Here is a 55,416-nt window from a genome sequence, read left to right on the forward strand (position 1 = left end):
CGCAAGGATACGGTCGTTTCTCTGGGCATCGTGGTATGGCGATCCTATCGCGATGGCCCATCGATCAGAGCGAGGTAGAGGACTTTAGTCGTCGGTTGTGGAGGGATATGCCCGGCGCGCAGTTACCCCGATGGCCGGATGGTCGCCCCTTCCCATCTAGTGAAGCACAAGCCCTGCAACGTCTTTCGAGCGTGGGGCACTGGGTTGTCCCGATCCATATTCCGAACGGGGGAAAGCTGCGGTTTCTCGTGTTTCACGCCGCGCCACCCGTTTTCGATGGGAAAGAGGATCGGAACGGGTTGCGCAATGCGGCAGAAATCCGGTTCTGGCTGCACTACCTCGATGGCGTCTTTGGTGCCCCCGTCCAAGAGCGTTTTGTGATTGCGGGTGTCGCGAACATCGACCCGACGCGCGGGACGGGTCGACGGGAGGCGATACAAAGCCTCCTGAAAGATCCCCGCTTGCAGGACCCAAGGCCTTTGTCCGGGTTTGCTCAAGCCAATACCGTTAATTGGCCGGAGCCCGAGCCTGGCGACATGCGGGCAAGCTATATTCTCCCATCCCACGATTGGAAAATTCTCGGCTCAGGTGTTTTCTGGCCTGCTCCAGATGCGCCTACAGCCGAGTTGCTTTCCTACAAGGACATAGACGCGAGCCACCACAGGATCGTTTGGGTCGATCTTGAGATGTAGCTATGCGCTGCGCAAATGTGCCGTTGCGCGGGAGAGCGCTTCTTGAATCGGCGTCGCTTTGAAATCCGGCAGCAAGGTGTCGAAACGGCTTCCATCAAGTTGGTGGGGCATGTTCCAAAGGTATCTCATCTCGGCGAGGCATTTCCCCATCTTCCAGAATGGCGCAGCAAGTTGGATAGGAAGCCAATTCATCTGATGAACGCGGATCGGCCGTTCAGTGATGGCCTCAAGATTTGAGGCGATGTCTTCGCCACTCAACTGATAGCCGGGAAAGAGCACTTCCTCGGCGCCCGATGGGAAATCGGGTTTCTCTGCGAGCAAGACCGCCGCGCGAGCAAGATCGGGCAGATAGGCCCAAGCGTGGGGAATCCCCGCCTTGCCGGGATAGGTCAATTTCCCGTTGTGAAGTGACTTGACCATGATCTGATCGAACCAGTTGCCCGAGGGCTCGGTGTCGATGAAATCGCCAGCGCGCAGGAAGAGAACGGGTATACCGCTCTCGCGGTATGCACGCTCCATTTCGATGCGGATGCGCCCGAGTGGGTTTGTCGCGTTGTGAGGTGTTTCTGCCATCAGGATCGAAGGGCTTCCATCGCCATAGACATAGACGTTCGCCGGTATGATGACGGTCGCGCCCGTTGCCTGTGCTGTTTCAATGATGCGCCTATGAAGTTCTGGAACTTGCTCTGCCCAGTCCGGATAGGCGGGGTTCCAAGCTGCGACGATCACGTCACAGCCTGTCGCCGCTTTCAGTAGGTCATCCTTGCGCCGATCGAATGCTCTTACGGTCCAACCTGCATTCAAAAAGGCGATTGCGGCGTGGCGCCCAAAGCGACCGTGCCCACCAAGAACCAACACTGTCTTTGTCATCTGCTTTCCCCATCTCCGAGTTCACTACAAGAATGAGGCATTCTATTGTGGAGGTGAATTGCCAATTTTTGTCGATATGATATTCACCAATGAATGGATAATTTGAAGAATATCGACTGGTCTCTCGTTCGCACCTTTCTCGCTGTGGCAGAAACGGGGTCTCTGACGGCAGCGGCGCACAAGCTGGGGTCAAGTCAGCCAACGGTCGGTCGGCAGGTTCATGCGCTAGAGGCGCTTTGCGCCGCAGAGCTGTTTCACCGACACGCCCGAGGATTGGAGCTAACGGATCTCGGGGCGGCGCTTTTGCCAGAAGCGCACAAGATGCACGATGCAATGAGCACCTTCTCAATCATGGCCGCGGGGGCGAGCCAAGCACACGCGGGGGTGGTTCGGATCACGACGAGCGTTTTCATGGCACAATATGCTCTACCACAGATTGTCGCTGATATCCGGCGCGCCGAACCGGATATCCAGATTGAACTTGTCGCGACGGACAGCACGGAAAACCTTTTGTTCAGAGAGGCCGACATTGCCGTGCGTATGTACCGCCCGACACAGCTCGACATGATCGCGCGTCATCTCGGCGATATCTCTCTCGGTCTTTTCGTGAGCGAACAGTATGCGCAGCACAAGGGGCTTCCCAAGACACCGGATGACCTCGAGCACTTCGATCTGATTGGATACGACCGGAACGAGCTTATGATCCAGTCAATGCGTGAAGCCGGTTGGCCTGTGACGCGAGAATGGTTCAACGTGCGATGTGACAATCAAAGCGCCTATTGGGCGCTCGTGGTTGCAGGCTGCGGAATTGGTTTCTGTCAGAGCAACATCGCAAGGTCCACGCCTGGAATGGTGGAAGTGCTGCCGGGCTTGCCCATTCCGGAACTGCCTGTCTGGTTAACTGCGCAGCAGACGATGCGAAAAACCCCCCGCGTTTCCCGCGTTTGGGACTTGCTCGTCGATGGGCTTGCCCCCTTCATTTCTTGATCTTCTCGCCGTCTGCCGATAGGGCAACAGCAAGTAAATTCATCAAGGACGGAAACCCATGAGCAACCCATCCCTTCTTATCCTTGCCGGTGACGGTATCGGCCCCGAAGTTATGGCCGAGGTGCAGCGCATTATTGGCTGGTTCGGCGACAAGCGTGGCCTCAAGTTCGATGTCAGCGAGGACCTCGTGGGGGGCGCGGCCTATGATGCACATGGCGTACCATTGCATGACGATACGATGGCCAAAGCTCAGGAGGTTGACGCAGTGCTGCTTGGTGCTGTGGGCGGTCCGAAATACGATGTGCTCGATTTCTCGGTCAAGCCGGAGCGTGGCCTTCTTCGCCTTCGCAAAGAGATGGACCTCTTTGCCAACTTGCGCCCCGCACAGTGTTTCGACGCCTTGGCAGAGTTCTCTTCGCTCAAGAAGGACATCGTTTCTGGTCTCGACATCATGATCGTCCGCGAGCTGACTTCTGGGTCTTACTTTGGCGAGCCGCGGGGTATTTTCACCGAGAACAACGAGCGCGTTGGGATCAATACACAGCGCTATACCGAGTCTGAGATTGATCGCGTCGCGCGCGCGGCCTTTGAGCTTGCCCGGAAGCGGAACAAGAAACTCTGCTCCATGGAAAAAGCGAATGTCATGGAATCTGGCATTCTCTGGCGCGACGTCGTGACCGAGGTACATGCTGACTATCAGGACGTAGAGCTTTCGCACATGTACGCTGACAATGGCGCAATGCAGCTTGTGCGCGCGCCGAAACAGTTCGATGTGATCCTAACGGATAACCTTTTCGGCGACTTGCTGTCTGACTGCGCCGCTATGTTGACCGGGTCGTTGGGCATGCTGCCTTCGGCGTCGCTTGGCGCTCCTATGGAGAACGGACGTCCGAAAGCGCTCTACGAACCGGTTCACGGCTCGGCCCCCGATATCGCAGGCCAAGGCAAGGCGAACCCGAGTGCGTGTATCCTGAGCTTCGCCATGGCATTGCGCTATAGCTTTGATCAGGGCGGCGAGGCAGATCGCCTTGAAGCGGCGGTTGAGAAAGTCCTCGCTGATGGCGTGCGCACGGCCGACCTGATGCAGGCAGACGGCGGCACACCGGTGTCGACTTCCGAAATGGGCAGCGCAATCATCGCCGCGCTCGACGTGAGCCTCTGAGTCTAGGCCCCCTCGGTCCCCACTGGGACCGAGGGAAAGCCCTGCCGTGCGACCGTTTGGTAGTGCGCGACACGCTCGGCGTGATGAAGGCTGCGCTCTAACCACCGCATGGCATCGGTGTGTGCGAAGACTTCTTTTAGGTTGTAGATCCCCGCGTGTTCTCCAAGGAGCAGGCCCCTTCGATGCTTGTTCTTTCGATGTCGCACCAAGTCGTGCAGCCGGCCTAACCTCGCGGCCTCTTCGCCAAAATCCTGTTCGTTTGCTAGCCGACGGAAAACGGCACCTACCGCAAGTGTCGGGCGTTTGAGCATGGGGTCCTCTATCAGTTCTTTGGGATGAGCGGTTTGTCCCGCCCGATTCAACAGGCGTACCATATGGTCTGTTTGATGTAGCAGGGCAGAGAACGTGCGCTCTTCGTCTGCATTCTCTCGGTCAGGCCGAATATGCGAAAGATAGTCCTCCAGTTCTGTCAGAGCATTTGAAACAGGTGCAAGAGCGGCAATGGCCCGATAGTCCGGTTGCGCCTGCATGGCTTTGGACAAAGCATCGAAAAGCTTGCGCGAGATTATCTCAGTGGCGGCTTGCGCGCCCACGAGCGCAGCGTCAGAGTGCTTGAGTAGGTTCTTGTCTAGCTCGATAATCAGATGTGTCTCTTCAAGGGGGACGAGTTTGGAAACAACCGCTGCGAAACGCGGTGTCAAAGGCAGAAAGAGTACCGTGCCCGCGATGTTGAACCCAGTATGAAACAGGAGAAGTGCGGTTAGTGCATCGTAGTGTTCTGCAACCGAAGTCAAGACAGGCGCCGAAAGAGCCAATAGCGGCAGTGCAAGCAAGGCTGTGACACAGTTAAAGATGAGGTTCGCCACGGCCGTTTGTCTCATGGCGCGAGAACCACCAATCGAGGCAAGGATGGCGGTAAACGTCGTGCCTATGTTCATGCCGATGACAAGGCCGACAGCTTGGAACAAGCCGATTACCTCTCCTTGGAGCATCACAAGCGCCAACGCCATAGCTGCGCTTGAAGACTGCATCACGATGGTCAGGGCGAGCCCAACAAAGATCAGAAAGAGGAAGCCTCCCACGCCATGTCCCTGAAGTAGGCTCGGTGTCACCGTGCCGCTGAGGTCGGCAAGTCCGGTTTGCATGAGGTCCAAGCCGATAATGAGCAGGCAAAGCCCCGAAACAACCCGTCCAAGGCGTTCAGAGGTGCCACGCCCAAGCAGACTTAGCAGACTTGCAGGCAATAGAAGCGCGAATGCGACGTTCTCGAGATTGAGTTTGAAACCAATGAACGAGACCAGCCAGCCGGTCATCGTGGTGCCGATATTGGCGCCGTATACGATCCCGAGGGCTTCTCCCAAAGTTAGGAGGCCCGCACCGACGAAGCCGACCGTGAGAACCGTTGTGGCGCTCGAAGACTGAATGATCGCCGTCCCCAATGCACCCGTCACCACACCACGCAAGGGGGTCGTAGTGAATCGAGCGAGCAACGTTCGAAGTCGGGATCCCGTTGCATCGCGTAGCGCACGTGTCAGGATTTCCATCCCGACGAGAAACATCCCAACTCCACCTAAGGCGTAGAAAAAGTCTTCAGACATGCTCTGTTCTTTTTTCCAAGTCTGACCCAAAGACAGATGCTCTGCAAGAAGACCTGAAAAACACCGCTCTTTCCACCAAAAGGCGCTTGCAAAAGGCATTCCTTAAGGATAATCCACGCGCCACGGTCGGAGTGTAGCTCAGCCTGGTAGAGCACTGTCTTCGGGAGGCAGGGGTCGGAGGTTCGAATCCTCTCACTCCGACCAATTAAACAAGGCGCCTGCGGGCGCCTTTTTGTTTCTAAGATAATGTAAGTGCACCTCTTCGCGCGCCCGGGCTATCTAAGTTCGCGGCATTGATCTCTTCGCAAAGGTGCAACGGGCTTCAACGTGCGAAATCGGAAGCCTTGTTCTGGATATTCGCATGAGACGCATGTTGCGTCGCCTGCCAAGATACTGTCAAATCCGAAGAAATTTCGAGGGGGCAGGTCATTTGATCGAAGTATACGTCAGCATGACGATGGAAATTCTTCACAACGGGCATTTGAAAGTCCTGAAGGAAGCAAAGCGACATGGACGTGTGACCGTCGGTCTCCTGACGGATGCCGCTCTTGAGAACAAGAAAGCACTGCCGCTTTTGTCTTTTGAACAGAGGCGGGAAATTCTCGAGTCCCTCGACTGTGTCGATGCAGTGATCGCGCAGGATACTTGGGGGTTCGATGCTATCCTTGAGCAGTACAAGCCAAACGTCTTTGTGCACGGGGACAAATGGGATGGTCCGTTGCAGGGGATGCGCGACCGCGTGATAGAACAGCTCAAAAGCTATGGTGGGCAATTCGTTGAACTCCCCTATAGCCATGAATTTGATACCGGCAGTATCGCGCCACAAATGACCGCGGCGCTTGCCTCTCCTTATGCCCGGCAGAAAGCATTTCGCCGCCTCCTAGAGTCGCAGAGGTTGGTGCGTATCCTCGAGGCTCATAGCCCTTTGGCAGCGCTCATCGGGGAGAACATGCAAGTCGAACGTGATGGCAAGATCCTTCAGTTCGACGGGTTCTGGTCGAGTTCCTTGACCGATAGTACGGAAATGGGCCTGCCGGACATCGAAGCGCTCGACGTGTCGCGACGCTTGCAGAACATAGACGAGATTTATGAGGTCACGACTAAACCTCTGGTGATGGACGCAGATACAGGCGGCAAGCCCGAACATTTCGAACTGCGGACGAGAACGATGGAGCGTATGGGCATCGCCGCGGCCATCATCGAGGATAAGACGGGCCTGAAGAAGAACTCCCTTCTAGGTACGGACGTGCCCCAGACGCAGGCCGACGTGTCTGAATTCTGTGAAAAGATCCAAGCCGGAATCGAAGGGCAGAAATACAATGGCTTGATGGTTATAGCCCGGCTCGAAAGCCTCATTCTTGGAAAGGGTGTCGATGATGCCCTGATGCGCGCGGATGCCTATGTCGGTGCTGGCGCGGGGGCGGTCATGATCCATTCCAAGGAAAAGGAACCAGACGAAGTCTTCGCCTTTACCGATCAGTTCCGAAAAACGCACCCTGATGTGCCGATTGTTGTCGTGCCATCATCCTATAACCGCGTGAAGGATCATGAGTTGCAGGAGCATGGGGTCAAGGTCATCATCTACGCCAACCACATGCTCCGTGCCTCCTACAAAGCGATGGAGAAGGTGGCGCAGGCGATTCTGGCCAATGGGCGCACCGCTGAAATCGAAGATGATATCATCTCGATCAAACAAATCCTGAAACTGATACCGGGCACCACGTAATGCTAGATGCCGAGGAATTCCTCGCCGACCTTTCGGCATTGGGCGTAGAGCGCTTCTTTGGCGTGCCAGACTCTCTTCTCAGCAGCCTCATTGTTGGCCTCGAGACGCGGGCGGCGCATGGACGTTGCCGGTTCGAAGTCACGGCAGATGAAGGGGCGGCAGTCGGACTTGCAATTGGCAGCTATCTCGGGAGCAAGGTTCCAGCTGCCGTATTCATGCAGAACTCGGGTCTCGGCAACGCCGTCAACCCGCTGACCTCGCTTGCGCACGACAAGGTCTACGGCATCCCAATGCTGCTCCTCGTTGGCTGGCGTGGCGAGATGACTGCAGAGGGTCAGCTTAAGGACGAGCCGCAGCACGTTTTCCAAGGCGAGATTACCTGCAGCATGCTTGAGTTGCTTGATGTGCCCTACGCCGTGATCGGAACCGACGATGAGGCTGAAGGGGTGCGAAAACAGGTGGCCGACCTTTTGAGCCTCTCCGAATTGCAGAGCAAACCCGTGGCGCTTGTGATCCGCAAGAACACGTTCGCTCCAGCGCAGAAACCCGTAGACCAACAGACCGCCCTTCCAACACGCGAAGATGCCATCAAGACAGCACTCGACGCTTTGGGTGCGACCCCGGTTGTTGCAACAACCGGCAAAATATCTCGCGAGGTCTATGAGATTCAGCAGGCCAACAGCATTGGTGGTCCGTCTTTCTTGTCGGTCGGAGGTATGGGACATGCGGTCATGATCGCGACCGGTTTGGCCATGAGTATACCGGGGCATAAAGTGGCCTGTTTCGACGGAGATGGGGCCGTGCTCATGCATGCCGGAAGTCTTGCGACCTCGGCGCGCCAGGACAACCTTGTCCATATCGTCTTTAACAACAGGGTGCACGACTCTGTCGGTGGTCAAACCACGGCAGGACCAGATGCGACGTTGAGCGACCTAGCCACAGCGCTCGGTTATGGGAGTGCGGCACGGTTGACCTCGCTGGAAGAGATCAGGCCCGCTCTGTCCAGGGCGCTCGCATCAAGTCACGCAAGCCTTCTAGAGATCATGGTCGCACCCGGAGCGCGATACAATCTCGGACGCCCCAAAGCCACGCCATCTAATAGTAAGCTCGCCTTTATGGATATGCTTGGACCAAGAAATGACTGATATGCTCTCTGCGGCGCGGATCGCCGCCTACAATACCGAGAAACCGCTCTTCACGGCGGGCCCTGCAAGCCTTGTCTATGAAAACGTGGCGGCCTTGCGCCCTTGTTTCGGGCGCGGAGACCAAGCCTTTCTAGATAGCTACGCGCGCGTGCTCGACATGGTGTCCAAGTTGGCCGGGCAGGACAAGACAGTGGCTATGCAAGGTTCGGGTACAAGCGCGATCGAGGTCATGATTGCCAATTTTCTCTATGGCAAGGTGCTTGTGGTCGACTCGGGCTACTATGCGCAACGCTTGCACATGATCGTCGAAAGCCGTCGCAAGCGGGACGGGTTTATTCGCAAGATAGACATTGTGAACTGGCAAGAGATCGACCATGTGGGTGGCTCCTATGATTGGGTCCTCGCTGTCTACACGGAAACCAGCGAAGCCACGCTCGTTCCCATTTCTGGCCTTGCAAATCTGGTGCGTCGGGTCGGCGGCAAGCTTGCCTTGGATGCGACGGCGTCTATCGGTCTTGAAACCGGGCACGACGCTGCAGATGTCACTGCGTTTAGCTCTTGTAAGGGGCTTTTCGGCCTGACCGGAGCCGGGTTCATTTCCTATTCTTGCGAGGCGGAGAATGCGGTCGAGGACATGATCGCCGACCTTTCGACTTATGCCGACAAGAAAACGACAGGCCCGTACCATGCGATCCTGTCTCTCGAGCCTGTTCTGGAAAACCACGCCGATCACCGTGAAGCTGTTGTCATCAACAAGCGGGTCTTTTGTGACCGGTTCAGTGACCATCTGCTCTACAGTGCAGAGCAACAGCCTTTGCTTTGTACGGCGCTCGATGTGGGGATACGGGCAACGGATTCTCAAGCGGTGCTCTACGCTCCTCGCCAAACACGCGCGGCGAGCATCACATGCCATATCGGTGAGGTCCATCTTGGTGCGCGGGCAGAAGGCAAGATCGTCGACCTCCTCGAGGTCGCGACCTAGATGCTGCCAATCGTTCAGGGGTGGGTCGCGCCGGGGCGGCTTGTGCTTTAGACAGTCTCTATGAAAAACGAACCTCTTTTCGAGATATTCCTGCAGGCGACGCCGGGTCTGGAAGTTGTGTTGCGTGACGAAGCCGTCGAGGCGGGATTTCGCAAGCCCAAGGCAACCGCCGGTGGCGTGCGATTCCGGGGGCGTTGGAGCGATGTCTGGCGCGCCAACCTCGTGCTGCGCGGTGCAAGCCGAGTGTTGGTGCGGATTGCTGCGTTTCAGGCTATGCATCTGACGCAACTTGAGAAACTGGCTTCAGAGCTGCCGTGGAATAGGTACCTGCGCGCGGACGTGCCGGTGCGGGTGGAGGTGACGACGCGGCGGTCGAAGATTTATCATGCGGGGGCGGCGCGGGAGCGGGTGGAGCGGGCTTTGGGGAGCCGTGGTCTTGCGCTGAGCGAAGACGCAGCGGTCTCGGTCCGTGTCAGAATTGAAGAAAACCAATGTGTCTTCTCGCTCGATACCTCGGGCGAGCTTCTGCACAAGCGCGGCTACAAGGAGGCCGTGGCCAAGGCGCCAATGCGCGAGACCCTGGCGGCGCTTTTCTTGCGCGCGGCTGGCTTTGACGGGGCGGAGCCGGTGCTCGATCCGATGTGCGGCTCTGGGACTTTCGTGATCGAGGCGGCGGAGATGGCAGCAGGGCTCGCGCCGGGGCGGGCGCGGTCCTTTGCCTTTGAGGATCTCGTGACGTTCGATGCCGATGCATGGGCAGAAATCCAAGCGGAGTTAGAGACAAAAACAGTCTCTAACAAAGGGAAAATACGCTTTTTTGGCTCTGACCGAAATGCCGGTGCGATCGAGGCGGCGCGGGCCAACGCTGCGCGCGCCGGGGTCTTGGAGCAAACCAATTTCGAGGTGCGCAGTGTCGGTGATCTTGAGCGGCCGGAAGGGCCTGCGGGGCTTGTCATTGTGAACCCGCCTTACGGTGCTCGGATCGGGGACAAGCGGGGATTGTTCGCGTTGCACAGTGCCTTGGGTCAGCGGTTGAAAGAGCATTTCCAAGGCTGGCGCGTGGGGATTGTCACCACCGAAGAGAGCCTGGCGCGGGCGACGGGGTTGCCGTTTGAGCCGCCCGGTCCGCCGGTTGCGCATGGCGGTCTGAAGGTGCGTCTCTACCAGACGAAACCGCTCTGAATCCAACGTCGGTATTACGTCGGTATTGCGTCTGTATCGCGGTGGTGCGGATTTCGCGCACCGTCAGTGCCGGGTGCGCTGATCCCAGATGATCGTGTCACCAAGGCGGGTCAGGTGATGCACGCCTTCATCCTCTGACATCTCGAGGCCGGGAGGCGTCTCGGCCGGGCGTTCCTCGAAGGCCTCGGGGGTCAGGGTGACGATCTCGCGGAATGCCATACCTTCGCCATAGTACGCGGTGCTATCTTGAACAGCGCGTAGGAGGCGTCCCTCGTGACGGAATACGCCACCGGCGTTGCGCCCGGTGCCGCCACGGGCGGTGACGTCATGGCCCTTTTCGTTGATCGGGTGGGCGATCCAGTCGCCATTCACGGGATCGTCGCTATGGAAGATGGCGAGGTATCGATACATCCCGCCCGGGCAGGGGCTTTCGAGGGATGTCAGGAGCCAGAAGCGCCCGTCGTGTTCGAAGAGGACGCTATCGGCGGCATTCACATCCCAGAGGATGACGCGGTGGCGCTGCCATTCGGCGGGGAAATGGCTACAGCGCCAAAGCTCCAGCCGTCCGTTCTTGCCGGTTTCGGGAAGCATGTAGAGATCTCCCTCGTGACGGAACAGGAAAGGAAAGGAGGTGTGCACGCCGGGATCGAGCACCGGGATTGTGCGGCCCTGCGGATCAATCAATGGCAAGGCCGAGAGCGCGGCGCGGTCATCGAAATAGTTCAAGTCTTCGAAGAAGGCCCACAGGATGCCGTTCTCCTCGATGAGGAAGGGGTCGGCGTAGTAGTGCCCGAAGGGAGCCTTGATTGTCTTCGTGGGACCGTCGCCTGTCTTGTAGTGGAGGATGAATTCCTCTTTGTACATGCGCCAGAACGGATTGTGGTCGAGATGAAAATCATCGAGACGATAGAGGAACTGATCGATGCGTTTGTGCAGGCGGTAATAGGCGCGGGCGAGAAAACCGGCCCAGAGAGGGAAATCCGGTTTGAGCTTGTTTCGGGTCGAAAGCAGGCGGGTTGGGCGGCCCGAACTAATATCGACATCTTCTTCGGGCAATACGATCTCGCCGCGACAGACCGGCCCGGCAATGAGAGCGTTCATGACGGCCTGATCGTTCATATGCCGTTCGATGCGTTGCGTCGGGCGGATGGTTTCGAGGTCGCGAGCATGGTTCGCCCAGTCCTCGACGAGCGCACGAATGCGGGGGGCTGTGGCGTCGAGGCCCACAATCCCAGTCACGCATTCACGCATGCCCCAAGTCCAGCGTGGAGCGCCAAGCCGGTCGAGCACCTCGGGGTTGCAACGTTCCTGTATCGGGGCCTGTCCGCGTAAGAGATAGAGACCGTTGTCGCGCACGTGGGCGAGCATCGCATCTGGCCGGGCGAGCGGGATATTTGCGCTATCCATCCAGATCACGGGCCCTTGGGCGGCGGCGACCTCGCGCCAGATCACCTCGGGCTTCCACGCGTAATTGCCGTGATGCGGCGGGTAATGCGGCGGAAGGGTCTCGAAATCGAGGGTTTCCCAGCGCAGCCATGGGAAATGTTCGGTCAGAGAGGTGCGTTGCGCCAATGTCATGCCGAGATCGTAGACCACCCATTGCGCATCCCTCGTCCAGCCTTTGCGGTGGGCTGCGCCAAAGAGTTGGTGCAGGCAACGCGCATAGCGCGCGTCGGCGCCGGTCACGTAAAGGGGTTGGGGGTCTGTCATTCCGGTTTTCCACTCTGTCTGAGGTTACTTAACCGGGTTTTTGCCGGGTTTGCCAGTTCGTGGTTTGCCTAAGGCGCGGTGACTGTTAAAGCCCTTGTCCTGAAGCGTTCTGCCAGACCCTGAGACTTGGTTTTGGGCAAAACGCTTTTGAAAGAAGGAAGTCGGTATGGGCCTGGCCATTGGCGTTATCGTGGGGATTTGCGGGTTGGCCGTGCTCGCAGGGGGGGCATGGTATGTGCATCACCTGTTCGAGGGAGAGCGCTATGTCCGAGATCGGCTCCGTGAGCGGCGGCTGGCCGGAGCGAGCCTTGCCGAATGGGACGCGCGCTGGGCCTTGGTCGAGGACAAGGCGGATATTGTTGTTAGCCTGACCACGATCCCGAGCCGGATTGGCGTCATAGACCATGCGCTCAAGGGGCTTCTTGACCAGAGCCGGCCGCCAAGAAAAATCGTTCTCAATGTGCCGTACCGGTCGTTGCGCGAAGATTGTGCCTATGAGGTGCCAGAACATCTTGAAGGATTGCGCGGCATCGAGATCCGGCGCTGTGAGGATATGGGCCCCGCGACCAAGGCGATCCCGACCTTGCTTGCCGAAGAGGCGGATCAGGTCGTGATGGTGGTCGACGATGACCGGATTTATCCGCGCGATGCCGTGGAGGGGATCGAGAAGGCGGCGGCGGCGCTTCCCGATTGTGCGGTTTGTTATGCGGGGTGGACCGTACCGGAAACGCTTGTGGATGCGCCGACGACGATCCGAAGCAATCTTTTCATGTTGCCGCCCGCGCCATTGCGGGGGACGCGCCTTCGTGTGCCGCGTGAGACCGACGTGCTTCTTGGGGTGTTTGGTTATGCCCTGCGGCCCCGGTTCTTCGATCTCGCGGTGTTGGCGGATTTCTCCGATATCCCGCGGGCCTGTTTCTTCGCCGACGATGTGCGCACGAGCGCGCTATGTAAGGCCCCGAAGATGGTCGTGCCGACCCGCGGTCTAAGCTTTATTCCGCGCAAGGATTGGGGGCAGTTGCAGGATACGGCGCTTGGCCACATCAACGCGGGCGATGGCAGCCTTGAAAACCGCTCGAACACCATTGCGATCCGGCACTATGCCGAACGGTGGCGCGTCGGTGGTCCATCTCTGGCCAAGGCGCGGGAAACCCGGTAGCGTCAGCGACAAAAGACGAGGTTCATTGGTGAGCAAATCCCTATCCGATCTAGTGGCGAACAGCTCGCGCCCTGATAGCGCGCTTGAGCGGCGGCGCACGGTTCTACGCTATCTTCTCGTGACAAGTGGGGTTGTGCGGGATCCGATTATCGTTCTGACCTTTCTCAGCAGCCTGTCGCGCACGGGGTTGATGTATTCGATCAACGAAACCGCGCGCACTGCGGAGGACGGGATCAGTTATTGGGCGCTTGGAATTATCGCCTGTGCGCTGGCGATGTTGTTCTTCGGCTATGTGCTTCGGATTCGTCTGCACAAGCTCATCACGCGGGTGCGCGAGGCGACGCGAATCCGGCTTGCACGGACACTTTTGCGGGCGGATATCGATTTCCTTCAGTCGAGCCCGCACGGGCAGGTTCATAGCGCGATCACCCACGAGGTTGACCAGATGTCGGGGGCGATCGTCAACGTGGTCGAGACCGTTGAGGCGCTCGTGATCGTGATCTTTGTCGTACCTTACCTGTTCTGGATCAGCTGGACTTCGGGGATGGCGACCGTGGCGGCGATCACGGTGGGTACACTCGGCTATCTGTTCTTCGACCGTCCGGCCCGGCGCAGCATGTCGATTGCGTCGGATGCGCGGGGGCGGTTCTTTGACCGAGCGCGCGATCTGTTGTCGGGATGGAAAGAACTCCGCCTGCGCAGTGCGCGGCGCAAGGCGCTTGAGGCAGAGACGATCGAGGTCATCGGCGAGGTCACGCAGCACACGATTGCAGCCGAAAAATACTATGCCGCAAGCAACGCGATCGGGCAGGCGGCGGTGGTGCTTCTTCTATGTTTCGTGGTGATCGTGATTCCGCTTTTGCCGGGTGGGGGCGTGGCAGTGATGTTCCAGGTGCTCACGGTGATCTTCCTGACGAGCGGCCCCATCGAGATGATGTTTGGCGCTTTCCCGGTTCTGAGCCGGGCGGAGCATTCCTACTATCGCATTCAAGCGGTGGAAGAGGCGCTTCTCAAGGCGCAGTCCTCTGCGCTTGATGGTCCGGTCGAGGTTCCGGACGGGTTCAAGGAAATCCGTCTCGAACAGATCGCGGCGCGGGTTGGCGAGGATGATGGTCATGGCGGAGAAGCGTTTCAGCTTGGCCCGGTCGACCTCACCTTCACCCCTGGCGAGACAGTGTTCATCTGTGGCGGCAACGGATCCGGCAAGACGACGCTTCTTGATATCATCACAGGCTTGCGGCATCCCGATAGCGGCGAGGTGCGTCTTGATGGTGTGCCGCTCGACGCAGAGAGCCGCGCGTCGTATCGTGAGCTGTTCTCTTCAGTGTTCAGCAGCTTCCATCTTTTCTCGCGGGCCTATGGTCTTAAGGCGGAAGAGCTTGACCAGTTGCAGAAGCGCGTTGGGGAGCTCAACCTCTCAGGGCGCGTGACGATCCTCGAGGACAAGTTTTCGACGCTGGCGCTTTCGGCAGGGCAGAAACGCAGGCTCGCGCTTTCAGTGGCGCTTGCCGAACGCCGCCCGATCATCGTTCTTGACGAGTTCGCCGCCGACCAAGATCCGGCGCACAGGGCGTTCTTTTATGATGTCCTGATTCCTGAGCTTTCTAAAGGTGGACAACTCGTGATCGCGATCACCCATGACGACCACCAGTTCGATAAGTGCGATCGCCTTATCAAGATGGCGGATGGGAAGGTCGAGAGCGTCACCAAACCGCGGCAGGTTGCATAAGCATGGCGCAGACGGTCACGCGACAGACCGCGCGCCTCATTGCGCTTGCCATGGTGGCGACGGGTTTCGTGATCGTGGCGGTCAATGTCCTGATTTATTGGGCACGCGCCCTCTATGCGGTCAATCATCCAGAGTATGTCGCGCTTCAGCCCGCAACGATCAGCCAGACCCTGTCAGATGCCTATATCGGGCCGTTTTTCGCGACATGGATGCTCGTCTGTGCGCCGATCCTGTTTCTTGGGGTCGCGCTTCTCGTGTGGGCGGCGTGGGTCGAGTTTCGGCGTTCGAAGCTTGGCACAGCGCCTGAGATGCGTCGCATCCAGATTCTGTCGGGGCTTGTCGTCCTACTTCAGGCGGGGGCATCCGTCGGGATGGTGATGCTGAGCCACTTCCGGTTTCCAGACAATCACGTCCTGCACATGCAGGGGTCTTATCTTTTCTTCTTTTCGCAGGCCTTTGTGATCGTGGTCGGAGAGATGCTCTCACGCGCCTATGCGAGACAGCCGGACGGGGCGAGCTTTCTCAGCGATGCCGGGGCGCGCCTGCGTCGTTGGTATGTTTGGGTACCAATTGGTCTTGGGGTGCTGTACCTGTCGCTTTTCGTGCTCAAGGGGTATGACCTCGGCGCGATCTATGACGCGGCCTACCTCACCTATACGCTCACCGAGCCGGTGTTGCTCACGTCATTCCTTGGCTATGTTCTAACCTATCATTTTGATATGGGGCAGGCGCTTTGGGCCTATTTGCGGTCGCGGTCGAGCGCCAAGAGCATCTGAGCGGCCCGGCGGGCGCGTTGCAGTGCCGTAACATGGGCGAGGATCGCGAAGAGCGCGAGGCCGTAGACGACGATGCGATCCGCATAGGCCGAGAGGATGCCCGCGAGGACGAGCATCCCGCAGAGAAAGATCACCCGTTCCATACGTTCGAAAAAATCCGGCCAGTTGTCGTTGTTGATCGGGGTTTCGATCGCGGTGCGGGCCTTGGCGTAGCTTGTGAAAACGCTTCCGGCGAGGGCGAGCATCGCCAGCGGCCAGGCGTCATGCATATAGCCGAGCGTCGCGAGCACGATCAGTTCCTGGTAGCGGTCCACCATCGCATCGAAATAGCCGCCCCGGCGCGAGCGCATGTCACGGCGGCGGGCCACGGCCCCATCGAGGGCATCAAAGACGAAGGCGAGCGCGAGCGTCAGACCATAGACCACGGGCATCGTGTGCCAAAGGTAGAGGCCGGAGACGAGGGTCACGAGGACCAGTCCCGCGAAGGTGACCTGGTTCGGGGTCATGCGGGCACGCACGAGGGGCGTCGCCATCGCTTCCCAAAGCGGGTCGATCTTGGATTTGATGAGGCCGTCGATCATGGCGGGGCTTTCTACGGATAGCTCTTGAGGATGTGGCGGCGAATTTTCTCGAGGCGCGCATTGCGGGCGGCGAGGGCTTCGACACGGGCCGGATCGGGGGCGAAGACGCCGGTGGTCCGTGTGCGCAGGGTTGCTGCCGCGTCGCACGCCGAGGCGGCCCAGCCGAGGGTTTTCGCTGCAAGGGTCGCCGTGCCAAGGACACCGGCGTGCCGGGCTTCGCCGACCCAGACCTCGCGGTTGAGCGCATCGGCAACCGTTTGGGCAAAGGCGGCGTTGGCCGCGACGCCACCGACCATCGAGATTGGGCCGTCCTTATGGATCGCGCGTTCGCGCATCAGTTTGCCATAGGACCAGCGCAGGTTCAGTGCGACCCCTTCGAGGGCGGCGCGGCGCAGGGCGCAGGCATCATGGTGCAGCGCAAGCCCATGGAACACGCCGCGGATCGCGTCATTGTCGACGGGCACGCGTTCGCCCGCGAGCCATGGCAGGAAGAACGGGTCGTCCTCTTGTGGCGCTCCCATGTTGTCAAAGGCGCCTTTGAGGGCTTCGCCTTCGGTTTCTCCACCGCTCACACGGACCGCCCATTCGAGGGCCGATCCGGCGTTCTCTTGCGAGGCGATGAGGAGCGGGCGGTAGGCGAGGCTCGAGGTCAGGGTGGCGTAGGAAGACGCGACCGAGAGCACGCGGCCCGGCATGAAGCCAGCGATCCAGCAACTTGTCGCGGCGGCGATATGGAGCGCGCCATCTGCGACCTGTCCAGACCCGAGGGCGGCGGCCGTCACGTCGGATGTGCCGCCAAGGACGAGGGTATCGGGGGCAAGGCCGAGGTCTTCGGCGGCTTGTTTGGTCAGGGGGCCGAGCACCTCTTCGCCATCGACCATCTCGGGCATCCGGTCGAGCGCGATACCGGTCATGGCAGAGAGCGCAGGGGACCAGCCTTCTTGGCCTGGGCGGGTGTCCATAAGCCATGTGAGGTTGGCGCTTTCGGGGCATGTGGTAAAGCGGCCCGTGGCGCGGTGCAGGAGCCAGTCTTTGACGTCGAGGATCCAGCGAGTCTGGCGGTAGATCTCGGGCTCTTGCGACTTGATCCAGAGGATCTTGGCCGTGGGGTCCATGCCGTTGCGCGCGGGCGCGCCATTGGCGATGCGGAGCCAGCGGGCGAGCTTGTCGATGCGGTAGCCATGCGCCGAGGGGAAACCACCGATCAAGGCGCGTCCGGTTTCGGCAGCGCGTTTGTCGAGCCACGTCAGGCAGGGGCGTAGCGGGGTGCCTTGTTCGTCGGTGCAGATGACGCCGCAAAGCTGGCTAGAGAAGACGAGCGCAGCGGCACGGTCGCGCAACGCAGGCACCTCGGCGCGCAGGGTTGCCAAGGCGCGGGCGAGGGCGTCCCACCAATCAGGGGGGCTTTGTTCGGCGATGCCACCGGTCGCAAGCGAAAGCGGGTAGGTTTCTGTGGCGCGGGCGAGGAGCCGAAGATCGTCATCAACAACCCCGACCTTGACGCCGGATGTGCCGAAATCGGCGGAAATCACGAGATCGCCCTTCGGCACGGGAGAAATCCTTTCAGTCTTATCTTGCGCGCAAGCTTGCATGGAACCGGGCCTCAGGCAAGCGCTGCGCGGTAGAGTGAGAGGTAGTCGGGCCCCAGCGCCGACACATCGAACTCGGCGGCGCGGGTGGCGCACCAATCGCGCAGGCGGGTGTGTTCGACCGGATCAGAGGCGAGAGCGATGATGCGTTCGGCCAAAGCCGAGGCGTTGCCGGGCGGCGCAAGAAGTGCCGCGCCTTCGCCGCTGAGAACGGAGGCATAACCGGCGTTTTGAGCTGCAATAGGGACTGTTCCGGCGGACATGGCCTCGATCAGGACGAGGCCAAAGCTCTCGCCGCCGCGGGCCGGGGCGACAAACAGGTCAGCGCCGGCGATCAAGGCGCGCGCGGCTGTGGCATCGGGAGGCGGCAGGAAGCGGATCGAGGGGAAGGGCGCGGCGCGGTTGCGCAGATCGGCCTCGAGTGCGCCACTCCCCGCGATTGTGAGCGTTGCGCCGGGGAGGGCGGCGGCCACATCCGGCCAGGCCTCGAGAAGCACTTGCACGCCTTTGCGCTCTTCGAGGCGACCCATATAGACGATCTGCGGTGCATCGCGGCGCAGAGGCATGTCGCGCTTTGCGGCGCGCCAATCGGAGAGATCGATCGTGGGCGGCAGGATCAACGGAAGGGGGGCGGCGCCGCGCCGTTGCCATTGGTCCAGCGGAGCACGGGAGGGTACGACAACCCGAGACACACGGGCGTTGAAATAGTCACCGGCCTTGCCGAGCGCCCAGGCCAAGGGATCGAACCCACCTTCGGGCAGCGTTGCGTGAAAGGTCGCCACGGTGGGAAGGTTGAGCGCGCGCCAGACCTGCCATGGCAGGAGCGGCGTCCAAGGTGTGTGGAGGTGCACCACATCGGCGCCCCAGTCCTGCAAGGTCTCGACCGCAGCGGAGATTTCCGCGCGGGTTGCCCGGGTCAGCTCAAAACGGGTGCCGTGCACGGAGATATTGCGCACGTGCCCAAGCGTGAGCACATCCGGCGCGGCATCCCCTTCGCCGGGCGGGGCCACAATGCGGACTTCGTGGCCAGCGGCCCCACACCAGCCTGCAAGCGCACGGATATGGGATTGCACGCCGCCGGGGCGGGTCATGGCATAGGGTGTGATATGGACGATTTTCATGCGCGCCGCGAGAGCCCCAACTTGCGAATGAAATAGCCTTACCATAGGGTTAACCCTGTATTCGAGGGCTTTCGGAAGGGCTTCTTAAAATGAGCGAAGTGAGCGCGCTGATCGTAGCGGCAGGGCGAGGTATCCGCATGGGATCGCGCGGGGAAATGACACCGAAAGGTCTTTTGGAGATTGACGGCACGGCGCTTGTTGCCCGCTCGGTTGCTCTTCTCAAGAAAAGTGGGGTCAAGCGGGTGCGCATCGTGACCGGCCATCTTGCCGAGCAATATGAGGCGGCCTTTGGCGATATGGAGGGCGTTGACCTTGTTCATAACCCTGCGTTTGCGACGACAGGCAGCGGGCTTTCGATGATGACCGGGCTTGCAGAGATGGCGGGGCCGGTCCTCCTTTTGGAGTCCGATCTCGTCTATGAGGCAGCGGCGCTTGGCTCTTTGCATCAGGGCGAGTCGTGTATCCTTGTGTCGGGCGAGTCCAATGCGGGCGATGAGGTCTATATCTGGACGCGAGAAGGGGCCAATGGCGGACCTGTCTTTGACATGATGTCGAAGAATATCGCGGCAGTGGAGGCACAGCACTTTGGCGAACTGGTCGGAATCAGCCGGTTTACGGCCGAAGATACGGAGCGACTCAAGGCGGCGGCGGAGACGGTCCTAGAGCAAGATCCCAAGGCGGACTACGAGGAGACCGTGATCCACATGGCAAGAACGCAGGATATCGCCTGTCGCAAGATCGAGGATCTGGCATGGAGCGAGATCGATAGCGAGATCATGTATGCCCATGCTCTCAAAGAGGTTTGGCCAAAGATCGTTGCGCGGGACGGCGCGCGATAAGGCGAAGACCCGCCGTTTTGTGACCCGAAAAGCACAACATGTCGCAGTGCCATTGAGCCGGGGCAGGCGGAATGCTATCTTGAAAACATGCCCGGCACCGGGGCGGATCGGTGCGCTATAAGGAGGGCAGATCTCTGTCTCTGAATTCTGACGTGGCTCCAGCCGCTGATACCGGGCCCGACATAGCGGGCGCCACCGAGGGTGCGACCAGCGACGCTTTGCTCGCGCGTATCCTCACCTCACTCGACGACGACAAGGCCGAAGATATCGTGCAGATTGATCTGCGCGGCAAATCGGCCATGGCGGATTACATGGTAATCTGCTCTGGCCGCTCTACGCGGCAGGTCGCGGCGATTTCGGAAAAGCTTATCGATCGGATCAAGTCCGAGTTCGGGCGGCTTTCCAAGGTCGAGGGTAAGGAAACCGGCGATTGGGTGCTGATCGACACGGGGGACGTGATTGTTCACGTTTTCCGGCCAGAAGTGCGCGAGTTCTACCAGATCGAAAAGATGTGGCTACCGGGCGGCACCGCCTGATCCACGTCGAAAGGTAAGACATGGCGCTTGGCGTGCATATTTGCGCGGTGGGTCGGCTACGGTCCGGTCCGGAGCGTGATCTCCTTGATGACTACCTCAAACGGTTCGACCGCACAGGGCGGGGCCTCGGCCTTGGCCCTGCGACGGTGCATGAGGTCGAGGACAAGAAGGGCGGCGGCATGAGCGCCGAGGCGCCTCTTTTGGAGGGGGTGATCCCCAAGGGCGCGGTGATCTGTGCCCTTGATGAGCGCGGCAAGCTCATGTCCTCGCCCGAGTTTGCCGACATGCTTGCCGGATGGCGGGATATGGGGCGCGGCGACGTGGCCTTTGTGATTGGCGGCGCGGATGGGATTAATCCGGGCCTACGGGCACAGGCGGATGCCAAGCTCTCGTTTGGCAAGATGGTTTGGCCGCATATGCTTGCGCGGGTGATGCTTGGCGAACAGCTTTACCGCGCGGCGTCGATTCTCGCGGGCGCGCCGTACCACCGGGTCTGAGGGGCCAGCCCCTCTTGGGCCTTTGGCCCAATTCACCCCGGGATATTTCCAGCAAGAGGAAGGGTTTGCAGGTCTGCGCGCGGCGTGGTGCCTCGTTTGGGCTTGCCTGATGGTGGAATTGGTTATATTTCCTTACCAATCCTAAGAGAGCGGAGCCCGCCATGCAGATGCCAGCCCCCAATCAGGCCATTCTTGCCCGCAAAGAGCGGATCGTCGCGCGGCTGCGTGGTGTTCTTCCCGGCGATGCAGTGATCGACGACGAGGCCGAGACGCGCGCCTATGAGTGCGATGCGCTGACGGCGTATCGGTGCCCGCCTCTCGCGGCGGTTCTTCCTGCGACAACCGAAGAGGTCGCGGCGGTGTTGAAGATTTGCCACGAAGAGGGCGTGCCAGTCGTGCCGCGCGGGGCGGGGACATCGCTTGCCGGAGGGGCGATGCCAACGGCGGATTCGATCATCCTTGGGGTGGCGCGGATGAACGAGGTTCTTGAGACCGACTATGAAAACCGATTCATCCGGGTGCAAACCGGGCGCACGAACCTCAGCGTGTCGGGCGCGGTGGAGGAAGACGGGTTCTTCTATGCGCCCGACCCGTCCTCGCAGCTTGCCTGCGCCATCGCGGGCAATATCGCGATGAATTCTGGCGGCGCGCATTGCCTGAAATATGGGGTGACGACGAATAACCTTCTCGGTGTCACGATGGTGATGATGGATGGTGAGATCGTGGAGATCGGCGGCGCATATCTTGATGCAGGTGGCCTTGATCTTCTCGGGTTGATCTGTGGCTCCGAGGGGCAATTGGGCGTGGTGACGGAAGCGACGCTGCGCATCTTGCGCAAGCCCGAGGGTGCGCGACCTGTGCTTATGGGGTTTGATAGCAACGAAGTCGCCGGGGAATGCGTGAGCGACATTATCAAGGCAGGTATCCTGCCGGTCGCGATCGAGTTCATGGATCGGCCTTGTATCCGGGCGACGGAGGCGTTTGCCGGGGCGGGCTATCCAGATTGCGAGGCGCTCCTGATCGTGGAAGTCGAGGGCAGCGAGGAAGAGATCGACGCCCAGCTCGCGCGGATCATGGCGATCGCGCGGAAGCATAACCCGGTCGAACTCCGCGAGAGTGGTAGCCCGGAAGAAAGCGCGAAGATCTGGCTTGGGCGCAAATCGGCCTTCGGGGCGATGGGGCAGATCAACGATTACATGTGCCTTGACGGTACGATCCCTGTTTCGCAGCTTCCGTATGTGCTGCGACGGATCGGGGAGATGTCGAAAGAGTACGGGCTCGACGTGGGCAACGTGTTCCATGCGGGGGACGGCAACATGCATCCGCTGATCCTCTTTGATGCCAACAAGCCGGGTGATCTTGAGCGGTGCGAGGCGTTCGGGGCGGATATCCTGAAGCTTTGTGTCGAAGTTGGTGGCTGCCTGACGGGAGAGCATGGGGTCGGGATCGAAAAGCGTGATCTGATGGTGGATCAGTATGCGCCGGAAGACCTTGAGATACAGATGGCGGTCAAGGATGTGTTTGACCCTAGCTGGCTCCTGAACCCGGCAAAGGTCTTTCCGCTCGCAGCGAGCGAAGCCCGGCGGATGGCAGCGGAATAGGGGGCTTTGCCCCCGGCCTTGCGGCCTCCCCCAGAGTATTTTTCCAGAGAAGAAGCCCATGACACCTGAGACTGAAGCGGCACTGGCCGAGATCGTGAAAAGCGCGGAGGGGCCGTTGCGGATTGTCGGCGGTGGCACGCGGGATATTGGCGCGCCGGTCGTGGGCGAGGCGCTCTCGACGGCGGGGTTGAGTGGCGTGACGCTCTATGAGCCGGGCGCGCTCACGCTTGTGGCGCAGGCGGGGACGCCTGTGGCCGAGATTGAAGCGGTGCTTGCGGCGGAAGGCCAGCGCCTTGCGTTCGAGCCGATGGATCACCGTGCGCTTCTTGGCACCGACGGGACGCCGACGATTGGCGGGGTCGTGGCGGCGAATGTGTCGGGGCCGCGGCGAATCCAAGTTGGGGCGTGCCGGGATTCCCTATTGGGTGTGCGGTTTGTCGATGGCATGGGGCGCGTGCTCAAGAACGGCGGGCGCGTGATGAAGAATGTGACGGGCTATGACCTTGTGAAGCTTATGGCCGGGTCGTGGGGAACGCTTGGCGTCTTGAGCGAGGTGTCTTTGAAGGTTCAGGCGGTGCCGGAGGCGGAGGCGACGCTTTTGGGGCGTGGCCTCGAGAATTCTGCCGCGGTCAAAGCGCTCTCTTCGGTGCTCGGGTCGCCTTATGATGTCAGCGGTGCGGCGGTCTCCGGTGGTGCAGCGTTGGTGCGGCTTGAGGGGCTTGGGGATTCTGTTTCCTACCGGGTGAAACGCCTCTTGGATGTCGCGTGCGCAGGCTGGGAGGTTGTTGAGGGCGAGGCAAGCGCGGCGCTTTGGCGGGGTGTTCGCGATGTGACGCCCTTTGCCGGACGCGCAGGCACGGTCTGGCGCGTTTCGGTGAAGCCATCAGACGGCCCGGCGCTTGTCGCGGCGCTTGGCGGGCCGGAGGCAATCCTTGATTGGGGGGGTGGCCTTGTCTGGCTCTTGGTTGAAGAAGATGCGGCGGAACGGGTGCGGGCAGAGGTCGCGCGGCTTGGCGGTCATGCGACGCTTGTACGGGCGCCGGACGCGATCCGCGCGGCGATCCCGGCATTTCAGCCGGAGGCGGCACCACTTGCGGCGATCAGTCGGGGCCTGCGCGAGAAGTTTGATCCGCGCGGCATTCTTAATCCGGGATTGATGGGGTAGGCACATGCAGACGCATTTCACCGAAGACCAGTTGAAAGACCCCGGTATCCAGCGGGCGAATGAAATCTTGCGCGCTTGTGTGCACTGCGGGTTCTGCACGGCGACCTGCCCGACCTATCAGGTTCTTGGCGACGAGTTGGATAGCCCGCGGGGGCGCATCTACCAGATCAAGGATATGCTCGAGAACGAGCGAGTGCCGGATGAAAAGACCGTCTTGCATGTGGATCGGTGTCTGTCTTGCCTTGCCTGTATGACGACCTGTCCCTCGGGCGTGCATTACATGCATCTTGTCGATCATGCGCGGGAGTACATCGAGACCAATTACAAGCGGCCTTTCATGGATCGGGCCTTGCGTTGGGTTCTGGCGCGCATATTGCCTTATCCGACGCGGTTCCGGCTTGCGCTACTCGGGGCGAAAATCGGGCGGCCTTTTGCCTTCCTGATGCCGGATGCGCGGTTGCGTGCGATGCTTGAGATGGCGCCGAAGTCGATCCCGCCAGTGAGCCGCAATGACGATCCACAAAGCTTTGCGCCGGACACGCCAAAGAAAATGCGGGTGGCCTTGATGACGGGCTGTGCGCAGAAGGCGCTCAATACCGATATCAACGATGCCACGATCCGCCTTTTGAGGCGGCTTGGTTGCGAGGTCGTTGTTGCCGAGGGGGCCGGGTGTTGTGGGGCGCTCACACATCACATGGGCAAGGCGAAGGAAAGCCATGCCACGGCGGCGAAGAATATTCGCGCCTGGGCACGAGAGATGGATGGCGAGGGGCTTGATGCGATTGTCATCAATACCTCGGGCTGTGGCACGACGGTCAAGGACTATGGGCATATGTTCCGCAACGAGGCGCTTGCGGAGGATGCCAAGCGGGTCAGCGACATCGCGATGGACGTCTCAGAGGTCTTGATGAAGCTCGACCTGCCGGAGGGAGCGGACAAGGAGACGGTTGTCGCCTATCACGCGGCCTGTTCGTTGCAGCATGGGCAGCAGATCAAGACCTATCCCAAGGATCTCTTGAAACGCGCCGGGTTTACCGTTGTGGAGCCGGCAGATAGCCATCTCTGCTGTGGCTCGGCGGGGACATATAACCTCATGCAGCCGGAAATCTCGGGTAAGCTCAAGGCGCGCAAAGTGCGCACGCTCGAGGCCAAGAAACCGGATATCATCGCGGCGGGGAATATCGGATGTATGGTACAGATCGGATCCGGTACGGAGATTCCCATTGTCCATACGGTTGAACTTCTCGACTGGGCGACGGGCGGGCCTCAACCTGCGGCGCTCACTGAGCCGGGCAAACGCGCCCCAGAGGTGCCGATCCTGCGGTAGTCGCGATCCTGCCCCAGTTTCGCCTTTTCGGTTCGGTATCACGGGGCGACACATGATGGGGAGCCATATGCGGCAGGTCGGATTATTGCTTGTGCTTATGCTTGGCATCGCGCGGGGCGCGGTGGCGGGGGATTCCGCAGTGTCGCGGCTTGAGAGCGGCGATGCGGTGCGCGGATGGGAGGCTGTCGGGCGGCTCGAGATTGGCGGCAAGGGGTTCTGCACAGGGGCGCTTATTGCGCCGGATCTTGTTCTGACGGCGGCGCATTGTCTTTTTGACAAGGTGAGCCGGAAACGGATCGGGGCCGGGAAGATCGAGTTCCGCGCCGGATGGCGCAACGGGCGCGCGGCGGCCTATCGTTCGGTTCGGCAGGCGGTTGTGCATCCTGAATATCGCTATGATGACGAGAAAAGCGCCCGGCAAGTGGGGCGCGATCTTGCGCTTCTGCGGCTGCACCATCCGGTGCGCAATCCCAAGATGCAGCCCTTTGAGGTCGGTCCGGCAATGCGGCCTGGTGCTAAGGTTGGCGTTGTGTCCTACGCGCGCGACCGGGACGACGTGCCCGCGCTTCAGGAGAGCTGCGAAGTGATCGGGCGGCAACAGGGCGTCTATGCCACGAGTTGTCGCGTTGATTTCGGAAGCAGCGGCGCGCCGGTGTTCAGCTTTGAGGGCGGTACGCCGAAGCTTATCTCTGTGATCTCGGCCAAGAGCCGGCTTGGCGCGCGGGATGTGGCGCTTGGCGTGGCGCTGGATCGACGTCTGCAGCGGCTCATCGCGGCGCTTGATGCCGAGGGCGACCGGGGTGCGACCGGGGCAAAATTCCTGAGGCCATGAGGATACGGCTTCTCATAGGTGCGGCGTGTGTCGCGGCGATGCCCGCGTTTGGGGAGGAAGGTTTGCGCGCGCTGCGTAGCCGAGGTGAGTTGATCGGCTGGGAGGCCGTGGGCCGCGTGGCGCTTGCGGGGAAGGGTTATTGCACCGGGGTGCTCATTTCGAGCGAACTTGTCCTGACGGCGGCGCATTGTGTCTATGACGAAGAGGGACAGGCGATCCCGCCGGAGCGCATCCGGTTCGAGGCGGGCTATGTGTCGGGGTCCGCTCTTGCCGAGAGGAAAGTGGACCGGGTCGTTGCAGAAGAGGGGTTCGTGCCTAGCCGGGATGGGCGGATCGCGACCGCAATGATGCGGCACGACATTGCGCTTCTAAGGCTCGCCTTTCCGATCACGATCAGTGAGGCGAATCCTTTTGCGCTCTATGATGAACCCCAGGCGGGGGACCGCGTTTCAGTTCTCAGCTATGGCAAGGGACGCAGCGAGCATCTTTCGTGGCAGCGCGACTGCGCGATCCTTGAGCGCGGACGTGGCTTGATGAGCTTTGACTGCGATGTCACGTTCGGATCGTCCGGGGCGCCGGTCTTCGCGCGCTATGGGAACCGGGTACGAATCCTGTCGCTCGTGTCGGCCATGGGGCGCGATAGGGGGGGGCGCAAAGTAGGCTATGGGATGGAACTCCCCCAGATCGTGGCCCGGCTCAAGGCGCGGATGCGCGGGCAGGGGCTTGCTACGGTGAAGGGCACAGACGGCGCGCGGCGGGTCATGGTGGGCGGTGCGCGCAAGGCCTCGGGGGCAAAGTTTCTTCGGGTCGATTGATCCCTTGAAAAGCCGCCTCGGTGCACACATCTCTTGGGAAGCGGGACGCCTAGACAGGGTTCCGTGTCACCAAACGCCTGTCCCGATGGGAAGGCCAAACCATAGTTGTCGCTCAAAGGAGGATGACACATGCGTCACTTTGATTTCGCACCGCTTTACCGCTCGTCGGTCGGTTTCGACCAGCTTGCCAGCCTGATGGATCGTGCCCTGTCGACCGAGGCAGGACAGCCGAGCTACCCCCCCCTATAACATCGAGAAAACCGCTGAAGATGCCTATCGCATCTCGATTGCCGTTGCCGGGTTCGGCGCGGATGACCTTGGCATCGAAGTCAAGGAAAACGCGCTTGTCGTGACCGCACGCAAGGCGGAAGAGGATGACGCCAGAACCTATCTTCATCGCGGCATCGCCACCCGCGCATTTGAGCGCCGGTTCCATCTTGCAGACCATGTGCGCGTGATTGGTGCGCGCCATGAGGATGGGATGCTTCATATCGACCTCGAGCGCGAGATTCCCGAAGCGCTCAAGCCGCGCCGCATTGCGATTGCGAACGGCAAGGAGGTCGAGAAGGACGTGGTTGACGCGAAAGCCGTCAACTAAGCCTGCATCCGGTTTTCCAATTCCCGGACGAGACCCCCGGTTGCGCCGCAGCCGGGGGTTTTTTGTCGGAGCGCGCGTGCCGCGCGCGCAGGTTTCGCACGCCCCTTTCAGGGCGTGCAGTTGCGAGGCTCTGCCTCGCGCTCCGGAGTATTTATACAAAGGTGAAGATCAATCGCGGTCCGCGAGGCTTTGGGCGAGGCGCATCAGGCGCACGGCCTCGGTGCGATAGCCGAAAGGATCATCGCCACGATGTTCTGTGGCGAGCGCGATGGCCTCGTCCCAGCCCCAGTCGCCAAGATAGCGCGCATCGGTCAGAAGCTGGCCGAACCCGGCGATGGCGGCAGCGAACTGTGCGTCTGTGTCGTCTTTGAGATCAGCGGTGATCGGTGTTTCGATCAGCTGGCTCGTGGATGCGCCGGGGGCTTTGTAGCGCAGTTTGAGGAACCCCAGTTCATCGGAAACCGAGGATTCGGGAGCCGTGCCATAGCGCAGCGGATCGGTTTGCCGCGCCGGGGAGCCAGTTGGGGTCAGTTCGTAGAGCGCGGTCACGGCATGGCCCGCGCCGATTTCGCCCGCATCGACCTTGTCGTTGTTGAAGTCTTCGCGGTTCAATTGGCGTGTCTCGTAGCCGATCAGACGGTACTCGGCGATGGTTGCGGGGTTGAACTCTACCTGGATTTTCACGTCGTCGGCGATGGGAAAAAGCGTGCCTGTGAGTTGGTCGACAAGAACTTTGCGGGCTTCGTGCAGTGTATCGATATAGGCGGCCTGTCCGTTACCTGTCTGGGCGAGGGCCTGCATCGTGGCGTCATCGAGATTGCCGCGCCCGAAGCCGAGGACGGAGAGGTAGGTGCCGCTCTCGCGTTTCTTGGCGATGTAGTCTTTGAGGGCGTCCGGGTCGGAGAGGCCGACATTGAAATCACCATCGGTGGCGAGGATCACGCGGGAGACCTCTTCGCCGTCTTGCATCGCTTCGGCAGTGGCATAGGCCTGCTGCAGTCCGGCCTGTCCGGCGGTGGAGCCGCCAGCCGTCAGCCGGTCGAGCGCGGCGAGGATCGTGGTGCGGTCGCTGGCAGGTGTCGGATCGAGGACACGTCCGGCAGAGCCTGCGTAGGTCACAATGGCGACGCTATCCTCGGGGCGCAGTTCGGAGAGCATCAGTGAGAAGCTCTGTTTCAGGAGGGGTAGTTTGTTGGCCGCGTCCATCGACCCGGAGGTGTCGATGAGGAAGACGAGGTTCAGGGGCGGGCGCGCGGCGATGTCCGGCAGGCGCCCCTGAAGTGCGATGCGCAGGAGACGGGTATCCGGGTTCCACGGGGTCACCATCGTGGCGAGATGCGTTGCGAAGGGGGTGTCGCCGGAGGGTGCGGCGTAGCCATAGGGGAAATAGTTCACCATTTCCTCGATCCGCACCGCGTCTTTCGGCGGCAACGTGCCGGTCTCGAGCGAGTTGCGCAGGACCGCGTAAGAGGCGGTGTCGACATCGACCGAGAAGGTCGAGACGGGGCTTTCCGCCGTGACCTTGAGCGGGTTCGGATCGGTCTCTGGGTAGGCTTCGGTATCGGAGAGCGGCGGCATCGGGCGGATTTCGGGCGCGCTGAGGCCAGTGGCAAAGCGTTGCGGCGCGGATTTTGCCATGGGGGCGATGGAGGGCTCGACAAGGGGCGCTTCCATTTCCTCGATTGCGACGGCGTCGTCTTTGGCCGTGTCGCGCAGTTTGAGCGGGGCGGGGGGCTCTTGCAGGACGGGCAGGACAAGCACAAGGCCAACCGCGGCAAGAGCCGTGGAGGCGGCGAGGGCACCTTTGGCGGGAATGGATTTCAACATGATCATTACTCCTCTGAACAGGCCCGGTTTGCGGGCATCAGAGGTAGGACGTGTGTCATCCGCCGATCCTTGGAGGCGGTCGAAATTTTCTTGGGCAAGGGCGATGTTTTCAGCGCGTTTCCTGGCGTCGGGGGAAGGCGTTGCGGCGCGCATCGCGTGTTTCAGGTCGTTGAAGTTGAGGTCGTCGCTCATGCGGTGTCCTCCTTTTCTTTCAGGGCGCGCAGGTGTTTGCGGGCTTGCGAGAGGCGCCAGCTTACGGTGCCTTCGGAGATGTTGAGAACCTCGGCAGCCTCGGCATGGGTCAGGTCATCAAGGATCAGAGCAAGCGTGTCGCGCAGGTCGGGAGGCAGGGCGCGCATCGCTTCGGTGAGCCAGTCGATCCGGGCGTCGGTTTCAGCGTTGGCGGCTTGCCGGGCGATCTCCCAGTCGCCCCATCCTTCAGCGGCGCGGCTATGGGCTTCTTGGCGTCGGCGACGATCATGGGCGGCGTTGAGGACGACGCGGTAAAGCCATGTCGTGAACCGTGCGCGCGCTTCGAAGCGCAGGAGTTTTGACGGTAGCGCTGCGCAGATGTCCTGGGTTAGGTCTTCGGCTTCGGTGCGCCCTCCGGTGAGGCGAAACGCGAACGCGAAGACACGATCGTAGTGGCGTTCCAGAAGATCCGAGAACGCCGCTTTGTCACCATGTGCCGCCGCTTCGGCGAGGGCTTCGTCGGAGAGGTTCATAAGCATCACATTGAGTATGACGCATGGCGCAGGTCAATCCTTGGAAAAAATCTCAAAAGCTGAAGAACAGCTTTTCGGCTTTCTTCTTGGTAGATTGCGGTTCTCCGATCTAATCTTGGCGCTAACTTATTGAGAAATTTCTTTCTGAAGGACGCATTTCCATGGTGGAGCATGAGTATCTGGAGCAGTTCGGGCTGCATATCGTGCGGGCGCGTGACCCCTTCACCCTTGAGCAGCTCTTTCGTCTCATCGTTGAAGAGTATGGCGCGGAAGAGGCCAAGGGGATCGGCCGGCCAGTGCTCTTCGATCTGCGGGAGGTGGATGTCAGCCAGATTTCCTCTGCAGATATCCGGCGCCACATGATGAAGAAGTCCGTTCTCGATGAGAGCGTGACACACGTGACCGTGGCGTATCTTGTCGAGGGGCTTTCATCGCAGGCGGCGGTGCGTATGGCCAACACCTACTCTGAGCTTTCGGGGCTGTCGGGGGAAACGCAGAGCCTTGTGACCGAAGACCTTGGGGTGGCGGTCGATTTTCTTGCTGAGGCCGTTGGGCTTAGTCAGGCGGAGACGGCCTTGTTAGAGACACATCTTGCGCCGATGGCGGTTGCTTTGTTTCCCCGCGGATCTGCCTAAGGCCGGCCCGCGGGGAGAAGGTTCGCACGCGCGGGATTAGACCGACATGCAGATGTATTTCATCTCGAGGAACTCATCGATGCCGTGATGGCTTCCTTCACGGCCGAGGCCGGATTGCTTGACGCCGCCGAAGGGGGCGACCTCGGTCGAGATGATCCCGGTGTTGACGCCAACGATCCCGTATTCCAGCGCTTCGGCGACTTTGTAGACGCGGCTCAGGTCGCTTGCGTAGAAATAGGAGGCAAGGCCGAAGATCGTATCGTTGGCCATGGCGATGACATCGTCCTCGTCTTCGAATTTGAAGAGCGGGGCGAGGGGGCCGAAGGTCTCGTCCGTGGCAAAGGCCATCTCGGTCGTGGCTCCGGTGACGATGGTCGGCTGGAAGAAGGTGCCGCCAAGTTCCGACGGGTTGCCGCCGAGGATCACCTCGCCGCCCTTGGACTGGGCGTCGGCAATATGCTCACGAACCTTTTCAACGGCGTCTTCGTTGATGAGCGGGCCAAAGGCGGTGTCTTGTTCGAGGCCATCGCCGACCTTCATCGCGGCCACGCGTGCCTTGAGTTTCTCGGCGAAGGCGTCATAGACGCCGGCCTGCACGTAGATGCGGTTGGCACAGACGCAGGTCTGGCCGTTGTTGCGGAATTTACACATGATCGCGCCTTCGACGGCATCGTCGAGGTTGGCATCATCAAAGACGATGAAGGGCGCGTTGCCACCAAGCTCCATCGAGCATTTCATCACGCTATCCGCGGCCTGACGCAGGAGGATGCGGCCAACTTCGGTCGAGCCGGTAAAGGTCAGTTTGCGCACCGCGTCGTTTTCACAGAACTCCTTGCCGATCTCGCTCGCACGCGAGGAGGGCACGATGTTGAGAACGCCCGCCGGGATGCCCGCGCGTTCGGCAAGCACGCCAAGGACAATGGCCGAGAGCGGGGTTTCGGCAGCGGGACGGGCAACCATGGCACAGCCAGCGGCGAGGGCCGGGCCGGCCTTGCGGGTGATCATCGCATTGGGGAAGTTCCACGGCGTGATCGAGGCGGCGACGCCGATTGGTTGTTTGATGACCGTGATGCGCTTGTCGCGCTGGTGGCCCGGGATGGTTTCACCGTAGATGCGTTTGGCCTCTTCCGCGAAGAATTCGATGAAGGAGGCGCCATAAGCGATCTCGCCCGCAGCTTCTGCGAGCGGCTTGCCCATTTCCGCCGTAAGGATCGTCGCGAGGTCGGCTTGATTTTCCATCATCAGGTCAAACCACTTCCGCAGAACGGCGGCGCGTTCCTTACCGGTCCACTTGGCCCAGTCCTTTTGAGCGGCGTTGGCCTTGGCGATGGCATCGGCCACCTGTGCGCGGTCAAGATCGGCCACATTGGCGATAACATCGCCGCGGGCAGGGTTGGTGACCTCGAAAGTCCCGTTTGCACCATCGACCCATTCACCGCCGATATAGGCGCGGGTCTCAAGAAGGGTTGGGTCTTTCAGAAGTGATTTCAGATCAGTGACGGTATCTAGCATGGCTCGCTCCCCTTTTGCGTTGGCAGATGAAAACCACTTGGCGGTGGTCTTGTCCAGCCGAGGGTATGAGTCCAGTATGAGTTAATTTTCGGACCAAGGATATGCGAATGACCCTCGACGACGCCTATGCCAACGCGGCCTACATACCGGATGCGGCGCGATTTCCAGACTTGTGGCAAGCCGAAGCCGACGCGTTTCGCAAGGCGACGCGAAGCGAAATCGCGATTGCCTATGGTCCGGGCGAACGGCATGTGATGGATCTTTTCCTGCCTGAGAGCACGCCGAAGGGGCTCGTGGTGTTTGTGCATGGGGGCTATTGGCTGCGGTTCGACCGGAGTTATTGGTCGCATTTGGCGGCGGGCGCAGTGGCGAAGGGATGGGCCGTTGCGATGCCATCCTATGATCTTTGCCCGAGCGTCGGCATTCCCGATATCACGGCACAAATTGCGCAGGCCGTCACGGTGGCGGCAGAGCGTGTGGATGGGCCGATCTGTTTGGCCGGGCATTCGGCGGGCGGGCATCTCGTGGCACGAATGGCAATGCCGGGCGTGTTGCCAGAGGCGGTTGCCGGGAGGTTGCGCCATGTGATGCCGATCTCGCCGGTCGCGGACCTTCGCCCACTCATGCAGACATCGATGAACGCGGACCTCGGGATCACAGAAGATATCGCCGCCGTGGAAAGCCCTGTGCTAGGGGCACCCCTGCCGGATGTGGCTGTGACGGTTTGGGTCGGTGGGGATGAGCGCCCTGCTTTCCTTGATCAGGCGCGCTGGCTTGCGGAGGCGTGGGGCTGCGGCCATGTTGTCACCGAGGGAGAGCATCATTTCAACGTGATCGCGCCATTGGCCGATGCGCAGAGCGAGATGGTGGCATGCTTGTTGGCGGAGGACGCAACATCATGACATGGGATTTCATCATTGTCGGCGCGGGCAGTGCCGGGTGTGTCGTGGCCAATCGCCTGAGCAAGGCGGGGCATAAGGTTCTGCTACTCGAGGCGGGCGGGCGCGACACCTACCATTGGATCCATATTCCGATGGGATATCTCTATTGCATCGGCAATCCGCGCACCGATTGGATGTACAAGACCGCACCGGACAAGGGGTTGAATGGACGGTCGCTCCTCTACCCGCGCGGCAAGGGGCTTGGCGGCTGTTCATCGATCAACGGGATGCTCTACTTGCGTGGGCAGGCGGCGGATTACGATGGTTGGCGGCAGCTGGGCAATCCCGGCTGGGGCTGGGACGATGTGCTGCCGCTCTTCAAGCGGGCCGAGGACTATATGGATGGCCCTTCCGTAATGCATGGAGCGGGCGGTGAATGGCGGGTCGATAACCAACGCCTGCGTTGGGATGTGCTTGACGACTGGATGGCGGCGGCAGAGGCCGCGGGTGTGCCGCGCACCGATGATTTCAACACAGGCGACAACGAGGGTGTCGGGTATTTCAAGGTCAACCAGCGCGATGGCTGGCGCCTCAATACCTCCAAGGCGTTCTTGCGTCCGGTGCGCGAGTCCAAGCTCAAGATTGAAGTGCATGCGCGGACCGAGCGCCTGTTGATCGAAGAGGGGCGTGTTGTCGGTGTGGCCTATCGCCAGAACGGCGAACTGAAAGAGGCGCGCGCGGAGCGCGAGGTCATCCTTTCGGCGGGGGCGATCAACTCGCCTCAGATCCTTCAACTTTCGGGCATTGGGCCGGGGGCGGTTCTTCAGGACCACGGCATCGCGGTACGGCACGAGATCGACGGGATCGGCGCGAACCTACAGGACCATTTGCAGCTTCGTTGTGCTTGGAAGCTCGACGGGGCGAAGACGCTCAACACCATGGCGAATTCCCTTATTGGCAAGGCGAAGATCGGGTTGGAATACTTGTTGAAACGCTCCGGGCCGATGTCGATGGCGCCGTCGCAGCTTGGGGCGTTTACCAAGTCGCGGCCCGGCCTTGAGACGCCCGACCTAGAATATCATGTGCAGCCGCTCTCGCTTGAGGCGTTTGGGCAGCCCCTCCATGATTTTCCGGCGATGACGGCGAGTATCTGCAACCTGCGGCCAGAGAGCCGGGGGCATGTGCGGATCACCTCGCCGAACCCCGAAGATGCACCGGAAATCGCGCCGAATTATCTCAGCACCGAGGGCGATCGGGCCGTGGCCATCGCTGCGATCCGTCAGGCGCGCGAGATCATGGCGCAGGGGCCAATGGCGAAGTACAGCCCCGAAGAGATGAAGCCGGGGATCACTGCGCAGGACGATGCTGAATTGGTCAAGGCGGCCGGAGATGTCGGAACAACGATCTTTCACCCGGTCGGCACGGTGCGGATGGGGGCAGACGAGGCTGCGCCGCTAGATCCGCGCCTCAGGATGCGGGGGATCGGCGGTTTGCGCGTGGTGGATGCGTCCATCATGCCGACGATCACCAGCGGCAACACCAACTCGCCGACCATAATGATCGGCGAGAAGGCGAGCGAGATGATCCTGGAAGACCTGGTTTAGGAGTCTTCCGGGGCGATCTTGTCTTGCGTGTTGGTGTCGAAATCGCCTGCGTCATGGCGTTCGTGTAGTTGGGTTTTCGGATCACCGAAGGCACGGTTGACCATGCGGCCACGCTGCACAGCGGGGCGCGAGTCGATGTCTTCGGCCCAACGGACGACGTTCTTGTATTCATGCACGCTCAGGAACTCGGCGGCTTCGTAAAGGCGGCCAAGGGCGAGCTGTCCATACCAGGCCCAGTTGGCGATGTCGGCAATCGTGTAGTCGTCACCGGCAAGGTAGGGCACCTCGGCAAGGCGCTTGTCGAGCACGTCGAGCTGGCGTTTGACTTCCATCGCGAAGCGGTTGATCGGGTATTCCCACTTTTCGGGGGCGTAGGCGTAGAAATGGCCGAAACCACCGCCGAGATACGGCGCGCTACCCATTTGCCAGAATAGCCAAGACAGCATCTCGGGGCGCTTGGCAGGGTCCTTAGTCAGGAAGGCATCGAACTTCTCGGCGAGGTGAAGCAGAATCGCGCCGGATTCGAAAATGCGGGTCGGGGGCGTCGTGGTGTGATCCATCAGGGCGGGGATTTTCGAGTTCGGGTTGACCTCGACAAAGCCCGAGCCGAATTGATCGCCATCACCGATATTGATCAGCCACGCGTCATACTCGGCCTCTTTGATCCCTGCGGCGAGGAGTTCCTCGAACATCACCGTGACCTTTACGCCGTTCGGCGTGGCCAGCGAGTAAAGCTGATGCGGGTGTTTGCCCACGGAGAGTTTCTTGTCGTGAGTCGGGCCAGAGATGGGGCGGTTGATGCTCGCAAAGCGGCCGCCGCTCTCGCTTTCCCAGGTCCAGACTTTCGGGGGGGTATAGGTATCGCTCATGGTTTTCGCACCCTGTCAGAATTGTGTCCTGCTCGAATGTAGGCATTTTCAGCAGGAATGGGAGGGGGGCTGTCTGTGCGTCAGGGCAGGGGCGGCTGTGCGCGCTTCCCTAAAAGACGAAAACCCCCGGGCGGATGCCTCGGGGGTTGCCGAATTTTTGTGTCCAAAGCTCGAATCTCTTAGAGGAGACCTTCGCGCTGGGCTTTCTTGCGTGCCAGTTTACGGGCACGGCGGATCGCTTCAGCTTTTTCGCGTGCTTTTTTCTCGGACGGCTTCTCGAAATGCTGCTTGAGCTTCATTTCGCGGAAGACACCCTCACGCTGGAGCTTCTTCTTCAGGGCGCGGAGCGCCTGATCGACGTTGTTGTCGCGAACACTAACCTGCATGTGGTTTTCACCACCTTTCTAAGTTTGAGTTGCAAGGAAATTGCAGGAGGTGGCCGTATAGCAAAGTGCCCCATCTTTGTCTAGTATGATGTGGAGTTCAAAGGAGGCCCTAGATGTCCGACGCCGACCCCAAGCAAACCCTGCTCGATGCCGCGCTTGCGCATGTGGCGTTTGACGGCTGGAGCGATGCGACATTCGAAGCGGCGATTGCCGATAGTGGCATGGATTCGGCATTGGCACATGCGCTCTGTCCGCGTGGTGCGGTGGATCTTGCCATTGCCTATCATAAGCGCGGGGATGCCGCGATGATCGAACGGTTCGAGGCCGAAGATGTGTCGGAGCTACGCTATAGCGAGAAGGTCGCCGTTCTGGTGCGGTTCCGTCTCGAAGCGGTGGAGGACAAAGAGGCGGTGCGCCGTGGCACGACGCTTTTCTCCCTGCCGCAATACGCCGCCACGGGGGCGCAGCTTGTCTGGGAGACATGCGATGCGATCTGGAACGCGCTTGGCGATACGTCCGATGATGTGAATTGGTACACCAAACGGATGACGCTTTCGGCGGTCTATAGCTCGACGATCCTTTACTGGCTTGGCGATGAGAGCGACGGACATGCCGAGACTTGGGCCTTCCTTGATCGGCGGATCGAGAACGTGATGCAGTTCGAGAAGGCCAAGGCCGGATTCCGCAAGAGCCGTCTTGGCAAGCTGATGCAAGGGCCTCTGTCGATTTTGGACGGGATCAAAGCACCGGGTGCCAAACGGGATATGCCGGGGCAGTGGCGGGGTTGAGGCGCGGCTGACGGGTTTTCGCGGCTGCGGCGGGGTGCTATGCCAAGGCAACGACACCCCGAGGAGCAGACGATGACCCAGACCATGCGCGCAATCGAGATCACCGAAGCGGGAGGGCCGGATGTCCTCAAACCCTGCGAACGGCCCGTGCCGCAGCCGGGGGCGGGAGAGGTCATTATCAAGGTTGCCTATGCCGGTGTGAACCGTCCCGATGCGCTGCAGCGGGCGGGGATGTATGCACCACCGCCGAGCGCAAGCGATCTTCCGGGGCTAGAAGCGTCGGGCATGATTGTTGCCGTGGGCGAAGGGGTCAGCGAATGGTCCGAAGGCGACGAGGTCTGTGCGCTTCTGCCCGGTGGGGGCTATGCAGAATACGTTCTGACTCCGGCGGCGCATTGCCTGCCGATCCCCAAGGGCATGGGGCTCAAAGAAGCTGCCTGCCTTCCAGAGACGTTCTTTACCGTCTGGTCCAACGTGTTCCAGCGCGGTGGTCTTCAGGCTGGCGAACGGTTCCTCGTGCATGGCGGTTCGAGCGGGATCGGAACGACTGCGATCCAGCTTGCTAACGTGTTCGGCGCACGGGTCTTTGCGACCGCCGGGACCGAAGACAAATGCGCGGCCTGCCTTGAACTTGGGGCGGAGCGGGCGATCAATTACCGCGACGAGGATTTTGTCGAGGTGCTGCGCGCTGAAGGTGGGGCGGACCTGATCCTCGACATGGTGGGCGGTTCGTATATCCCACGTAACATCAAGACCCTCGCGGATGACGGGCGGTTGGTGCAAATCGCGTTTCTCACCGGACCGAAGGTCGAGTTGAATTTTGCCCAGATCATGACCCGTCGCCTCACCGTGACCGGATCGACCTTGCGCCCGCAGAGCGACCTTGCCAAGGCGCGGATCGCAGAGGCCTTGCGCGAAAAGGTGTGGCCGCTTCTCGACGCGGGGCGCGTGGCGCCCGTGATGGATAGCGAATTCGCGTTTGAAAACGCCGCCGCCGCCCATTCGCGGATGGAAAGCAGCGGGCACATCGGCAAGATCGTTCTCAAGGTCGCGGGCTGACAGTCTTTTCAATCAAGGGGTTAGCGCCGCTTTTCATGTTCGAACCGTTGCTTGGCGACGGCTTCGTGACGTTCGGCCTTCTGATGGTCAAAAAGCGATTGCTCGACGTAGTCGAGATGCGCCGTTACCGCCGCGCGGGCGGCTTCGGGGTCGCGTGCCTGTAGAGCGGTGTTGATCGCCCGGTGCTGTTCCAGAAGATCGCTTCGGGTCACGCGTTGCTTGAACATGACGGAGCGGTTGTAGAACACCCCTTCGCGCAGAAGCTGATACATGGAGCGCATCATGTGCAGCATGATGACGTTGTGGCTGGCTTCGATGATGGCGAGATGGAAGTCGGCGTCGAGGCGGGCTTCGTCGGCGGGGTTGCGTTTGGCGTGGGCGGCTTCCATCTTTTCGAACACGGCATCGATCACCTTGAGATCGGTGTCAGAGGCGCGGGTCGCGGCGCGTTCGGCGGCGAGGCCTTCCATGTCGCGGCGGAAGGAAATGTAATCGAACACCGCCTCGTCATGGTTCGCAAAAAGCCGCACCAGCGTCTCGGAAAAAGCGCTTCCGAGGACGTCGGCGACAAAGACTCCGGCCCCGGCGCGCGAGACGAGAAGGCCATTTTCCTGAAGTTCTGCAATGGCTTCGCGCAAAGACGGGCGCGACACACCAAGGCGATCCGCAAGCTCGCGTTCGGAGGGCAGGCGCTCACCGGGGCGCAGGATGCCGCGCAGGATCAGCTGTTCGATTTGCCGGATGACGGAGGTCGAAAGCTTCTCGGTCTGGACTTTCTGAAAGGGCATGATGTTGGGCGCTTCCGTTAATTGGTCAGATGATTTGACCACGTTGCGGCGCCGTGAACAAGGGGGCGAAAGCGGCGAAACCCAACGTCGGTATCACGTCGGTATTGCGTCTGTATCGCGGTGGTGCGGCTTGCGGGGGGGCAAACGCATGAAGGGCGCCCGAGGGCGCCCTTTTCGGTTTCCGTGAGCGGAAAGGCTATTCGGCGGGCACAGCCTCGGGCAGAGCGGGTTTGCCGAAGTGCTGTCGGTTGAGGCGGATCACGAGGGCGATCATCAGCACCTGCGAGGCGATGGCGATCGCGGTCAGGATCCAGAACGCCACACCGAACTTGTCGATGGCCCCGGAGGCGACCAGCCCCTTGTTGATGAAGAAATGCATCAACACCGCGAAGGCGACGCCGGGGCAGACGAGTGCGTAGGAGCCGGGCGAGGTTTTCGGGCCGAGCACGAAGTCGGCGAAATAGCCCTGACGGCGCATCACGAGGAGGCCAAGCGCGAGGAAGACGACCTGCACCGAGAGCATCCGCGCGAGGAAGATCATTGTCTCGCCTTCCGCGCCGTGCACGCCGAAAGTGACGTGGAGACCATGCTCCTGACGCAGGAAGAGGATCGACAGGATGGTGACGATGGGCACGATGACCATGAGGGTCGGCCCGGCCTCCTTGTGGGTGCCGTAGTGCAGCATCGAGGCAAAGGCGGTCGCGGCGGCGAGCAGCGTGTAAATCACGGCGGCCACGGCGAAGAAGGTCGAGATCACCAGCGCGATGGCGACCGTCGCGGGCGTCGTGCTCATCGCAGCGGGGGCGGCGAACCCGACACCGACCATGGAGATCGCGAAGGCCGGGAGAAGCTGGGCAAAGCTATTGTGGGCGGTGACGTCAAAGAGGCCGCCCTGCGAGAGCACCCGGCCAAGGAAATCCCCGATCAGGCGCAGCGCCCAGAGGCCGACGAGGCCGAAGGCGACCATGGCCATCGGGAAGAGGTATTCGACGATAGTCCAGAGCATCGGCACAAAGGCCATGCCGACGATGAATAGCGCGTTGATCGTCATCGCGGCGGCAAGCGGCCCGGCGAGGAGGGTGGTTTCGGCATTGGAATTGCGCAAGGTCGTGTAGGCCTCGGTCTTTTTGAAGGCCGAGAGTGCGGAGAGGTTCCAAAGCAGGTATTTCACGTTGAGGAAGGCAAAGACGGCAATCCCGGCCCAAGCGATGAGGATGGCGGCCTGAAGCGGCAGCATGCCTTGCGAGAAGGCGGCCCAGATGTCTTCGAAAACTGGCACAGGTTGGTTCGGGTGCGGCACCCAGAAGAACAGGAACATGAAGAAGGTGACCGAGAGGCCACCGGCGCCAAGCGAGGCGAGGAAGTAGAGCGGCGAATAGGTATCCGCCGGACGTTTGAAGGGGGTCGTCATGGGGGACTCCATTAATATGCTGTATTTGGAATGTAATATATATTCGAAATATAGAATACAAATGCGTCATTCGCGCGCAGAGGGCGGTTGATAACGGTTGATTAACGTTTCCGCGGCAAGCTTGGGCATGTTCAGGTTCTTGTTCATGTCCCTCCTGATCGTCTCGGCCTGCGCGGTGCCGGCACCCCATTTCATGGGGGCCGAACCGGTGCGGGCCGAGGTTCAGGGAAGCCGCTTTGTCATGCGGCGCAACGGCAAGCTTGTCGAAGTGATCCGCGTCAATCGAGAATGGGCACCGCGCCTTAGCGAACAGCTTGGCCGGAGGGCGGAGATCGCGGTTGAGCGGGCCTATGGTTGCCCTGTGAAGACCATTCGTGGGGATGCGGCGCTTATGATTGCGCGCCTCAAATGCGGCAAGCCGGATGACCTTGCCGAGATTGGCTATGGTCCGGGCTAGGGCGTGCCGCTGATGTCTTTGGTCATGAAGATCGAGGTGGTGTTGGCCTCGTAATCGCCGAAGGGGCCGCAATCGGTATATCCATGCGCCTTGTACAGGCTATGCGCCTGAGTCAGCTTATCGCCAGTTTCGAGCTTCACTGTCGGCAGGCCCTGGGTGCGGGCTTCTTCCTCGATCTTGCGCATCAGGTGATGGGCAATGCCTTTGCCGCGGGCGCGGGGATCGACGAACATGGATTTGATCTCGCCATAGGCGCCTTTGTTGGCCAGCGCGACACAGCCGAGCGCGTCTTTGCCCTCACGGGCGACGAAAAAGCGGATCGCCGGCACGCAAAGCTCGTCGATATCAAGGAAGTGGTTCTCCTCGGGCTCGAACAGCGTCTGCATCAGGGCATGGCTTTGACGCAGGAGGGCGGTCGCCTGCGGATCGCGCGGATCACCGGGAAGAACCTTGATGTCGGACATGGGACTGCCTTTCACGGTAGGAGGTCTTGATGGCGCTATGAATGGCAGGCGCGCGCGCCGCTGTCCAGATTGTGCAGGGTCAGGGGCGCCGCCCCTCTTGGCCGCAGGCGGCCAATTCACCCCGGGATATTTCTCGCAAGAGGAAGGAAGGGCGGCGGATTTCCGCAATATCTTGTGGATAACTTGGGTGCTGGGGGCATATCCTGTGGATCATCGTTGACTCTGGCATATCTGCTTGGGCAGGCTTGAGCGATAGATCAGAATCACGGGGACATCGTAACGCCTTGCGTTTTTCCAAGCTCAGACTGACCGGCTTTAAGAGCTTTGTCGATCCGACCGACCTTGTCATTGCGGACGGGTTGACCGGGGTCGTGGGGCCGAATGGTTGTGGAAAGTCGAACCTTCTGGAAGCGCTGCGTTGGGTGATGGGGGAGAACCGTCCGACGGCGATGCGTGGCGGCGGGATGGAAGACGTGATCTTTGCCGGGGCGGCGACACGCCCGGCGCGCAACTTTGCCGAGGTGTCGCTTCATATCGACAATAGCGAGCGGCTGGCCCCGGCCGGGTTCAACGAGGATGATGCGCTCGAGATCGTGCGCCGGATCACGCGCGATGTCGGATCGGCCTATAAGGTCAATACCAAGGACGTGCGGGCGCGTGATGTGCAGATGCTATTCGCCGATGCCTCTACGGGTGCGCATTCGCCTGCTCTCGTGCGGCAGGGGCAGATTTCGGAACTCATCAACGCCAAGCCGAAAGCCCGGCGCCGTATCCTTGAGGAAGCGGCGGGGATTTCTGGGCTGTATCAGCGGCGGCACGAGGCGGAACTCAAGCTCAAGGGGGCCGAGAGCAACCTTGCGCGTGTCGATGACGTGATCGAGCAATTGGCGACCCAGCTGGCGCAGCTTGCGCGGCAGGCGAAACAGGCGGCGCGCTATCGGGCGATTGGCGAAGAGCTGCGGCAGGCAGAGGGGATGCTCCTTTATCGACGCTGGCGCGAAGCGGATGAGGCGCGGGCCAAGTCGGACGAGGAGCTGCGCGAGCGGACCACGGCGGCGGCACAGGCCGAGGGCGCGGCGCGGGCGGCAGCCAAGACGCGGCAGGCCAAGGATGATGCGCTTCCGCCCTTGCGCGAGGAAGAAGCGATTGCGGCGGCTGTGTTGCAGCGGCTTCAGGTGCAGCGCGATACGCTCAACGATCAGGAAGAACACGCGCGTCAGATCATCGAGACGTTGCAGAACCGGATCGAGCAGCTTGGCAAGGATATGGAGCGCGAAGCGGGGCTCAACCGCGACGCGGGCGAGACGATCGAGCGGCTCGAATGGGAAGCCGCGGAAATCGCCAAGGCCGGGGAAGGTCACAACGAAAAGCTCGAGGTGGCGACGGAAGCGGCGCGCGAGGCCGCGAGCCTGTTGCAAGAGCGCGAGAGCGAACTGTCGCAGCTGACCGAGGATGTGGCGCGGCTTGCGGCGCGGCACCAATCGGCGCACCGGTTCCTTGATGATACGCGCAAGACGCTTGAAAAGAGCGAGGCCGAGGCTGGCAAAGCGCGGGATGCGGTCAATGTCTCTAAGGCGGCACTGGTGAAGGCGTCGGAGGATTTCGAGACCGCGAAGACCGCGGAGGCGACAGCGGTTCAGGCCGCAGAGGCGGCGGAAGTGGCGCTTTCGCGGGCCGAAGAAGAGCGGGCGGAAACGCAGGGCCGCGAGGCCGATGCGCGGGCCGAACGGTCAGAGGCCGAGGGCGAGTTGAACGCGTTGCGGGCCGAGGTCACGGCGCTTGCCAAGCTTGTTGAACGGGATACGGCCGAAGGCGGGCAAATCCTCGACCGTTTGCAGGTCCAGCAGGGCTTTGAGAAGGCGCTTGGCGCGGCATTGGCGGATGATCTTCGGGCGCCGGAAGTGGACGAAGACGGGCCGTCTGGCTGGCATGTGCTTCCGGCGTATGACGAGGCGCAGGCGCTTCCTGATGGGGTGCCGTCGCTTGTCGCGCATGTGTCTGTGCCGGAGGTGCTTGAGCGGCGGATGAGCCAGATCGGGCTTGTCGCGGCAGAGGATGCGATGCGGCTTCAGCCGCTCCTGAGACCCGGCCAGCGGCTTGTCTCGCTCGAGGGGGATCTTTGGCGTTGGGATGGGTATCGCGCTTGGGCCGAGGATGCGCCGAGCGCAGCCGCGCTGCGGCTTCAACAGCTGAACCGTCTCGAAGAATTGAAACAGCAGCTTGCGCGGGCGACGGCGCGGGCCGATGGCGCGGTGCAGGCGCATGAAACGCTTCAGGCGCGGCTGCGTGATTTGGCCGAGGCCGACAAGGCAGCGCGTCAGGCGCGACAGGCAGCAGACCGGGCCGTGGCGGATGCCAATCGCGCGCTGAGCCGGGCAGAAGCGGATCGCAACCTTGCCGAAGGGAAGCTGGAATCCCTGGGCCTTGCGGTGGCGCGGCACGAAGAAGACGCGATGGGCGCGCGGGCGCAGGTTGCGGAGGCCGAAAAGGCCCTCAGCGATCTTGGCGATCTCGACGCAGCCCGTGAAAGCGTGGAAGACGTCAAGATGACGGTCGAGGCGGCGCGGATCACCATGATGTCCAAACGCTCGGCGCAGGATGAGCTTCGGCGTGAAGGTGAGGCCCGTCTTAAGCGAAGCCAGGAGATCACCAAAGAGATCAGCGGTTGGCGCCATCGTCTTGAGACTGCGGAGAAGCGGATCGGCGAATTGGCCGAGCGCAAGACCTCATCGGAAGCCGAACTCAAGGAAGCCGGTAGTGCGCCGGACGAGATCGCGGCGAAGCGTGCCGAGCTAAGCGATGCGATCGAAGAGGCCGAAGCGCGGCGGCGCAAGGCGGCGGACACGTTGGCCGAGGCGGAAACCGCGCTGCGCGAGGCGGAACATGCCGAACGAGACGCGGAACGAGCGGCCAGCGAGGCGCGCGAGGCGCGGGCGCGTTCCGAGGCGCGGGCCGATGCGGCACGCGAAACGGTCTCGTTCGCGGCCGAGCGGATCTACGAGGAACAACAGATTTCGCCTGCTGCGCTTCTTGAGCGGCTTGGCGTGACGCCGGATGCGATGCCGGACAGCCATGGTATCGAGGCGGATGTGAACCGTCTCAAGCGGCAGCGCGATAGCCTTGGCGCGGTGAACCTGCGTGCCGAAGAAGACGCCAAGGCGGTACAGGAAGAGCATGATGCGCTTGTGACCGAGAAGGCGGATTTGGAGGAGGCAATCAAGACCCTGCGCGGCGGGATCGCAAGCCTCAACCGTGAGGGGCGCGAGCGTCTCCTGACAGCGTTCGAGCAGGTCAATTCAAACTTTACCTTGTTGTTCCGGCACCTGTTTGGTGGTGGCGAGGCGAACCTTGTGCTTGTCGAGAGTGATGACCCGCTCGAGGCGGGGCTCGAGATCATGTGCCAGCCGCCGGGCAAAAAGCTCTCGACGCTGAGCCTGTTGTCGGGGGGCGAGCAAACGCTGACGGCGCTGGCGCTCATCTTTGCGGTGTTCCTTGCCAACCCGGCACCGATCTGTGTTCTCGATGAGGTCGACGCGCCGCTTGATGATGCGAACGTGACGCGGTTCTGTGATCTTCTTGACGAGATGTGCCGCCGCACCAATACGCGCTTCCTCATCATCACGCACCATGCTGTGACCATGGCGCGGATGGATCGCCTGTTCGGTGTGACTATGGCCGAGCAGGGCGTTTCGCAGCTTGTGTCGGTTGACCTCAAGGCGGCGGAGTCGATGGTGGCCTAGGCCATTTGGCCAGGGTCTCGCACGTTAAGCGACTGAGACATCTCCTTTTTATAGAATCGTTGAGCAAAGATTCGGGAAGCGGCATGATTTTCGCATGGGCATTTTGCCCGCGCGATAGGAGGAGTATTTCAATGAAACAGATTCTTGGATTTGCCGCCGCCGGTATTCTGGCTGCGGGGATGGCATTGGCCGATGGGCATATGGTGTGGCGGTCCGTGGATGCGCAATCCAGCGTGGCTTTCGGGTCAGTAAAGGGGAATGAGACCGGGGAGGTTCATCATTTCAGTGGTGTCAGCGGTAGCGTTTCCGAGGCGGGAGACGTGTCGATCATGATTGATCTCACTTCGGTGGAGACGAATATCGACATCCGCAACGAGCGCATGGCAGAGCATGTGTTCAAGGGCGCGACCACGGCTGAATTGATGGGAACGGTCGATATGGGCGCGGTGAGCGCGCTTGCGGTTGGGGAGACCATGTTGACCGGGTTCGAAGGGAGCCTTTCCCTCATGGGCATGCAGGCGGATGTCGAGGCAGAGATGCTTGTCGTGCGGCTGGCGGAGGATCGGGTTCTCGTCACGACCGCGGATTTCATCATGCTCTCGACTGCGGATCTTGGCCTTGATGGCGGGATTGACACGTTGAAGGATCTCGCCGGTCTTTCTGGCATCACGCGTGTCACACCGGTCGCGGTTCGGATGGTGTTTGAGCACTAAGGAAAAGGCCCGGAGTGCATTTCTGGCTCCGGGCCTTGTTTCCGCTTTTCAGAGGCGGTTGAGAAGCGTGGCCGTGGGCCAAGCGTCTGCGGGCAGGCCGAGGCGCATTTGTTCAGCGCGCACGGCGGCGCGGGTGCCTGCGCCAAGGATGCCGTCGATCTTGCCGACATCATGGCCGCGGGCCTGTAGCTTGCGCTGAAGCTGTTTCATCTGGCCGCCTGAAAGGCCCGGTTCTGGATTGCCAGCGTCATAGCGCGGCGCGCCTTCGAGGCGGGTTGCGAAATAGGCGGCGGTGGTCACGTAGACAAAGCTCTGGTTCCATTCGAAATAGACGTTGAAGTTCGGGTAGGCGAGGAAAGCCGGCCCCTTGCGCCCCTGCGGTAGGATCAAGGACGCAGGCAGGTTGGCGAGCTTGCCCGAGCGCGGCTTGATGCCGAGGCGGGACCAGTCGGAGGTGCTCATCGTGGTCTGGAGGCCAGAGAGGGACCAGTCCATGGAGTCTGGGACGGTCACTTCTTGTAGCCACGGTTCGCCTTTGCGCCAACCGAGATGCGAGAGCATCTTGGCGCCGGACATGAGGGCGTCTTGGGCGGAGGTCTTGAGGAGGACATGGCCATCACCATCGCCATCGACGCCGTTCTCGAGAATGTCTTGCGGGAGCATCTGGACCATGCCGATCTCGCCCGCCCAAGCGCCTGTGGTTTTGGTTGGGCTGAAATCGCCGTGTTTGTAAAGCTCGAGCGCGGCGAAAACCTGAGGGCGGAAGAGATGCGGGCGGCGGCAGTCATGGGCCAGCGTCACAAGGGAATTGAGCGTGTTGAAGTCGCCCTGAAACGCGCCGTAGTCCGTCTCAAAAGCCCAGAACGCCAAGAGGACGCCGCGCGAGACGCCGTAGGTTTTCTCGATGCGGGAGAAGGTGTTGGCGTAGGTCTTGGCCTTGGATTGGCCGACATTGATGCGGTTTTGGCTAATGAGGCGTTGTGAGAAGTCGAGGAAGGGCATTTGAAAGACGCCCTGCGCGCGGTCGGCCTTGAGGGTGCGGGGGTCCTGGCGGACGGAGGCGAAGAAATTGTTCACCGTGGATTGCGCATAGCCGCGCGACACCGCTTCGGACTTGAGATCCTGGACAAAGCCCGAGAAGGAACCGCCGCAGGGTGTCGCGGCGAGGGCGGATTGGGCGGTAAGCGCGAGCGCGGCGATGAAGAGAGTAAAACGCATGAGATCCTCGTGAACGATTTGCGGCGAGCCTAGCAGGGGCAGGGTCGCGCGGACAATGATTAGATCAGGGCAAGGAGGACGGTCAGGGCGAGGGCGGCGGCCCATGTCCGCCAAAGCGCGGTGCAGGCTGCGTCGATCTCGTCGGGGCCGAGGTTGCGGCGGCCCGTGGCGTTGACGAAGGGAAAGTCGCGCATCTCGCCGTCATAGGCGCGGGGGCCGGAGATGGCGACGCCAAGGGCGCGGGCCATGGCGGATTCGGGCCATCCGGCATTGGGTGAGCGGTGCAGGCGCGCGTCGGTGCGGATCGCGGGCCAATCGGAGAGGACATTATGCGTTGCGCCGATCATGAGCGCGGTCAGGCGGGCGGGAATCCAGTTCAGGAGGTCGTCGAACCGTGCCGCGGCCCAGCCGAATTGCTCATGCCGCGGAGTGCGGTAGCCGATCATGCTATCGGCGGTGTTGATGGCCTTATAGACGAGGAGGCCGGGCAAACCCGCGACAAGAAACCAGAAGGCCGGGGCGATGACACCGTCGGAGAGGTTCTCGGCGGCGGATTCGATGGCAGAGCGGGAGACAGCGTCGGCGTCCATCGCTTCGGTATCGCGCGAGACGATGCGCGACACGGCGCGTCGGCCTTCGCCAAGAGACAGGCGCAGACCATCGCCCACGGCACGGACGTGATCGACAAGCGAGCGTTGGGCGAGAAGGATTGCCGCAAGCAAAATCTCAGGGAGCCAGCCGAAGGCGGCGAGGAGTTTGCCGAGGACCAGCATGGCCAGTGTCAGGGCTGCGATGGTGGCAACACCTTTGGCCTTGCGCGATGATCCCTCATTGAACCGCGCGTCTGCCCATCCAATCGCGCGCCCAAGCAGCACAGCCGGGTGCGACACCCGAGACCAGAGCCAGCGCGGTTCGCCAAGGGCTGCATCGAGAAGCAAGGCGAGAGCGAGGAGGGAGGCGTGACTCATGGGACTTCAACCTGTGCAAGCTATCCGGTTCGGGCGCAGGTGCGTTGTCGCGGGAATGGGGGGCGAGTGCAAGAATTACAGGCCCCCACGCGCCTCGGTTAATCCAAAATTAATCATTTGTTAGGAGTCTGGTAAGGCGCGGGCCCGGTATCTATGGATTGGTTGTGTTTGGCCCGACTGTCGCAGGAGATGACATGCGGGTTCTGATTGTAGAGAGCAATCCAGATTTGGGTCGGCTCTGGCAACGGCATTTGGAAAGGCTTGGGGCCGAGGTTGACCTCGTCACCTGTGAGGCCACGGCGATTCATGCCCTGCGGATGCGGCCCTTTGATATCATTGTCCTTGATCTCGTGATCGAGGAAGGCGCGGCGCTTGCGATTTCGGATTTCGCCTCATACCGGCGTCCCGAGGCGCGGGTGCTCTTTGTCACCAACACCTCGTTCTTTTCCGATGGATCCATTTTTCGCCATAGCGCCAACGCCTGTGCGTTCGTGCAATCAAGCACACCGCCCGAGGACATCGCCGCTATGGTCGAACATTACGCCGCGACGCCCTGATCCTTGTCGCCCATCTTTTCGCGACCGTGCGCTTCCCAGTAGTTGATCTCGGGGTTGATCGGCAGGATGCGGTTCGGATTGATGGTATCGTGGCTATAGTGATAGTGGCGCACGATGTGATCCATGTTGACCGTGTCGGCGACGCCCGGATGTTGGAAAAGCTCTCGCGTGTAGGCCCAAAGGTTCGGATAGTCGATGAGACGCCGACGGTTGCATTTGAAATGCAGGTGATAGACCGGATCAAAGCGGATCAGCGTCGTGAAAAGGCGCCAGTCCGCTTCGGTCAGGCGATTGCCGATGAGATAGCGCGACTTGGAGAGCCGCTCTTCGAGCCAGTCGAGGGTCTCAAAGAGTGGATAGACGGCTTCTTCATAGGCGGCCTGTGTGGTGGCAAAGCCGGATTTGTAAACGCCGTTGTTGACCGTGTCATAGATGCGCGCGTTGACGACTTCGATCTCGTCGCGAAGCGGCTCGGGCCAGTAGTCCTCTCGGTTGCCGGTCAGGTCGTCAAAGGCCGAATTGAGCATGCGAATGATCTCGGCGCTTTCATTTGAGACGATGGTCTTACGCGTCTTGTCCCAAAGGATCGGCACCGTGACGCGCCCGGAATAGACGGGGTCGGCCTCGGTATAGATCTCTCGGGCGAAGGTTTTGCCGAGGAGGGTATCGCCGGTTGCGCCATACGCATCCGTTTGGAAAGTCCAGCCCTCACCAAGCATATCGGGATGCACGACTGAAATGCTGATATGATCGGTCAGGTCTTTCAGGGCGCGGAAGATCAGGGTTCGGTGTGCCCAGGGGCAGGCATAGGACACATAGAGGTGATAGCGTCCACTTTCGGCCTTGAAGCCGCCTTCGCCAGAGGGGCCAGGCGCGCCATCGGCGGTGATCCAGTTGCGAAATTGCGATTCAGAGCGCACGAACTTTCCGTTCGTCGCCTTTGTGTCATACCATTTGTCGGTCCATTGACCGTCGACGAGCAAACCCATGATGGTCTCCTTTCTGTTGTCCCAAGAGGTAGGGCGCGAAGGGTGCGGTGAAAACGCAACAGGGCGCAGGGGAACTGCGCGTCAATGCACAGGTGGGCGGTTGACGGGAATCGCTTTGGCCGTGACCCTGCGGACAAGTATGGAGAACGCGATATGTCGACATGGGTTCCTAAGGAAGTGCAGGCGGGGCTTGATGCGGCCCGCAAGAAGAGCTTGCGCAAGAGCAGCAAGATGCGGGTCGAGGCCGATGGTCAGTCGTTTCGCGTTCTGAAATATCGCGAGAACGGGTTTACCCTTGATATCGAGGATGCGCCGCATTTGCGCGGATTGGTCGATCTCTACGACGGGGGGCGGCATGTCTATCAATGCCTCATCGTGGCCTCCGAGGAGGACGGCGACGTGATGCATTACGAGTTCAAGCGCTCGACCGTGGCGGAGGACAAGCCGCCTGCGGATTATTTTAAAGGTGAGAACCAGCCCACTGCGCTCATCGCCGATCAGAGCTAGGGCATTTGGTAGAGAGATGAAGAGGCGGTCAGAGCAATCTGGCCGCCTCTTGTCTTGTGCGGGTTATTGCAGGTCCGAGAAGGCTTCGGTCAGGCGCTCGCAGGCTTGTTCGACGAGGGCGCGGGGCGTGGCGATATTGAAGCGCAGGAAATTTTCGCCGCCAGAGCCGAAAGTGTCGCCGTGGTTGGGGGCGATGCGGGCTTGTTTCTGAACCCGGTCGATGAATTCGGGCGGGGCCATGCCGGTGTCGGTGAAGTCGACCCAGCTTAGGTAGGTGGCTTCGAGGTTCATGGATTTGATCCCCGGAATGGCGTTGATCGCGCTGTCGAGGAGTTGGCGATTGCCATCAAGGTAGAGCATCAGCGCATCGACCCATTCTGCGCCTTCGGGAGAATAGGCGGCCTCGGCCATGAAGAGGCCAAAGGAGTTCGGCGAGAGGCCGAGCCCAGCCATACGGGCCGCGAATTTGGCGCGCAGGGCGTCGTCGGGAATGATGACGTTGCCGGAGTGGGAACCGGCGATGTTGAAGGTCTTGGTTGTCGCCGTCATCATCACGAGCCGGTCGAGGATCGTCGGATCGACAAGGGGCATCGCGATGTGGCTGTGGCCGGGATAGACGAGATCGTGATGGATTTCGTCGGAGACGAGGATCAGGTCGTGGCGTTTGCAGAAATCGGCGACGCCCTGAAGTTCGTCCTTAGTCCAGACGCGGCCGCCGGGGTTGTGGGGCGAGCAGAGGATGACCATGCGCTCGGCACCGGTCATCATCGTGTCGTAGGCGGCGAAGTCCATCTCGTAGCGACCGTCATTGTTGACGAGCGGACATTCCACGACCTCGCGCCCGGCAGCTTTGATGACGCGGGAGAAGGCGTGGTAAACCGGGGTGAAAAGGACGACGCCATCGCCCGGTTCGGTGTAGGTATCGACGCACATGGCTGTGCCGTTGACGAGGCCGTGAGTTGTAAAGATATGGGCGGGGTCGACCGTCCAGCCGTGGCGCGTCTGCATCCACCAGGTGATCGCCTCGCGGTAGGCCGTATCGTCGCCGTAATAGCCATAGACGCCATGATCGACCATGGCTTGCAGCGCGTCAGAGACGCATTGCGGTGGGCGGAAATCCATGTCGGCGACCCACATAGCGAGACCGTCAGATGCAGGAACGTCATAGAGCTTCTCCATCATGTCCCATTTGACGGAGTGGGTTCCATACCGGTTGATGATCTCGTCGAAGTTCATGTCTCACGCGTCCCTTGCTGTTGAACAGGGTGACGCTAGCGGATTGACCGGCGGGCGCAAGGGGCGTTGCAACCCTTGTTGGCTTGGCCTAGATGAAGGCCATGCTGAAGCCGATCCTCATTCACCCCGACCCGCGTCTCAAGAAGGTCTGTGCGCCGGTGTCCGATTTGTCGGACGAGTTGCGCGCACTGGCCAAGGACATGCTTGAAACCATGTATGATGCGCCCGGTATCGGGCTTGCCGCACCGCAGGTGGGGGTTCTGGATCGTTTGATCGTCATGGATTGCGTCAAGGACGGCGATCCAGAGCCGATGGTGATGTTTAATCCCGAAATCCTCGACAAGAGCGAAGATCTCAACACCTATGAGGAGGGGTGTCTTTCGATCCCAGAGCAATTCGCCGAGGTCACGCGCCCGGCAGAGGTGCGCGTGGGTTGGATCGACGAGAACGGCAATCCGCAGGAAAAGGACTTTGACGGGCTTTGGGCGACCTGTGTGCAGCATGAGATCGACCACCTCAACGGCAAGCTTTTCATTGATTATCTCGGCCCGATGAAGCGGCAGATGATGACGCGCAAGTCGCAGAAGATGAAACGCGAGCGGGCGAGGGACTGATCCGTGGCGGTGCGGACCTGTATCCCGTGGCCTGACAAGCGGTTGCGCACGGCGGCGGCAGCGGTTGAAGAAATCACCGACGCAGAGCGCGCGGTGTGGGATGATCTTGTCGATACGATGGAAGCGATGCCGGGCGTCGGCATGGGTGCGAACCAGATTGGCGTGATGCAGCGGCTTGCCGTCGTCGATGCGAGCGAAGAGCGCGGTCAGGTTGTGCGGATGGCCAACCCGGAAATCCTTCATGCGAGCGTGCAGCTTCGCGAACATGACGAGGCGAGCCCGAACCTTCCCGGTGTCTGGGCGACGATCAAGCGGCCGCGCGCCGTCACCGTGCGGTATATGGATGAGGCGGGAGAGACGGTGGAAAAGGATTTCGTTGGCCTCTGGGCGACGAGCGTGCAGCACCAGATCGACCACCTGAACGGCAAGATGTATTTCGACCACCTGAGCCGGACGAAGCGCGCGATGCTTCTCAAGCGGGCACAGAAGGCGCGGTAGGAGGAAGGCCATGCGGATTGTTTTCATGGGCACGCCGGAGTTTTCCGTGCCGGTTCTTGATGCGCTTGTGGAGGCGGGGCACGAGATTGCCGCCGTCTATTGCCAGCCGCCGCGTCCGGCGGGACGCGGGAAGAAAGAGCGTCCGACGCCGGTTCATGCGCGGGCCGAGGCGCTTGGCCTTGAGGTGCGTTACCCGGTGTCTCTCAAAGGGGAAGAGGCGCAGGCGGAGTTTGCCGCGCTGGGCGCCGATGTGGCGGTTGTCGTGGCCTATGGGTTGATCCTGCCGCAACCGGTTCTTGATGCGCCGAAGAAGGGTTGCCTTAACATCCATGCAAGCCTGTTGCCGCGTTGGCGCGGTGCGGCACCGATCCATCGTGCGATCATGGCGGGGGATGACGAGACGGGCGTTTGTATCATGCAGATGGAAGCGGGGCTTGATACCGGGCCTGTGTTGCTACGCAAAGCGACGGAGATCGGGGCGGAAGAGACGACCGCAGAGTTGCACGACCGTTTGTCGGACATGGGCGCGGCGGCGATTGTCGAGGCGCTTGTGGCGCTTGATGATCTCGAACCGGAGGTGCAGCCCGAGGACGGTGTTACCTATGCCGCGAAGATCGACAAGGCAGAGGCGCAAGTCGATTGGAGCGCGCCCGCGGTCGAGGTGGATCGCAAGATCCGTGGCCTTTCGCCCTTTCCCGGTGCGTGGTGTGAAATCGAGGGCCAGCGCGTGAAGCTTCTCGCGTCGCGGTGTGTCGAGGGCGCCGGAGCGGCGGGCGAAGTCCTTGACGATGCGCTGACCGTGGCTTGCGGCGAGGGAGCCGTGCAGCTTCTGCGCTTGCAACGGGCGGGCAAGGGCGCGCAGGATGCGGATGTGTTCCAGCGCGGTTTTGCCGTTGCCAAGGGCACGCGGCTCTAGGCGGGAGACAGCCCATGTTCTTTACCTTTTTCGGTACGGTCGTGATCGCGGGGATCATCGGCTATGCCTCGGAACGGTCTGGGTTCACGCGCAATGGCTATATCCCGTCGATCATCATCTGTGTGGGTGGCGCGTTCCTGTTCTTCATGGTGAGCCGGATGTTCCAGATCAGTTTCGGCAGTCCGGGGCTCAATGCGATCATTGCCTCTGTGGGGTCTTTGGCCATCGTGCCGACCCATTTCCGCAAGTAATCCGAGCCGACGCTTTACGCAGCGAATCACAGGCGTTACACTGAATCTCATAAAAAGCGGCCGTTCAAATGAGCCGCGTGACATATGAGGCAGTAGCAGTGGCGAGCATAGGCTTGGGGCGCGGAACATCCGCGCCGAAAGTAACCGTTGTGTCCACCATGAAAGACGAGGGAGCCTATATCCTCGACTGGGTGGCGCATTACAGAACCCTCGGAGCAACGGATATCGTCGTGTTTACCAACGACGTGTCGGACCCGACGGATCACATCCTGCGGCGGCTCAATTGCATGGGCGAGGTACATCACCGTTTCAATCGGGTGATGCGGCGCGGGCCGCATAAAAGCGCGCTCATGTGGGCGGAACACGAACCGGCGGTGCGCGAGGCGGATTGGATCCTTGTTGTCGATGTCGATGAGTTCCTCGATATCAAGGTCGGCGACGGGACGTTTCAGGATTTGATCGCAGAACATCCCGAGGCGGATGCGATTTCCTTCCCCTGGCGTATTTTCGGCAATGCAGGGGTCGAAAAGATCACCGGCGAAAGCGTGCCAAGGCAGTTCACCAAAGCGCAACCAGCCGAGGGCAAGCCGGGCGAACATCGGTTCTTCAAGACGCTCTTTCGCAATGACAAGACGAAGTTCAACCGCATGGGGGTTCACCGCCCGTTCCTTGCCAAGAACCATGCGCCGATCCATTGGATCCTGCCGGATGGCACGCGGGTTCTCGAGGATGACAAGGGCGGCGCGCTGCATCTGCGCGATCACTATGGCTATGAGGGCGCACAGTTGAACCACTATGCGCTGCGGTCACTCGATGCTTTCCTCAACAAGCAGCGTCGCGGACGTGCCAACCATTTCAAGGGCACGATCGAGATGGGCTATTGGAAGAAGTTCGATAAGAACGACGAGGAAGACACGTCCCTGGCCGAGAAGTTCTTTGCCGCGGAAGCCTATCGCCGCCGTCTTCTTGCGCAGGATGAGGCGCTTGCCCGGCACCACGAGGCGGCGCTTGATTGGGCGCAGCGGATGGCGCGCAAGGCCCGGCGCGAGCAACAGTGCAAGACCTTCCTCAAAGCGCTTGCCCAGCTGGATGCCCCGGCGTCGGAGGCAGCGCGCGACGTTGCCTGAGACCTAGGGTTTGAACGGCGCCATCCCGGCGCGGGCGAGTTCGTCGGCGCGTTCGTTCTCGGGGTGGCCCGCGTGGCCCTTGACCCATTCCCATGTCACATCATGGCGCGCTTGCGCGGCGTCGAGGCGTTGCCAAAGCTCGGCGTTCTTGACCGGTTTCTTGGCCGCGGTTTTCCAACCGTTCTTTTTCCAGCCGTGAATCCAACCCGTGACTCCGTTCTTCACATAGGTGGAGTCGGTCACAATGGTGATGGTCGAGGGCTTGGTGAGCGCCTCGAGCGCACTGATCGCGGCCATGAGTTCCATCTGGTTGTTGGTGGTGCCGGGGGCGCCGCCAGAAAGCTCGCGTTCCTTGAGGACGGTGTCGCCCTCTTTGGCGCGCATGAGAACGCCCCAGCCGCCGGGGCCGGGATTTCCGGAGCAGGCTCCGTCGGTATAGGCAAAGAGATCAGGCATGGGCGGTCATTACAACGAAGGTATCCGGATCGCCAGAGCGGTCGTGGCGATTGCCGCGTCGGATATGTGAAATCGTGAACCCGGCAGCCTCGAGACGCGCGGCGAGATCCTCTTCGCGGTAGTATGTGAAGAAGCGGTCGAAGGCATCGCGGGACTCGCCCGCACCAAGCTTCATGGCGATGTGGAGCGCACCTTTGGGACGTAGCAGGGCGCGGATATGTGAGAGATGATCCGGCAGGGCGCCGCGCGGGACATGCAGCAGCGAGAAATTGGCCCAGACCCCATCATAGGCGGCGGTTTTGGGAAGGTCGGCGAGCGTCGCTTCGCGCGCAGCGATCCCGAACCGGGCGGTGGCAAGGGCGACCATCTCGGGGCACGGGTCGATCGCATCGACGACAAGGCCTTCGGCCACAAGCCGCGCGGCCCATTGGCCGGGGCCGCAGCCGAGGTCAAGCACATGGGCGCCTTTTGGAACAAGTGAGAGGAAAGCCGCAACGTCTGCGTCTTGATCCACATCGGCGGGAAGAGTGCCGTCCTTGGCGTAGGCGCGGGCGGCGCGGCTGTAGACGGCGAGGGTGCGCGCGTCAGGCACGGGCGGCAAGGGTGATCCATCCCGCCATGGCGCCGTCGAGCCCCTTGGAGGTGCCGCGATTCGTAGCAAAGACTGACAGGCCCGCATCGGCAAGGAGGGCGGTCAGTTCGTCCTCGGTATAGTAGGTATAGAGCCGCCCGAGCGCGTCACGCCTCGAGCCTGTGCCGGTCTTGACCCCGATATGGAACCGACCGCCGGGTTTCAGGGCGCGGACGATGGCGGCGAGGTGGCGGGGCATGGCGTCGCGCGGGGCGTGGAGCAGGGAGAAATTTGCCCAGATGCCATCATAGAGCGCATGGCCTGCAATCTCGTCGAACGTGGCCTGATGGGCAGTGACGCCGGGATGCGCGGCAGCGAGGGAGACCATCTCGGCAGAGGCATCCGTCGCCGTGACGTTCAGGCCGTGCCG

General features: G+C 61.1%; 54 protein-coding genes, 1 tRNA gene and 1 pseudogene (1 of these 56 only partly in view). 35 read left to right on the forward strand and 21 right to left on the reverse strand.

Translation table 11 applies throughout. The features are described 5' to 3' along the window. Positions 1-692 (forward strand): endonuclease/exonuclease/phosphatase family protein (locus R1W01_RS15125; RefSeq protein ID WP_317275304.1); only part of this gene is annotated, 692 nt, incomplete at its 5' end. On the opposite strand, the gene R1W01_RS15130 is transcribed toward R1W01_RS15125, so the two are convergent. Next, on the reverse strand, positions 693-1,562 hold the full coding sequence (locus tag R1W01_RS15130; RefSeq protein ID WP_297758218.1) for an NAD-dependent epimerase/dehydratase family protein: 870 nt from the start codon (positions 1,560-1,562) through the stop codon (positions 693-695). Positions 1,563-1,655: 93 nt separating this feature from the next. Here R1W01_RS15130 and R1W01_RS15135 point away from each other — a divergent pair, with 93 nt between their 5' ends. Then, positions 1,656-2,549: a LysR family transcriptional regulator gene (locus tag R1W01_RS15135; protein ID WP_297758215.1), complete on the forward strand. Its 894-nt coding sequence runs from the start codon at positions 1,656-1,658 to the stop codon at positions 2,547-2,549. 58 nt (positions 2,550-2,607) lie between these two features. After that, the gene (gene leuB / locus R1W01_RS15140; RefSeq protein WP_297758212.1) at positions 2,608-3,711 is read left to right on the forward strand and encodes a 3-isopropylmalate dehydrogenase; all 1,104 of its coding nucleotides are present in this window, start codon (positions 2,608-2,610) and stop codon (positions 3,709-3,711) included. Between the two features lie 2 nt (positions 3,712-3,713). Here leuB and R1W01_RS15145 read toward each other — a convergent pair whose 3' ends face one another. Continuing rightward, positions 3,714-5,309, reverse strand: a complete 1,596-nt coding sequence (locus tag R1W01_RS15145; RefSeq protein ID WP_297758209.1) for a Na/Pi cotransporter family protein — start codon at positions 5,307-5,309, stop codon at positions 3,714-3,716. A gap of 127 nt (positions 5,310-5,436) precedes the next feature. Between R1W01_RS15145 and R1W01_RS15150 the strand changes: the two genes are divergently transcribed. From R1W01_RS15150 to R1W01_RS15170, 5 genes are all read left to right on the forward strand, one after another. Beyond that, positions 5,437-5,513 (forward strand) — tRNA-Pro (locus R1W01_RS15150). Positions 5,514-5,739: 226 nt separating this feature from the next. Beyond that, complete coding sequence (gene aepX / locus R1W01_RS15155; RefSeq protein ID WP_317275305.1) at positions 5,740-7,035, forward strand: phosphoenolpyruvate mutase; 1,296 nt, start codon at positions 5,740-5,742, stop codon at positions 7,033-7,035. Then, positions 7,035-8,180 carry a phosphonopyruvate decarboxylase gene (gene aepY, locus R1W01_RS15160; protein WP_317275306.1) on the forward strand — a complete coding sequence of 382 codons (1,146 nt, stop codon included), beginning with the start codon at positions 7,035-7,037 and terminating at the stop codon, positions 8,178-8,180. Before aepX ends, aepY begins: the two co-directional genes overlap by 1 nt. Next, the gene (locus tag R1W01_RS15165) at positions 8,173-9,162 is read left to right on the forward strand and encodes a hypothetical protein (protein ID WP_297758203.1); all 990 of its coding nucleotides are present in this window, start codon (positions 8,173-8,175) and stop codon (positions 9,160-9,162) included. Before aepY ends, R1W01_RS15165 begins: the two co-directional genes overlap by 8 nt. Before the next feature lie 60 nt (positions 9,163-9,222). Then, positions 9,223-10,344 (forward strand): class I SAM-dependent RNA methyltransferase, encoded by a 1,122-nt coding sequence (locus R1W01_RS15170; RefSeq protein WP_297758200.1) that lies wholly within the window; start codon positions 9,223-9,225, stop codon positions 10,342-10,344. 63 nt (positions 10,345-10,407) lie between these two features. On the opposite strand, the gene R1W01_RS15175 is transcribed toward R1W01_RS15170, so the two are convergent. Beyond that, complete coding sequence (locus R1W01_RS15175; protein WP_297758197.1) at positions 10,408-12,054, reverse strand: hypothetical protein; 1,647 nt, start codon at positions 12,052-12,054, stop codon at positions 10,408-10,410. A gap of 166 nt (positions 12,055-12,220) precedes the next feature. Between R1W01_RS15175 and R1W01_RS15180 the strand changes: the two genes are divergently transcribed. Genes R1W01_RS15180 through R1W01_RS15190 form a run of 3 tightly spaced genes read left to right on the forward strand, consistent with a single transcriptional unit; the run spans position 12,221 to position 15,718 of the window. Beyond that, positions 12,221-13,213, forward strand: a complete 993-nt coding sequence (locus R1W01_RS15180; protein WP_297758195.1) for a hypothetical protein — start codon at positions 12,221-12,223, stop codon at positions 13,211-13,213. Positions 13,214-13,241: 28 nt separating this feature from the next. Continuing rightward, positions 13,242-14,942: a cyclic peptide export ABC transporter gene (locus R1W01_RS15185; RefSeq protein WP_243613678.1), complete on the forward strand. Its 1,701-nt coding sequence runs from the start codon at positions 13,242-13,244 to the stop codon at positions 14,940-14,942. A gap of 2 nt (positions 14,943-14,944) precedes the next feature. Further along, on the forward strand, positions 14,945-15,718 hold the full coding sequence (locus tag R1W01_RS15190; protein WP_243613679.1) for a Frag1/DRAM/Sfk1 family protein: 774 nt from the start codon (positions 14,945-14,947) through the stop codon (positions 15,716-15,718). Here the strand turns inward: R1W01_RS15190 and R1W01_RS15195 are convergent. The 3 genes from R1W01_RS15195 to R1W01_RS15205 are packed head-to-tail and all read right to left on the reverse strand — an operon-like array spanning position 15,682 to position 19,009. Next, complete coding sequence (locus R1W01_RS15195) at positions 15,682-16,299, reverse strand: CDP-alcohol phosphatidyltransferase family protein (RefSeq protein ID WP_297758189.1); 618 nt, start codon at positions 16,297-16,299, stop codon at positions 15,682-15,684. The genes R1W01_RS15190 and R1W01_RS15195 overlap by 37 nt on opposite strands. Before the next feature lie 11 nt (positions 16,300-16,310). Further along, positions 16,311-17,849 carry a xylulokinase gene (locus R1W01_RS15200; RefSeq protein WP_297758186.1) on the reverse strand — a complete coding sequence of 513 codons (1,539 nt, stop codon included), beginning with the start codon at positions 17,847-17,849 and terminating at the stop codon, positions 16,311-16,313. Positions 17,850-17,902: 53 nt separating this feature from the next. Beyond that, positions 17,903-19,009, reverse strand: coding sequence for a glycosyltransferase family 4 protein (locus R1W01_RS15205; RefSeq protein ID WP_297758183.1), 1,107 nt, complete (start codon positions 19,007-19,009; stop codon positions 17,903-17,905). An 89-nt stretch (positions 19,010-19,098) separates the two neighbouring features. On the opposite strand from R1W01_RS15205, the gene R1W01_RS15210 reads away from it, so the two are divergent. The 9 genes and pseudogenes from R1W01_RS15210 to R1W01_RS15250 all read left to right on the forward strand — a co-directional run bounded on the left by R1W01_RS15210 (position 19,099) and on the right by R1W01_RS15250 (position 27,219). Further along, a complete protein-coding gene (locus R1W01_RS15210) occupies positions 19,099-19,848 on the forward strand; it encodes a phosphocholine cytidylyltransferase family protein (protein ID WP_297758180.1) in 750 nt (249 codons plus the stop codon). Between the two features lie 152 nt (positions 19,849-20,000). Next, on the forward strand, positions 20,001-20,384 hold the full coding sequence (gene rsfS / locus R1W01_RS15215) for a ribosome silencing factor (protein ID WP_411028169.1): 384 nt from the start codon (positions 20,001-20,003) through the stop codon (positions 20,382-20,384). A gap of 20 nt (positions 20,385-20,404) precedes the next feature. Then, entirely contained in the window at positions 20,405-20,881 is a 477-nt protein-coding gene (gene rlmH, locus R1W01_RS15220; RefSeq protein ID WP_297758177.1) for a 23S rRNA (pseudouridine(1915)-N(3))-methyltransferase RlmH, read from the forward strand. A 161-nt stretch (positions 20,882-21,042) separates the two neighbouring features. Then, a complete protein-coding gene (locus tag R1W01_RS15225) occupies positions 21,043-22,482 on the forward strand; it encodes an FAD-linked oxidase C-terminal domain-containing protein (protein ID WP_297758174.1) in 1,440 nt (479 codons plus the stop codon). 58 nt (positions 22,483-22,540) lie between these two features. Further along, the gene (gene glcE, locus R1W01_RS15230) at positions 22,541-23,647 is read left to right on the forward strand and encodes a glycolate oxidase subunit GlcE (protein ID WP_297758171.1); all 1,107 of its coding nucleotides are present in this window, start codon (positions 22,541-22,543) and stop codon (positions 23,645-23,647) included. A gap of 4 nt (positions 23,648-23,651) precedes the next feature. Then, complete coding sequence (gene glcF / locus R1W01_RS15235; RefSeq protein WP_297758168.1) at positions 23,652-24,974, forward strand: glycolate oxidase subunit GlcF; 1,323 nt, start codon at positions 23,652-23,654, stop codon at positions 24,972-24,974. A gap of 52 nt (positions 24,975-25,026) precedes the next feature. Then, positions 25,027-25,806, forward strand: coding sequence for a trypsin-like serine peptidase (locus tag R1W01_RS15240; protein ID WP_297758165.1), 780 nt, complete (start codon positions 25,027-25,029; stop codon positions 25,804-25,806). 62 nt (positions 25,807-25,868) lie between these two features. Then, positions 25,869-26,621 (forward strand): trypsin-like serine peptidase, encoded by a 753-nt coding sequence (locus R1W01_RS15245; RefSeq protein ID WP_317275307.1) that lies wholly within the window; start codon positions 25,869-25,871, stop codon positions 26,619-26,621. A gap of 129 nt (positions 26,622-26,750) precedes the next feature. Further along, positions 26,751-27,219, forward strand: a pseudogene (locus tag R1W01_RS15250) (Hsp20 family protein). A 168-nt stretch (positions 27,220-27,387) separates the two neighbouring features. On the opposite strand, the gene R1W01_RS15255 reads toward R1W01_RS15250, so the two are convergent. Further along, positions 27,388-29,238 (reverse strand): vWA domain-containing protein, encoded by a 1,851-nt coding sequence (locus R1W01_RS15255; protein ID WP_297758159.1) that lies wholly within the window; start codon positions 29,236-29,238, stop codon positions 27,388-27,390. Beyond that, positions 29,235-29,771, reverse strand: coding sequence for an RNA polymerase sigma factor (locus tag R1W01_RS15260; RefSeq protein ID WP_297758295.1), 537 nt, complete (start codon positions 29,769-29,771; stop codon positions 29,235-29,237). The genes R1W01_RS15255 and R1W01_RS15260 overlap by 4 nt, the downstream gene beginning before the upstream one ends. Before the next feature lie 161 nt (positions 29,772-29,932). Between R1W01_RS15260 and R1W01_RS15265 the strand changes: the two genes are divergently transcribed. Beyond that, the gene (locus R1W01_RS15265) at positions 29,933-30,406 is read left to right on the forward strand and encodes a hypothetical protein (RefSeq protein WP_243613693.1); all 474 of its coding nucleotides are present in this window, start codon (positions 29,933-29,935) and stop codon (positions 30,404-30,406) included. Positions 30,407-30,442: 36 nt separating this feature from the next. Here the strand turns inward: R1W01_RS15265 and R1W01_RS15270 are convergent, their stop codons facing one another. Continuing rightward, on the reverse strand, positions 30,443-31,918 hold the full coding sequence (locus R1W01_RS15270) for an NAD-dependent succinate-semialdehyde dehydrogenase (protein WP_297758156.1): 1,476 nt from the start codon (positions 31,916-31,918) through the stop codon (positions 30,443-30,445). Positions 31,919-32,025: 107 nt separating this feature from the next. Between R1W01_RS15270 and R1W01_RS15275 the strand changes: the two genes are divergently transcribed. Together R1W01_RS15275 and R1W01_RS15280 are read left to right on the forward strand one after the other, a co-directional pair. Continuing rightward, positions 32,026-32,820, forward strand: coding sequence for an alpha/beta hydrolase (locus R1W01_RS15275; RefSeq protein ID WP_297758153.1), 795 nt, complete (start codon positions 32,026-32,028; stop codon positions 32,818-32,820). Then, positions 32,817-34,403, forward strand: a complete 1,587-nt coding sequence (locus R1W01_RS15280; protein ID WP_297758150.1) for a GMC family oxidoreductase — start codon at positions 32,817-32,819, stop codon at positions 34,401-34,403. Before R1W01_RS15275 ends, R1W01_RS15280 begins: the two co-directional genes overlap by 4 nt. Here R1W01_RS15280 and yghU read toward each other — a convergent pair. Together yghU and rpsU are read right to left on the reverse strand one after the other, a co-directional pair. Beyond that, entirely contained in the window at positions 34,400-35,272 is an 873-nt protein-coding gene (yghU, locus tag R1W01_RS15285; RefSeq protein WP_297758147.1) for a glutathione-dependent disulfide-bond oxidoreductase, read from the reverse strand. The two genes, R1W01_RS15280 and yghU, sit on opposite strands and share 4 nt — an antisense overlap. A gap of 179 nt (positions 35,273-35,451) precedes the next feature. Then, the gene (gene rpsU, locus R1W01_RS15290; RefSeq protein ID WP_005614280.1) at positions 35,452-35,658 is read right to left on the reverse strand and encodes a 30S ribosomal protein S21; all 207 of its coding nucleotides are present in this window, start codon (positions 35,656-35,658) and stop codon (positions 35,452-35,454) included. 113 nt (positions 35,659-35,771) lie between these two features. Here rpsU and R1W01_RS15295 point away from each other — a divergent pair, with 113 nt between their 5' ends. Both R1W01_RS15295 and R1W01_RS15300 read left to right on the forward strand, forming a co-directional pair. After that, entirely contained in the window at positions 35,772-36,446 is a 675-nt protein-coding gene (locus tag R1W01_RS15295) for a COQ9 family protein (RefSeq protein ID WP_243613698.1), read from the forward strand. A gap of 72 nt (positions 36,447-36,518) precedes the next feature. Then, complete coding sequence (locus R1W01_RS15300) at positions 36,519-37,505, forward strand: NAD(P)H-quinone oxidoreductase (protein ID WP_243613699.1); 987 nt, start codon at positions 36,519-36,521, stop codon at positions 37,503-37,505. Positions 37,506-37,525: 20 nt separating this feature from the next. Here R1W01_RS15300 and R1W01_RS15305 read toward each other — a convergent pair whose 3' ends face one another. Further along, positions 37,526-38,293 carry a FadR/GntR family transcriptional regulator gene (locus tag R1W01_RS15305; RefSeq protein WP_243613700.1) on the reverse strand — a complete coding sequence of 256 codons (768 nt, stop codon included), beginning with the start codon at positions 38,291-38,293 and terminating at the stop codon, positions 37,526-37,528. A 196-nt stretch (positions 38,294-38,489) separates the two neighbouring features. Beyond that, positions 38,490-39,704, reverse strand: coding sequence for a TsoY family (seleno)protein (locus R1W01_RS15310; RefSeq protein ID WP_297758141.1), 1,215 nt, complete (start codon positions 39,702-39,704; stop codon positions 38,490-38,492). Positions 39,705-39,849: 145 nt separating this feature from the next. Between R1W01_RS15310 and R1W01_RS15315 the strand changes: the two genes are divergently transcribed. Next, complete coding sequence (locus R1W01_RS15315; RefSeq protein ID WP_243613702.1) at positions 39,850-40,161, forward strand: hypothetical protein; 312 nt, start codon at positions 39,850-39,852, stop codon at positions 40,159-40,161. Here R1W01_RS15315 and R1W01_RS15320 read toward each other — a convergent pair. After that, positions 40,158-40,625, reverse strand: coding sequence for a GNAT family N-acetyltransferase (locus R1W01_RS15320; protein WP_243613703.1), 468 nt, complete (start codon positions 40,623-40,625; stop codon positions 40,158-40,160). The two genes, R1W01_RS15315 and R1W01_RS15320, sit on opposite strands and share 4 nt — an antisense overlap. A gap of 284 nt (positions 40,626-40,909) precedes the next feature. On the opposite strand from R1W01_RS15320, the gene smc reads away from it, so the two are divergent. Both smc and R1W01_RS15330 read left to right on the forward strand, forming a co-directional pair. Next, the gene (gene smc, locus R1W01_RS15325) at positions 40,910-44,365 is read left to right on the forward strand and encodes a chromosome segregation protein SMC (protein ID WP_243613704.1); all 3,456 of its coding nucleotides are present in this window, start codon (positions 40,910-40,912) and stop codon (positions 44,363-44,365) included. Between the two features lie 131 nt (positions 44,366-44,496). Next, a complete protein-coding gene (locus tag R1W01_RS15330) occupies positions 44,497-45,078 on the forward strand; it encodes a YceI family protein (RefSeq protein WP_243613705.1) in 582 nt (193 codons plus the stop codon). Positions 45,079-45,126: 48 nt separating this feature from the next. Here the strand turns inward: R1W01_RS15330 and R1W01_RS15335 are convergent, their stop codons facing one another. Together R1W01_RS15335 and cbiB are read right to left on the reverse strand one after the other, a co-directional pair. Next, on the reverse strand, positions 45,127-46,296 hold the full coding sequence (locus R1W01_RS15335) for a lytic murein transglycosylase (protein ID WP_243613706.1): 1,170 nt from the start codon (positions 46,294-46,296) through the stop codon (positions 45,127-45,129). Positions 46,297-46,355: 59 nt separating this feature from the next. Next, on the reverse strand, positions 46,356-47,264 hold the full coding sequence (gene cbiB / locus R1W01_RS15340) for an adenosylcobinamide-phosphate synthase CbiB (RefSeq protein WP_297758138.1): 909 nt from the start codon (positions 47,262-47,264) through the stop codon (positions 46,356-46,358). Positions 47,265-47,458: 194 nt separating this feature from the next. Here cbiB and R1W01_RS15345 point away from each other — a divergent pair, with 194 nt between their 5' ends. Continuing rightward, positions 47,459-47,821, forward strand: coding sequence for a response regulator transcription factor (locus R1W01_RS15345; RefSeq protein WP_243613708.1), 363 nt, complete (start codon positions 47,459-47,461; stop codon positions 47,819-47,821). On the opposite strand, the gene R1W01_RS15350 is transcribed toward R1W01_RS15345, so the two are convergent. After that, positions 47,803-48,810 (reverse strand): glutathione S-transferase family protein, encoded by a 1,008-nt coding sequence (locus tag R1W01_RS15350; protein WP_297758134.1) that lies wholly within the window; start codon positions 48,808-48,810, stop codon positions 47,803-47,805. The genes R1W01_RS15345 and R1W01_RS15350 overlap by 19 nt on opposite strands. 153 nt (positions 48,811-48,963) lie before the next feature. Here R1W01_RS15350 and R1W01_RS15355 point away from each other — a divergent pair, with 153 nt between their 5' ends. Then, positions 48,964-49,317 (forward strand): hypothetical protein, encoded by a 354-nt coding sequence (locus R1W01_RS15355; RefSeq protein WP_243613710.1) that lies wholly within the window; start codon positions 48,964-48,966, stop codon positions 49,315-49,317. Positions 49,318-49,380: 63 nt separating this feature from the next. On the opposite strand, the gene R1W01_RS15360 is transcribed toward R1W01_RS15355, so the two are convergent. Further along, the gene (locus R1W01_RS15360) at positions 49,381-50,553 is read right to left on the reverse strand and encodes a MalY/PatB family protein (protein ID WP_297758131.1); all 1,173 of its coding nucleotides are present in this window, start codon (positions 50,551-50,553) and stop codon (positions 49,381-49,383) included. A 101-nt stretch (positions 50,554-50,654) separates the two neighbouring features. On the opposite strand from R1W01_RS15360, the gene def (R1W01_RS15365) reads away from it, so the two are divergent. The 5 genes from def (R1W01_RS15365) (at position 50,655) to R1W01_RS15385 (ending at position 53,959) form a co-directional block, all read left to right on the forward strand. After that, the gene (def, locus tag R1W01_RS15365) at positions 50,655-51,167 is read left to right on the forward strand and encodes a peptide deformylase (RefSeq protein ID WP_297758128.1); all 513 of its coding nucleotides are present in this window, start codon (positions 50,655-50,657) and stop codon (positions 51,165-51,167) included. 3 nt (positions 51,168-51,170) lie between these two features. Beyond that, positions 51,171-51,665: a peptide deformylase gene (gene def / locus R1W01_RS15370; protein ID WP_297758125.1), complete on the forward strand. Its 495-nt coding sequence runs from the start codon at positions 51,171-51,173 to the stop codon at positions 51,663-51,665. Between the two features lie 10 nt (positions 51,666-51,675). Continuing rightward, positions 51,676-52,581 carry a methionyl-tRNA formyltransferase gene (gene fmt / locus R1W01_RS15375; RefSeq protein WP_297758122.1) on the forward strand — a complete coding sequence of 302 codons (906 nt, stop codon included), beginning with the start codon at positions 51,676-51,678 and terminating at the stop codon, positions 52,579-52,581. 14 nt (positions 52,582-52,595) lie between these two features. Then, on the forward strand, positions 52,596-52,832 hold the full coding sequence (locus tag R1W01_RS15380) for a hypothetical protein (RefSeq protein ID WP_243613715.1): 237 nt from the start codon (positions 52,596-52,598) through the stop codon (positions 52,830-52,832). A 158-nt stretch (positions 52,833-52,990) separates the two neighbouring features. Continuing rightward, positions 52,991-53,959: a glycosyltransferase family 2 protein gene (locus tag R1W01_RS15385; protein WP_317275313.1), complete on the forward strand. Its 969-nt coding sequence runs from the start codon at positions 52,991-52,993 to the stop codon at positions 53,957-53,959. 3 nt (positions 53,960-53,962) lie between these two features. On the opposite strand, the gene rnhA is transcribed toward R1W01_RS15385, so the two are convergent. The 3 genes in view from rnhA to R1W01_RS15400 are tightly spaced (each overlapping or abutting the next) and all read right to left on the reverse strand, a layout consistent with a single transcriptional unit that may run on beyond the window. Next, complete coding sequence (gene rnhA / locus R1W01_RS15390; protein ID WP_243613717.1) at positions 53,963-54,415, reverse strand: ribonuclease HI; 453 nt, start codon at positions 54,413-54,415, stop codon at positions 53,963-53,965. Further along, on the reverse strand, positions 54,408-55,007 hold the full coding sequence (locus tag R1W01_RS15395) for a class I SAM-dependent methyltransferase (RefSeq protein WP_297758118.1): 600 nt from the start codon (positions 55,005-55,007) through the stop codon (positions 54,408-54,410). Before R1W01_RS15395 ends, rnhA begins: the two co-directional genes overlap by 8 nt. Further along, positions 55,000-55,416, reverse strand: the 3' portion of a protein-coding gene (locus R1W01_RS15400) for a class I SAM-dependent methyltransferase (RefSeq protein ID WP_297758115.1). Its footprint extends 174 nt past the window's final position; 417 of the gene's 591 nt are visible here — the last part of the coding sequence; the start codon falls outside the window, past its right edge; its stop codon occupies positions 55,000-55,002. The genes R1W01_RS15395 and R1W01_RS15400 overlap by 8 nt, the downstream gene beginning before the upstream one ends.

The organism is Shimia sp. FJ5, assembly GCF_032918335.1.
Classification (GTDB): Bacteria; Pseudomonadota; Alphaproteobacteria; order Rhodobacterales; family Rhodobacteraceae; genus Shimia; species Shimia aestuarii_A.

Bases quoted from the DNA above. Each gene is read 5' to 3' on its own strand.
- R1W01_RS15130 (WP_297758218.1), bottom strand. From the start codon at position 1,562: ATGACAAAGACAGTGTTGGTTCTTGGTGGGCACGGTCGCTTTGGGCGC.
- R1W01_RS15135 (WP_297758215.1), top strand. From the start codon at position 1,656: ATGGATAATTTGAAGAATATCGACTGGTCTCTCGTTCGCACCTTTCTC.
- leuB (WP_297758212.1), top strand. From the start codon at position 2,608: ATGAGCAACCCATCCCTTCTTATCCTTGCCGGTGACGGTATCGGCCCC.
- R1W01_RS15145 (WP_297758209.1), bottom strand. From the start codon at position 5,309: ATGTCTGAAGACTTTTTCTACGCCTTAGGTGGAGTTGGGATGTTTCTC.
- aepY (WP_317275306.1), top strand. From the start codon at position 7,035: ATGCTAGATGCCGAGGAATTCCTCGCCGACCTTTCGGCATTGGGCGTA.
- R1W01_RS15165 (WP_297758203.1), top strand. From the start codon at position 8,173: ATGACTGATATGCTCTCTGCGGCGCGGATCGCCGCCTACAATACCGAG.
- R1W01_RS15170 (WP_297758200.1), top strand. From the start codon at position 9,223: ATGAAAAACGAACCTCTTTTCGAGATATTCCTGCAGGCGACGCCGGGT.
- R1W01_RS15175 (WP_297758197.1), bottom strand. From the start codon at position 12,054: ATGACAGACCCCCAACCCCTTTACGTGACCGGCGCCGACGCGCGCTAT.
- R1W01_RS15180 (WP_297758195.1), top strand. From the start codon at position 12,221: ATGGGCCTGGCCATTGGCGTTATCGTGGGGATTTGCGGGTTGGCCGTG.
- R1W01_RS15190 (WP_243613679.1), top strand. From the start codon at position 14,945: ATGGCGCAGACGGTCACGCGACAGACCGCGCGCCTCATTGCGCTTGCC.
- R1W01_RS15195 (WP_297758189.1), bottom strand. From the start codon at position 16,299: ATGATCGACGGCCTCATCAAATCCAAGATCGACCCGCTTTGGGAAGCG.
- R1W01_RS15205 (WP_297758183.1), bottom strand. From the start codon at position 19,009: ATGAAAATCGTCCATATCACACCCTATGCCATGACCCGCCCCGGCGGC.
- R1W01_RS15210 (WP_297758180.1), top strand. From the start codon at position 19,099: ATGAGCGAAGTGAGCGCGCTGATCGTAGCGGCAGGGCGAGGTATCCGC.
- rlmH (WP_297758177.1), top strand. From the start codon at position 20,405: ATGGCGCTTGGCGTGCATATTTGCGCGGTGGGTCGGCTACGGTCCGGT.
- R1W01_RS15225 (WP_297758174.1), top strand. From the start codon at position 21,043: ATGCAGATGCCAGCCCCCAATCAGGCCATTCTTGCCCGCAAAGAGCGG.
- glcE (WP_297758171.1), top strand. From the start codon at position 22,541: ATGACACCTGAGACTGAAGCGGCACTGGCCGAGATCGTGAAAAGCGCG.
- glcF (WP_297758168.1), top strand. From the start codon at position 23,652: ATGCAGACGCATTTCACCGAAGACCAGTTGAAAGACCCCGGTATCCAG.
- R1W01_RS15240 (WP_297758165.1), top strand. From the start codon at position 25,027: ATGATGGGGAGCCATATGCGGCAGGTCGGATTATTGCTTGTGCTTATG.
- R1W01_RS15255 (WP_297758159.1), bottom strand. From the start codon at position 29,238: ATGAGCGACGACCTCAACTTCAACGACCTGAAACACGCGATGCGCGCC.
- R1W01_RS15260 (WP_297758295.1), bottom strand. From the start codon at position 29,771: ATGAACCTCTCCGACGAAGCCCTCGCCGAAGCGGCGGCACATGGTGAC.
- R1W01_RS15265 (WP_243613693.1), top strand. From the start codon at position 29,933: ATGGTGGAGCATGAGTATCTGGAGCAGTTCGGGCTGCATATCGTGCGG.
- R1W01_RS15270 (WP_297758156.1), bottom strand. From the start codon at position 31,918: ATGCTAGATACCGTCACTGATCTGAAATCACTTCTGAAAGACCCAACC.
- R1W01_RS15275 (WP_297758153.1), top strand. From the start codon at position 32,026: ATGACCCTCGACGACGCCTATGCCAACGCGGCCTACATACCGGATGCG.
- R1W01_RS15280 (WP_297758150.1), top strand. From the start codon at position 32,817: ATGACATGGGATTTCATCATTGTCGGCGCGGGCAGTGCCGGGTGTGTC.
- yghU (WP_297758147.1), bottom strand. From the start codon at position 35,272: ATGAGCGATACCTATACCCCCCCGAAAGTCTGGACCTGGGAAAGCGAG.
- rpsU (WP_005614280.1), bottom strand. From the start codon at position 35,658: ATGCAGGTTAGTGTTCGCGACAACAACGTCGATCAGGCGCTCCGCGCC.
- R1W01_RS15295 (WP_243613698.1), top strand. From the start codon at position 35,772: ATGTCCGACGCCGACCCCAAGCAAACCCTGCTCGATGCCGCGCTTGCG.
- R1W01_RS15300 (WP_243613699.1), top strand. From the start codon at position 36,519: ATGACCCAGACCATGCGCGCAATCGAGATCACCGAAGCGGGAGGGCCG.
- R1W01_RS15305 (WP_243613700.1), bottom strand. From the start codon at position 38,293: ATGCCCTTTCAGAAAGTCCAGACCGAGAAGCTTTCGACCTCCGTCATC.
- R1W01_RS15310 (WP_297758141.1), bottom strand. From the start codon at position 39,704: ATGACGACCCCCTTCAAACGTCCGGCGGATACCTATTCGCCGCTCTAC.
- R1W01_RS15315 (WP_243613702.1), top strand. From the start codon at position 39,850: ATGTCCCTCCTGATCGTCTCGGCCTGCGCGGTGCCGGCACCCCATTTC.
- R1W01_RS15320 (WP_243613703.1), bottom strand. From the start codon at position 40,625: ATGTCCGACATCAAGGTTCTTCCCGGTGATCCGCGCGATCCGCAGGCG.
- R1W01_RS15330 (WP_243613705.1), top strand. From the start codon at position 44,497: ATGAAACAGATTCTTGGATTTGCCGCCGCCGGTATTCTGGCTGCGGGG.
- R1W01_RS15335 (WP_243613706.1), bottom strand. From the start codon at position 46,296: ATGCGTTTTACTCTCTTCATCGCCGCGCTCGCGCTTACCGCCCAATCC.
- cbiB (WP_297758138.1), bottom strand. From the start codon at position 47,264: ATGAGTCACGCCTCCCTCCTCGCTCTCGCCTTGCTTCTCGATGCAGCC.
- R1W01_RS15345 (WP_243613708.1), top strand. From the start codon at position 47,459: ATGCGGGTTCTGATTGTAGAGAGCAATCCAGATTTGGGTCGGCTCTGG.
- R1W01_RS15350 (WP_297758134.1), bottom strand. From the start codon at position 48,810: ATGGGTTTGCTCGTCGACGGTCAATGGACCGACAAATGGTATGACACA.
- R1W01_RS15355 (WP_243613710.1), top strand. From the start codon at position 48,964: ATGTCGACATGGGTTCCTAAGGAAGTGCAGGCGGGGCTTGATGCGGCC.
- R1W01_RS15360 (WP_297758131.1), bottom strand. From the start codon at position 50,553: ATGAACTTCGACGAGATCATCAACCGGTATGGAACCCACTCCGTCAAA.
- def (WP_297758128.1), top strand. From the start codon at position 50,655: ATGCTGAAGCCGATCCTCATTCACCCCGACCCGCGTCTCAAGAAGGTC.
- fmt (WP_297758122.1), top strand. From the start codon at position 51,676: ATGCGGATTGTTTTCATGGGCACGCCGGAGTTTTCCGTGCCGGTTCTT.
- R1W01_RS15380 (WP_243613715.1), top strand. From the start codon at position 52,596: ATGTTCTTTACCTTTTTCGGTACGGTCGTGATCGCGGGGATCATCGGC.
- R1W01_RS15385 (WP_317275313.1), top strand. From the start codon at position 52,991: ATGAAAGACGAGGGAGCCTATATCCTCGACTGGGTGGCGCATTACAGA.
- rnhA (WP_243613717.1), bottom strand. From the start codon at position 54,415: ATGCCTGATCTCTTTGCCTATACCGACGGAGCCTGCTCCGGAAATCCC.